General features: G+C 70.9%; 46 protein-coding genes and 2 tRNA genes (1 of these 48 running past the window's edge). 12 read left to right on the forward strand and 36 right to left on the reverse strand.

Annotated elements, in window-relative coordinates; translation table 11 throughout:
- Together ACIBAE_RS18110 and ACIBAE_RS18115 are read left to right on the forward strand one after the other, a co-directional pair.
- Positions 1-560: the 3' portion of an MBL fold metallo-hydrolase gene (locus ACIBAE_RS18110; RefSeq protein WP_399286036.1), read on the forward strand. It extends 166 nt beyond the left edge of the window; the window shows 560 of its 726 coding nt (coding positions 167-726); its start codon lies off the left edge, out of view; the stop codon is at positions 558-560.
- 33 nt (positions 561-593) lie between these two features.
- A complete protein-coding gene (locus tag ACIBAE_RS18115; protein WP_399286038.1) occupies positions 594-1,418 on the forward strand; it encodes a DUF3097 domain-containing protein in 825 nt (274 codons plus the stop codon).
- 120 nt (positions 1,419-1,538) lie between these two features.
- Here the strand turns inward: ACIBAE_RS18115 and hemW are convergent, their stop codons facing one another.
- Positions 1,539-2,771, reverse strand: a complete 1,233-nt coding sequence (gene hemW / locus ACIBAE_RS18120) for a radical SAM family heme chaperone HemW (protein ID WP_399286040.1) — start codon at positions 2,769-2,771, stop codon at positions 1,539-1,541.
- A 62-nt stretch (positions 2,772-2,833) separates the two neighbouring features.
- Complete coding sequence (locus tag ACIBAE_RS18125) at positions 2,834-4,900, reverse strand: SpoIIE family protein phosphatase (RefSeq protein WP_399286042.1); 2,067 nt, start codon at positions 4,898-4,900, stop codon at positions 2,834-2,836.
- Between the two features lie 338 nt (positions 4,901-5,238).
- Between ACIBAE_RS18125 and ACIBAE_RS18130 the strand changes: the two genes are divergently transcribed.
- Complete coding sequence (locus ACIBAE_RS18130) at positions 5,239-5,823, forward strand: two-component system response regulator (protein ID WP_399286044.1); 585 nt, start codon at positions 5,239-5,241, stop codon at positions 5,821-5,823.
- Positions 5,824-5,929: 106 nt separating this feature from the next.
- Here the strand turns inward: ACIBAE_RS18130 and ACIBAE_RS18135 are convergent, their stop codons facing one another.
- The gene (locus ACIBAE_RS18135) at positions 5,930-7,819 is read right to left on the reverse strand and encodes an AMP-dependent synthetase/ligase (RefSeq protein ID WP_399286046.1); all 1,890 of its coding nucleotides are present in this window, start codon (positions 7,817-7,819) and stop codon (positions 5,930-5,932) included.
- 282 nt (positions 7,820-8,101) lie between these two features.
- Positions 8,102-9,970: a translation elongation factor 4 gene (lepA, locus tag ACIBAE_RS18140; RefSeq protein ID WP_399286048.1), complete on the reverse strand. Its 1,869-nt coding sequence runs from the start codon at positions 9,968-9,970 to the stop codon at positions 8,102-8,104.
- A 204-nt stretch (positions 9,971-10,174) separates the two neighbouring features.
- Between lepA and rpsT the strand changes: the two genes are divergently transcribed.
- Positions 10,175-10,441 (forward strand): 30S ribosomal protein S20, encoded by a 267-nt coding sequence (gene rpsT / locus ACIBAE_RS18145; RefSeq protein ID WP_399286050.1) that lies wholly within the window; start codon positions 10,175-10,177, stop codon positions 10,439-10,441.
- A 348-nt stretch (positions 10,442-10,789) separates the two neighbouring features.
- Here the strand turns inward: rpsT and holA are convergent, their stop codons facing one another.
- The 17 genes from holA to ACIBAE_RS18230 form a co-directional block, all read right to left on the reverse strand.
- Positions 10,790-11,776, reverse strand: a complete 987-nt coding sequence (gene holA / locus ACIBAE_RS18150; RefSeq protein ID WP_399286052.1) for a DNA polymerase III subunit delta — start codon at positions 11,774-11,776, stop codon at positions 10,790-10,792.
- Positions 11,777-11,864: 88 nt separating this feature from the next.
- Complete coding sequence (locus ACIBAE_RS18155) at positions 11,865-12,110, reverse strand: hypothetical protein (protein WP_399286054.1); 246 nt, start codon at positions 12,108-12,110, stop codon at positions 11,865-11,867.
- 47 nt (positions 12,111-12,157) lie between these two features.
- Positions 12,158-13,042, reverse strand: coding sequence for a YceI family protein (locus ACIBAE_RS18160; protein WP_399286056.1), 885 nt, complete (start codon positions 13,040-13,042; stop codon positions 12,158-12,160).
- 150 nt (positions 13,043-13,192) lie between these two features.
- Positions 13,193-15,676 carry a ComEC/Rec2 family competence protein gene (locus ACIBAE_RS18165; RefSeq protein WP_399286058.1) on the reverse strand — a complete coding sequence of 828 codons (2,484 nt, stop codon included), beginning with the start codon at positions 15,674-15,676 and terminating at the stop codon, positions 13,193-13,195.
- On the reverse strand, positions 15,673-16,452 hold the full coding sequence (locus tag ACIBAE_RS18170; protein ID WP_399286060.1) for a helix-hairpin-helix domain-containing protein: 780 nt from the start codon (positions 16,450-16,452) through the stop codon (positions 15,673-15,675). The genes ACIBAE_RS18165 and ACIBAE_RS18170 overlap by 4 nt, the downstream gene beginning before the upstream one ends.
- 522 nt (positions 16,453-16,974) lie before the next feature.
- The gene (locus ACIBAE_RS18175) at positions 16,975-17,820 is read right to left on the reverse strand and encodes a DegV family protein (RefSeq protein ID WP_399286062.1); all 846 of its coding nucleotides are present in this window, start codon (positions 17,818-17,820) and stop codon (positions 16,975-16,977) included.
- An 81-nt stretch (positions 17,821-17,901) separates the two neighbouring features.
- Positions 17,902-18,651, reverse strand: coding sequence for a hypothetical protein (locus ACIBAE_RS18180; protein ID WP_399286064.1), 750 nt, complete (start codon positions 18,649-18,651; stop codon positions 17,902-17,904).
- 164 nt (positions 18,652-18,815) lie between these two features.
- The gene (leuS, locus tag ACIBAE_RS18185; RefSeq protein ID WP_399286066.1) at positions 18,816-21,692 is read right to left on the reverse strand and encodes a leucine--tRNA ligase; all 2,877 of its coding nucleotides are present in this window, start codon (positions 21,690-21,692) and stop codon (positions 18,816-18,818) included.
- Positions 21,693-22,133: 441 nt separating this feature from the next.
- A tRNA-Ala gene (locus tag ACIBAE_RS18190) sits at positions 22,134-22,206 on the reverse strand.
- Between the two features lie 131 nt (positions 22,207-22,337).
- A complete protein-coding gene (locus ACIBAE_RS18195; protein WP_399286068.1) occupies positions 22,338-22,571 on the reverse strand; it encodes a hypothetical protein in 234 nt (77 codons plus the stop codon).
- A 235-nt stretch (positions 22,572-22,806) separates the two neighbouring features.
- Positions 22,807-22,879: transfer RNA gene (locus ACIBAE_RS18200), tRNA-Ala, on the reverse strand.
- A gap of 95 nt (positions 22,880-22,974) precedes the next feature.
- Positions 22,975-23,628: a histidine phosphatase family protein gene (locus ACIBAE_RS18205; RefSeq protein ID WP_399286147.1), complete on the reverse strand. Its 654-nt coding sequence runs from the start codon at positions 23,626-23,628 to the stop codon at positions 22,975-22,977.
- A complete protein-coding gene (gene rsfS, locus ACIBAE_RS18210; RefSeq protein WP_399286070.1) occupies positions 23,625-24,110 on the reverse strand; it encodes a ribosome silencing factor in 486 nt (161 codons plus the stop codon). Before rsfS ends, ACIBAE_RS18205 begins: the two co-directional genes overlap by 4 nt.
- 155 nt (positions 24,111-24,265) lie before the next feature.
- Complete coding sequence (locus ACIBAE_RS18215) at positions 24,266-26,020, reverse strand: LCP family protein (protein WP_399286072.1); 1,755 nt, start codon at positions 26,018-26,020, stop codon at positions 24,266-24,268.
- Positions 26,021-26,039: 19 nt separating this feature from the next.
- The gene (gene nadD / locus ACIBAE_RS18220; RefSeq protein ID WP_399286074.1) at positions 26,040-26,669 is read right to left on the reverse strand and encodes a nicotinate-nucleotide adenylyltransferase; all 630 of its coding nucleotides are present in this window, start codon (positions 26,667-26,669) and stop codon (positions 26,040-26,042) included.
- Positions 26,670-26,752: 83 nt separating this feature from the next.
- Complete coding sequence (locus ACIBAE_RS18225; protein WP_319678371.1) at positions 26,753-26,911, reverse strand: hypothetical protein; 159 nt, start codon at positions 26,909-26,911, stop codon at positions 26,753-26,755.
- An 84-nt stretch (positions 26,912-26,995) separates the two neighbouring features.
- Positions 26,996-27,148, reverse strand: a complete 153-nt coding sequence (locus tag ACIBAE_RS18230) for a hypothetical protein (protein ID WP_399286076.1) — start codon at positions 27,146-27,148, stop codon at positions 26,996-26,998.
- Between the two features lie 177 nt (positions 27,149-27,325).
- Between ACIBAE_RS18230 and ACIBAE_RS18235 the strand changes: the two genes are divergently transcribed.
- A complete protein-coding gene (locus ACIBAE_RS18235) occupies positions 27,326-28,432 on the forward strand; it encodes a M48 family metallopeptidase (RefSeq protein WP_399286078.1) in 1,107 nt (368 codons plus the stop codon).
- A gap of 78 nt (positions 28,433-28,510) precedes the next feature.
- Here the strand turns inward: ACIBAE_RS18235 and ACIBAE_RS18240 are convergent, their stop codons facing one another.
- The 5 genes from ACIBAE_RS18240 to proB all read right to left on the reverse strand — a co-directional run bounded on the left by ACIBAE_RS18240 (position 28,511) and on the right by proB (position 33,757).
- Complete coding sequence (locus tag ACIBAE_RS18240) at positions 28,511-29,662, reverse strand: hypothetical protein (protein ID WP_399286080.1); 1,152 nt, start codon at positions 29,660-29,662, stop codon at positions 28,511-28,513.
- Between the two features lie 108 nt (positions 29,663-29,770).
- Positions 29,771-30,355, reverse strand: a complete 585-nt coding sequence (locus ACIBAE_RS18245; protein ID WP_399286082.1) for a hypothetical protein — start codon at positions 30,353-30,355, stop codon at positions 29,771-29,773.
- Positions 30,356-30,487: 132 nt separating this feature from the next.
- Positions 30,488-31,771, reverse strand: a complete 1,284-nt coding sequence (locus ACIBAE_RS18250) for a glutamate-5-semialdehyde dehydrogenase (protein ID WP_399286084.1) — start codon at positions 31,769-31,771, stop codon at positions 30,488-30,490.
- A 116-nt stretch (positions 31,772-31,887) separates the two neighbouring features.
- Positions 31,888-32,481, reverse strand: coding sequence for a hypothetical protein (locus tag ACIBAE_RS18255; protein WP_399286086.1), 594 nt, complete (start codon positions 32,479-32,481; stop codon positions 31,888-31,890).
- A gap of 145 nt (positions 32,482-32,626) precedes the next feature.
- Positions 32,627-33,757: a glutamate 5-kinase gene (gene proB, locus ACIBAE_RS18260; protein WP_399286149.1), complete on the reverse strand. Its 1,131-nt coding sequence runs from the start codon at positions 33,755-33,757 to the stop codon at positions 32,627-32,629.
- Positions 33,758-34,096: 339 nt separating this feature from the next.
- On the opposite strand from proB, the gene ACIBAE_RS18265 reads away from it, so the two are divergent.
- Positions 34,097-36,157 (forward strand): glycosyltransferase family 2 protein, encoded by a 2,061-nt coding sequence (locus ACIBAE_RS18265; RefSeq protein WP_399286088.1) that lies wholly within the window; start codon positions 34,097-34,099, stop codon positions 36,155-36,157.
- Positions 36,158-36,173: 16 nt separating this feature from the next.
- Complete coding sequence (gene rfbC / locus ACIBAE_RS18270) at positions 36,174-36,773, forward strand: dTDP-4-dehydrorhamnose 3,5-epimerase (protein ID WP_399286090.1); 600 nt, start codon at positions 36,174-36,176, stop codon at positions 36,771-36,773.
- A 121-nt stretch (positions 36,774-36,894) separates the two neighbouring features.
- On the opposite strand, the gene ACIBAE_RS18275 is transcribed toward rfbC, so the two are convergent.
- From ACIBAE_RS18275 to rplU, 10 genes are all read right to left on the reverse strand, one after another.
- A complete protein-coding gene (locus ACIBAE_RS18275) occupies positions 36,895-37,689 on the reverse strand; it encodes a class I SAM-dependent methyltransferase (protein WP_399286092.1) in 795 nt (264 codons plus the stop codon).
- A gap of 81 nt (positions 37,690-37,770) precedes the next feature.
- Positions 37,771-38,670: a dTDP-4-dehydrorhamnose reductase gene (rfbD, locus tag ACIBAE_RS18280; protein WP_399286094.1), complete on the reverse strand. Its 900-nt coding sequence runs from the start codon at positions 38,668-38,670 to the stop codon at positions 37,771-37,773.
- Positions 38,667-39,653, reverse strand: a complete 987-nt coding sequence (gene rfbB, locus ACIBAE_RS18285) for a dTDP-glucose 4,6-dehydratase (protein ID WP_399286096.1) — start codon at positions 39,651-39,653, stop codon at positions 38,667-38,669. Before rfbB ends, rfbD begins: the two co-directional genes overlap by 4 nt.
- Positions 39,650-40,717 (reverse strand): glucose-1-phosphate thymidylyltransferase, encoded by a 1,068-nt coding sequence (locus ACIBAE_RS18290; protein WP_399286098.1) that lies wholly within the window; start codon positions 40,715-40,717, stop codon positions 39,650-39,652. Before ACIBAE_RS18290 ends, rfbB begins: the two co-directional genes overlap by 4 nt.
- Positions 40,718-41,178: 461 nt before the next feature.
- The gene (locus tag ACIBAE_RS18295; protein ID WP_399286100.1) at positions 41,179-42,393 is read right to left on the reverse strand and encodes a glycosyltransferase family 2 protein; all 1,215 of its coding nucleotides are present in this window, start codon (positions 42,391-42,393) and stop codon (positions 41,179-41,181) included.
- Between the two features lie 183 nt (positions 42,394-42,576).
- Positions 42,577-44,733 (reverse strand): hypothetical protein, encoded by a 2,157-nt coding sequence (locus tag ACIBAE_RS18300; RefSeq protein ID WP_399286102.1) that lies wholly within the window; start codon positions 44,731-44,733, stop codon positions 42,577-42,579.
- 141 nt (positions 44,734-44,874) lie between these two features.
- The gene (locus ACIBAE_RS18305) at positions 44,875-46,374 is read right to left on the reverse strand and encodes an SDR family NAD(P)-dependent oxidoreductase (RefSeq protein WP_399286104.1); all 1,500 of its coding nucleotides are present in this window, start codon (positions 46,372-46,374) and stop codon (positions 44,875-44,877) included.
- A 357-nt stretch (positions 46,375-46,731) separates the two neighbouring features.
- On the reverse strand, positions 46,732-48,171 hold the full coding sequence (gene obgE, locus ACIBAE_RS18310; RefSeq protein ID WP_399286106.1) for a GTPase ObgE: 1,440 nt from the start codon (positions 48,169-48,171) through the stop codon (positions 46,732-46,734).
- 123 nt (positions 48,172-48,294) lie between these two features.
- Positions 48,295-48,549 carry a 50S ribosomal protein L27 gene (rpmA, locus tag ACIBAE_RS18315; protein WP_399286108.1) on the reverse strand — a complete coding sequence of 85 codons (255 nt, stop codon included), beginning with the start codon at positions 48,547-48,549 and terminating at the stop codon, positions 48,295-48,297.
- 14 nt (positions 48,550-48,563) lie between these two features.
- Positions 48,564-48,884 (reverse strand): 50S ribosomal protein L21, encoded by a 321-nt coding sequence (gene rplU, locus ACIBAE_RS18320; RefSeq protein WP_399286110.1) that lies wholly within the window; start codon positions 48,882-48,884, stop codon positions 48,564-48,566.
- Positions 48,885-49,160: 276 nt separating this feature from the next.
- Here rplU and ACIBAE_RS18325 point away from each other — a divergent pair, with 276 nt between their 5' ends.
- The 5 genes from ACIBAE_RS18325 to ACIBAE_RS18345 all read left to right on the forward strand — a co-directional run bounded on the left by ACIBAE_RS18325 (position 49,161) and on the right by ACIBAE_RS18345 (position 53,999).
- Positions 49,161-50,405, forward strand: a complete 1,245-nt coding sequence (locus tag ACIBAE_RS18325) for an MFS transporter (RefSeq protein ID WP_399286112.1) — start codon at positions 49,161-49,163, stop codon at positions 50,403-50,405.
- 111 nt (positions 50,406-50,516) lie between these two features.
- Positions 50,517-51,596, forward strand: coding sequence for an LLM class flavin-dependent oxidoreductase (locus ACIBAE_RS18330; protein WP_399286114.1), 1,080 nt, complete (start codon positions 50,517-50,519; stop codon positions 51,594-51,596).
- Entirely contained in the window at positions 51,593-52,207 is a 615-nt protein-coding gene (msuE, locus tag ACIBAE_RS18335; protein ID WP_399286116.1) for an FMN reductase, read from the forward strand. The genes ACIBAE_RS18330 and msuE overlap by 4 nt, the downstream gene beginning before the upstream one ends.
- The gene (locus tag ACIBAE_RS18340) at positions 52,204-52,959 is read left to right on the forward strand and encodes a hemerythrin domain-containing protein (RefSeq protein WP_399286118.1); all 756 of its coding nucleotides are present in this window, start codon (positions 52,204-52,206) and stop codon (positions 52,957-52,959) included. Before msuE ends, ACIBAE_RS18340 begins: the two co-directional genes overlap by 4 nt.
- A gap of 38 nt (positions 52,960-52,997) precedes the next feature.
- Positions 52,998-53,999: a glutathione S-transferase family protein gene (locus tag ACIBAE_RS18345; protein ID WP_399286120.1), complete on the forward strand. Its 1,002-nt coding sequence runs from the start codon at positions 52,998-53,000 to the stop codon at positions 53,997-53,999.
- Positions 54,000-54,304 lie beyond the last annotated feature (305 nt).

The following is a 54,304-nucleotide window of genomic DNA, read 5'->3' on the forward strand; positions in this document are numbered from 1 at the left end:
AGGCGCGGTCGCTGCTCGGCGGCCGGCGAGTGACGCATATCGCACTGAGCCACCCGCATTTCGACCATGTCCTGGGGACCTCGGCGTTCGCGGGAGTGGAGGTGTACGGCGCGGTGGGCGCGGCGGAACTGCTGGCAGGGGGCGGGGCTGCGCTGTACGAGGACGCCGTACGCGAGGGGGCCGGGGCGGCGGAGGCCGCCGAGGCGGTGGATCTGCTGGTGCCGCCCCGGCACGCGGTCTCCGGGCAGCTGACGCTGGACCTGGGCGGCGGACGGCGGGTCCTGCTGGCGAACGCCGGCCCCGGGCACACCGGCCACGATCTCGCGGTGCTGGTACCCGGCTCCCCTGACGTGGTCTTCTGCGGCGACCTGGTGGAGGAGTCGGGCGAGCCGCAGGCCGGTCCGGACGCGATCCCCGGGCGCTGGCCGGCGGCCCTGGACCGGCTGCTGTCGCTCGGTGGCCCGGACGCGGTGTACGTCCCGGGGCACGGGGCGGTGGTCGACGCGGCGTTCGTCCGGGCGCAGCGCGACGCGTTGGCGTCACGTTTCGGCGTGTCGTAGTCGTACGGCGTCCATCGGCTTATCGTCTTGCGAATGCGCAGCTACAGCCCTGATCTGACGCCGCCGTGGAAACGGTCCACGCCCGCGCCCGAGGTACCGGCCGAGCCCGACCTGGTGGTCGAGGAGGTGTCGACGGGCTTCTGCGGGGCGGTGATCCGCTGCGAGAAGACCGCCGAGGGGCCGACGGTCACTCTGGAGGACCGCTTCGGCAAGCACCGGGTTTTCCCGCTGGTACCGGGCGGGTTCCTGCTGGAGGGGCGCGTGGTGACCCTGGTCCGCCCGTCGGGCCGCCCGGCCCACGCCGGTCCCGCCCGTACGGCCTCGGGGTCGATCGCCGTGCCCGGCGCGCGCGCCCGGGTGGCCAGGGCGGGCCGTATCTATGTCGAGGGACGGCACGACGCGGAACTGGTCGAGCGGGTGTGGGGCGACGATCTGCGCGTCGAGGGCGTGGTCGTGGAGTACCTGGAGGGCATCGACGACCTTCCGGCGGTCGTCGCGGAGTTCGGCCCGGCACCGGACGCCCGGCTGGGCGTGCTCGTCGACCATCTGGTGCCGGGCTCGAAGGAGTCCCGCATCGCGGCCGAGGTGACCGGCGCGGACGTGCTGGTGGTGGGCCACCCGTACATCGACGTGTGGGCGGCCGTGAAGCCGTCGTCGGTGGGCATCCCGGCGTGGCCGGCGGTGCCGAGGGGCGAGGACTGGAAGACGGGCGTGTGCCGGGCGCTGGGCTGGCCGGAGAACACGGGCGCGGCGTGGCAGCACATCCTGTCGCGGGTGCGCACCTACCGAGACCTGGAGCCGACGCTGCTGGGTGCGGTGGAACACCTGATCGACCACGTCACGGAGCCCCCCGCGTAGGAGGCACCGGACGCGCCCCTCCCCCCGCGCGCAGAGCCGGCGGGCCCGGTCCACCCAGTCCCTGACCACCCGGTCCCGGACCACCCGGTCTCACTCCACCAGGTCTCAGTCCACCAGGTCTCAGTCCACCAGGTCCCGGACCACCGCGTCCGCCAGGAGGCGGCCCCGGAGCGTCAGGACCGCGCGGCCCGCCGCGAAGGGCGCCGGGTCGAGGAGGCCGTCCGTGACGGCCTGCTTCGCGGCCGCCAGTCCGGCCGGGGCCAGCAGGGACAGGTCACAGCCGTCCGAGAGACGCAACTCCAGGAGGATGCGTTCGACCCGGCGGTCCTCCGGGGTGAGGATCTCCCGGCCCGCGCCCGGGGAGCGGCCCTCCGCCAGTGCCGCCGCGTACGCGCCGGGGTGCTTGACGTTCCACCAGCGGACGCCGCCGACGTGGCTGTGGGCGCCGGGGCCCGCGCCCCACCAGTCGGCGCCGCGCCAGTACAGCTCGTTGTGGAGGCAGCGGGCCGCCTCCGAGGTCGCCCAGTTGGACACCTCGTACCAGGAGTAGCCGGCCTCCGCGAGCGCCGAGTCCGCGATCAGATACCGGTCCGCGTGCTCGTCGTCGTCCGTCATCGGGACCTCGCCGCGCCGGATGCGGCGCGCGAGCTGGGTGCCTTCCTCCACGATCAGCGCGTACGCCGAGATGTGGTCGGGCCCCGCCCCGACCGCCGCCGCGAGCGACGCGCGCCAGTCGTCGTCGCTCTCCCCCGGTGTGCCGTAGATCAGGTCGAGGTTCACGTGCTCGAAGCCCGCCGCGCGGGCCTCCGCGACACACGCCTCGGGCCGGCCCGGGGTGTGCGTACGGTCCAGGACCTTCAGCACGTGCTGCTTCGCGCTCTGCATCCCGAAGGAGATCCGGTTGAAGCCGCCTTCGCGCAGGGCCGCGAGATAGGCCGGATCGACCGATTCCGGATTCGCCTCGGTGGTGATCTCCGCGTCGTCCGCCAGGCCGAACTCGTCGCGGACGGCCCCGAGCATCCGGACGAGATCCCCGGCGGCCAGCAGTGTCGGGGTGCCGCCCCCGACGAATACCGTACGGACCGGCCTCGGGTCGTCGCCCAGCACCTTCCTGGCCAGCCTGACCTCGTCGATCAGGGTCTCGGCGTAGTTGTCGCGGGAGGCCAGGACGCCTCCGGAGCCGCGCAGCTCGGTCGCCGTGTACGTGTTGAAGTCGCAGTAGCCGCAGCGGGTCGCGCAGTACGGAACGTGCAGGTAGAAGCCGAGCGGCCGGTCCGCCGCGCCCTCCAGGGCGTGCCGGGGCAGGGCCCCGGTCTCGGGCATGGGGTCACCGTCGGGCAGTGCGGAAGGCATGACCCCATTGTCCCGTACGCGGCGGGTTACCCGGCCCGGAGACCGCCGGGCCGGGGAACGGCTCACTCGGCCTGGAACACCAGCAGCGCCAGATCGTCCTCCGGCGGTGTCTCCGCGAAGTCGTGCACGGCCCGCCGTATGCGCTCCGCGACGCCCTGCGCCGTCAGGCCCGCGCACCCCGCCAGGGCCCGCGCGAGGCCGTCGCCGTCGTCCAGCATGAGCGGACCGGAACGGCGCTCGGTGACGCCGTCGGTGACGCAGAGCAGCGTGTCCCCGGGCTCCAGCTGGAAGGTGGTGCTCTCGTACGTGACGTTGTCGACGACCCCGAGGAGCAGCTGCGGCTCCGCCGCGGCCCGTACCGATCCGTCGGGCCGCAGGACCAGGGGCAGCGGGTGGCCGGCGCTCGCGAGGGTGCACCGCACGCCCGCGCCGGGCAGCGGCTTCAGCTCTCCGTACAGCAGAGAGAGGAAGCGGGCCTGGCTGCCCTCGGGCTGTCCCTGGGCGGGGTCGGGCATTCCGGGTCCGGCGGCTGCCGCCGCGACGACCAGGGACGCTGTCTCCGCCACCTCCATCGCGTCGTCGAGGAGCAGCCTGTTGAGCCGGTTGAGGACCGCGCCGACCCGGTAGCCCTCCCGGGCGAGCAGCCGCAGCCAGGGGCGGGCCAGCCCGGTGACGACCGCGGCCTCCGGGCCGCTGCCCTGCACATCGCCGAGCATGAAACACCAGCGGTCACCGGGCGGGCAGGGGAAGACGTCGTAGAAGTCGCCGCCCGCGACGCCCTCGTCGCTCGGCTCGTACACCAGGGAGCTGGCGACGCCCGGTATCCGGGCGACCTGGCTGGGCAGCAGCCCGCGCTGCAGGACCCGGCTGATGGTGGCCTGGCGGGTGTAGCGGCGGGCGGCGCCGATGGCGAGGGCGACGCGGCGCGCGAAGTCCTCGACGAGGGCGGTCACTTCGTCGGGGGCCCGCGTCTCCCCCGGCCGGCCGAGCAGCAGGGTGCCGAGCGCGCGCCCGTTGGCGACCAGCCGGCAGGCGAGGGCCACGCCGGGGCCCGTACCGGGCTCGTCCCCACCGTCCCCACCGTCCCCACCGTCGCCGTCTGCGGTGTCTGCGGTGTCTGCGGTGTCTGCGGTGTGCCCGCCGGGATCGCCCGGCCAGGGCGCCGGCACCGCGGCGCCCTTCGGCGGCTCGGACAGCTGGGGCGGTTCCTTCTCCAGGACCGTTCGCAGTCTCTCGATCCGGGACTCGTCGGTGTGCCAGACCCGGGCGAGCCGGGGTCCGGCGCCGCCATGGCCGTTCTCGGGGTCCAGCCAGATCGCGCACCACTCGGCGAGCCTCGGTACGAGCAGCTGGCCGGCGAGCGCGGCGACCAGGTCCTCGTCGAGCTGTCCCGCGAGCAGTTCGGACGCCTCGGCGAGGAAGGAGAGCGCGCCGCGCCCGGCCCACTCCGGGTCGTCCCGGCCGCCGCGCCGGGCGGCGGGCGCGAGGATCTCGGCGGCGCGCAGTCCTCGCCGCAGCGCGGGTTCGGCCCCCGGGACGGCTGCCGCGTCGCGCCCTTCGAGCGGCAGCCGGGCCCAGACGGTCTTGAGTCCCGAGCGGTAGGTGATGCCCCAGCGTTCGGCGAGGGCGGCGACGAGCTGGAGGCCCCGGCCGTATTCGGGGGTGCCGGGCTGGGCTTCTCGCGGGGCCTCGCTCCCGGGGTCGCTCCGGATGGCCCGCGCGGGATGGTGGTCGGAGACTTCGAGGACCAGGGCTGCCGCTTCGTCCTCCTCCTCCGCGAGGCCCTGGGAGGAGCCCTCCAGGCGGCAGAGCACCTCGACGGTGGTCCCGGCATGCACGACCGCGTTGGTGACGAGCTCGCTGAGGATCACCACCGCGTCGTCCGCGAGCAGGTCGGTGCTGTGCCGCCCCGGCGGGCACCCGTCGCCCGCACGGCAGAACGTGCAGGTGGCGAGCAGCCCAAGGCTCGTCCACTCCGCCAGCGCCGCGCGTGCGAAGCGACGGGCCGCGGACGGGGCCAGCGGGTTGCCGGGCAGGCTGGTACGTGATGTGGACCGCGCGTCCCGCCGTAACGGCACCTCGGGTGCCGACAGGTGAAGGGTCTCGCGCGGGATCGGAATGGGCCCCACTGCGGCTCCTGATCCGGTTCTGACGTTGATGCCGCTTACGATCCCGACAGAGTGACAGACGGAGCGCACCCACATACGCCAAGTCGTCGAAGTTGGACAGAGATTGACCACGTGAACGGACCTTGGTGACCGATCATGGAATCAGCCAGGCGAAATCGGCCAGGAGAACCGACGACGGCCCGCTCGGCGGCGGACGCGGCGGCGGACCGTTCGGATCCGCCGGCCACGCACCGCGCGACACAGGATCAAAGAACCGGAACGGCGTGCGAACTCGCCCTGGACAGAGCATTCTTGCCTGCCTGGCCGAAACGCGAGGCCGGACAAGGAGACAGACCGGAATGAGCGGGAAGACAGCCTCCATGGATCGCGCGAGCATCCTTCTCGTCGACGACATGGAGGACAATCTCGTCGCACTGGAATCGGTGCTGGCCTCCCTCGAAGAACCGCTCGTACGGGCGCGTTCGGGCGAGGAGGCCGTACGGGCGCTGCAGGGGCAGCCGTTCGCGGTGGTCCTGCTGGACGTCCGGATGCCCGGCATGGACGGCTTCGAGACGGCCTCCCGGATCAAGCGGCTGGACCAGGCCAAGGACACCCCGATCATCTTCCTGAACGGGCCCGATTCCGACGGCGGTTACGCCTTCCGGGGCTACGCGGCGGGTGCGGCGGATTTCCTGACCAAGCCCTTCGACCCGTGGATGCTGCGCGCCAAGGTCAGCGTCTTCCTCGATCTGCACCGCAAGAACCGCCAGTTGGAACTGGCACTGGCGCGCGAGCAGGAGCAGCTGGCTCTGATCGCGGACCGGCTGTCCTCGATCGAGGACGCGTTACGCCGCGACACCCCCAACGACCTGGCCGTCCTGGGGCATCAGCTGGCCACGATCGAGGACACCCTGGCCGGACTGCGCAGCGGCCGGGGCCGGTAGCCCTCGCCCGGCGGCCGACCACCGCCACCCGGCGGCCGAACACCCGCCGGCCCGCGCACCCCGGCCCGGCGGGACCCGCCCTCCTCGCCCGGCCTCCTCGCCCGGCTCAGGACTCCCGGGAGCCCTTGTACATGTCCTCGATCAAGTCCTTGTACGTGCGCTCGACGACCGGCCGCTTGAGCTTGAGACTCGGCGTCAGCTCGCCGTGCTCGATGTCCAGATCGCGCGGCAGCAGCCGGAACTTCTTGATGGTCTGCCAGCGCTGGAGACCCTCGTTGAGCCGCTTCACATAGCCGCCGATCAGCTGCTCGACCTGCGCGGAGGCGACCACGTCGGCGTACGGCCTGCCCGCCATGCCGTTCTCCGCCGCCCAGCCGAGGATCGTCGGCTCGTCGAGCGCGATCAGCGCCGTACAGAAGTTGCGGTCCGCGCCGTGCACCAGGACGTTGGAGACGAACGGGCAGACCGCCTTGAACTGGCCCTCCACCTCGGCCGGCGCGATGTACTTGCCGCCCGAGGTCTTGATCAGGTCCTTCTTGCGGTCGGTGATCCGCAGATAGCCGTCGGCGGACAGCTCACCGATGTCGCCGGTGTGGAACCAGCCGTCGGACTCCAGCACTTCCCGGGTCTTCTCGGGCAGTCCGTGATAGCCCGCCATGACCCCCGGGCCGCGCAGCAGGATCTCCCCGTCGTCGGCGATGCGCACCTCGGTGCCGAGGAGCGGCTTGCCGACCGTGCCGGTGCGGTACGCCTCGCCCGGGTTGACGAAGCTCGCGGCGCTCGTCTCGGTCAGGCCGTACCCCTCCAGGATGTGGATTCCGGCGCCGGAGAAGAAGTAGCCGATGTCGGGCGCGAGTGCGGCGGAGCCGGAGATCGCGGCGCGCAGCCGGCCGCCGAACGCCTCGCGCAGCTTGGCGTAGACGAGCGCGTCCGCGATCTTGTGCTGGGCGGCGAGGGCGAACGGCACGGACGGCGTGCCCGTACGGCGGAAGTTGTCCTGGGCGATCCTGGCGTGCTCACGGGCGACACCGGCCGCCCACTGGAAGATCTTGTACTTGGCCGGGCCGCCGGCCCGCGCCTTGGCCGCGACCCCGTTGTAGACCTTCTCGAAGATCCGTGGCACGGCGGCCATATAGGTCGGCCGGACCACCGGAAGATTCTCGATGATCCTGTCGACGCGGCCGTCCACGGCCATCACGTCCCCGACCTCGATCTGCCCGGAGATCAGCACCTTGCCGAAGACATGGGCGAGCGGCAGCCACAGGTACTGCACGTCGTCCTTGGTGGCCAGGCCGGTCGCGGCGAGGGCCTTGGCCATGTACGACCAGCTGTCGTGCGCCAGCCGTACGCCCTTGGGACGGCCGGTGGTCCCCGAGGTGTAGATGAGGGTGGCGAGCTGGGTGGCCGTGATGGCCGTGACCCGCTCCTTGACCGCCTCCGGGTGCGTGATCAGGTACCGCTCCCCGCGCGCCTCCAGATCGGCGAGCGAGAGCACCCAGCCCTCCGGGTCGCCCTCGGCGGGCACCGCGTCGGCGGCGTCGATGACCACGACATGGGCGAGGTGCGGCAGCTCGGCCCGGCGCTCGCGGGCCTTGGCCAGCTGCGCGGCGTCCTCCGCGATCAGCACCCGGCTCTCCGAGTCGGCCAGGATGTACACGGACTCCGCGGGATTCGTCGAGGGGTAGACCGTGGTCGTGGCGGCGCCCGCGCACATCACCCCGAGGTCGGCGAGGATCCACTCGACCCGGGTGGCGGAGGCGAGCGCGACGCGCTCCTCGGGCCGTACGCCCAGCTCGATCAGGCCCGCGGCGATGGCGTACACCCGCTCGGCGGCCTGCGCCCAGCTCAGCGAGCTCCACGTGTCGGGGCCCCGGCCCGAGGCCGGCGGGACGGGATAGCGGTACGCCTCCGCTTCGGGCGTGGCGCTCACGCGCTCAATGAAGAGGGTCGCCACGGAGGGCGGCCGGTTCTCGATCAAGTTCTGTGTGTCGCTCACGACATCCTCCGGGCCCGCGGCAGTGCGGCGTGACTGACGATTATGTGACTGACGAGTAACTAACTGACGAGTAACTACCGAACAGTGATCAGACTAGAGGCCGACCGGCCGGTGCGTAAGAGGCCGCGTGGCGCCGTTTCCCCGGGAACCCGCCCCATCAACCACGAACGGGCCCCCACGCCACAGCGTGGGGGCCCGTCGTTCACCGCGCATCCGGTGCCACACCATCCGGTGGGCGGCCGTGGGGCGCCGTGTGTCGCTTCTCGCTCGCTACTTCTTCCGCTACTTCTTCGCCTTGCCGCCGGACTCGTCACTGGAGAGCACCGCGATGAAGGCGTCCTGGGGGACCTCCACGTTGCCGACCATCTTCATCCGCTTCTTGCCCTCCTTCTGCTTCTCCAGCAGCTTCCGCTTACGGGAGATGTCACCGCCGTAACACTTGGCGAGGACGTCCTTGCGGATGGCGCGGATCGTCTCGCGGGCGATGACCCGGGAACCGATGGCGGCCTGGATGGGCACCTCGAACGCCTGGCGCGGGATCAGCTCACGCAGCTTGGCGACCAGCCGTACGCCATACGCGTAGGCCTGGTCCCGGTGCGTGATGGCGGAGAAGGCGTCCACCTTGTCACCGTGCAGCAGGATGTCGACCTTGACGAGATGGGCGCTCTGCTCACCGGTGGGCTCGTAGTCGAGCGAGGCGTAGCCCCGGGTCTTGGACTTCAGCTGGTCGAAGAAGTCGAAGACGATCTCGGCGAGCGGCAGCGTGTAGCGGATCTCGACACGGTCCTCGGAGAGGTAGTCCATGCCGAGCAGGGTGCCGCGACGGGTCTGGCACAGCTCCATGATCGAGCCGATGAACTCGCTCGGGGCCAGGATCGTGGCCCGGACGACCGGCTCGTGCACCGAGTCGATCTTCCCCTCGGGGAACTCGCTCGGGTTGGTGACCGTGTGCTCCTTGCCGTCCTCCATGACCACGCGGTAGACCACGTTGGGGGCGGTGGCGATCAGGTCGAGCCCGAACTCGCGCTCCAGCCGCTCCCGGATCACATCGAGGTGCAGCAGGCCCAGGAAGCCGACGCGGAAGCCGAAGCCGAGGGCCGCGGAGGTCTCCGGCTCGTACACCAGCGCGGCGTCGTTGAGCTGGAGCTTGTCGAGGGCGTCGCGCAGCTCGGGGTAGTCCGAGCCGTCCAGCGGATAGAGGCCGGAGAACACCATGGGCCTGGGGTCCTTGTAACCGCCCAGCGCCTCGGTCGCACCCCCGTGCAGGGTGGTGATCGTGTCACCGACCTTGGACTGGCGGACATCCTTCACGCCCGTGATCAGGTACCCGACCTCGCCGACGCCGAGGCCGTCCGCCGGGAGCATCTCCGGCGAGTTCGTACCGATCTCCAGCAGCTCGTGGGTCGCGCCGGTGGACATCATCCGGATGCGCTCACGCTTGTTGAGCTGGCCGTCGATGACACGGACGTACGTCACGACGCCACGGTAGGAGTCGTAGACGGAGTCGAAGATCATCGCGCGGGCGGGCGCGTCCTTGACGCCGACCGGCGCGGGCACGTCCTTGACCACCCGGTCGAGCAGCGCGTCCACGCCGACGCCGGTCTTCGCCGAGACCTTGAGGACGTCCTCCGGCTGGCAGCCGATGAGGTTGGCCAGCTCCTCGGAGAACTTCTCCGGCTGGGCGGCCGGGAGGTCGATCTTGTTGAGGACCGGGACGATGGTGAGGTCGTTCTCCATCGCCAGATAGAGGTTGGCGAGGGTCTGCGCCTCGATGCCCTGGGCGGCGTCCACCAGGAGGACCGTGCCCTCGCAGGCAGCCAGCGAACGGGACACCTCGTAGGTGAAGTCCACGTGGCCCGGGGTGTCGATCATGTTGAGGATGTGGGTCTTCCCCACGCCCTCACCCGTGCGGGGCGCCCAGGGCAGCCGGACCGCCTGGGACTTGATCGTGATGCCACGCTCGCGCTCGATGTCCATCCGGTCGAGGTACTGAGCGCGCATCTGCCGCGCATCGACGACTCCGGTCAGCTGGAGCATCCGGTCGGCGAGCGTCGACTTGCCGTGGTCGATGTGCGCGATGATGCAGAAGTTGCGGAGCAGCGCCGGGTCCGTACGGCTGGGCTCGGGCACGTTGGTAGGGGTCGCGGGCACGCAGGGTCCTGATTCTTGAGACGCGCGGCGTCTCGTCTCGGGTCGACTCGGATCGATACGTAGCCTCCATCGTCCCACGGGTGCGGGACTGCGCCCGGTTTGGGCCGGTCGGAGGGTCGCTGGTAGCCTGGGCAGCTGTGTCTCGTGCCGTCTCGGCGCGGGACGGCTCAGTCGAAGATTCATCGAACCTGAAAAGGCTCTTTCGTGGCGAACATCAAGTCCCAGATCAAGCGGAACAAGACGAACGAGAAGGCACGCCTGCGCAACAAGGCTGTCAAGTCCTCGCTCAAGACCTCGATCCGCAAGGCCCGTGAGGCCGCTGCCGCCGGTGACGTCGAGAAGGCCGGTGTGGCCGCTCGTGAGGCGTCCCGCCAGCTCGACAAGGCTGTCTCCAAGGGTGTCATCCACAAGAACGCCGCCGCCAACAAGAAGTCGGCGCTGGCTGTCAAGGTTGCCTCCCTCCAGGCCTGAGCTTTCTCACGTGATTTGATCGCCGGAAGGGACTCAGCGGGCCCTCTCTACCGCTCCTGACCGGCGTCCTCCGAACTCGCACGCGACTGCGTTCGCCACGCGGGTGCGAGTTCAGCAGATTCTGTTTGACGCCGGGGCCCCGGTCCCGTCCTCCCCAGGACGGGACCGGGGCCTTCGGCATGTACGGGGCAGGGCTCGCGGGATCGGGCTCGCGGGGCGCCGCTCACGGGGCGCGGCTCAGGGGGTGGCGGCTCAGGGGATGGCGGCTCAGGGGGTGGCGGCTGCCGGACGGCGGCTTGCCGGACAGCCGCTTACCGGACAGCTGCTCGCCGGGCCCGGGTTACGGGGTCAGCGGCCCGCGCGGGCCGCTCGGGCGACCGCCACGACCGCCTTCTCCAGCGCGTACTCCGGATCGTCACCGCCGCCCTTGACGCCCGCGTCGGCCTCGGCGACGGCCCGCAGCGCCGCCGCTACACCGTCCGGGGTCCAGCCGCGCATCTGCTGGCGCACCCGGTCGATCTTCCACGGCGGCATCCCCAGCTCGCGGGCGAGATCGGCGGGCCGGCCGCCGCGCGCGGAGGAGAGCTTGCCGATCGCCCGCACCCCCTGGGCCAGCGCACTGGTGATCAGGACGGGGGCCACGCCGGTCGACAGCGACCAGCGCAGCGCTTCGAGGGCGTCGGCCGCGCGGCCCTCCACGGCACGGTCGGCGACGGTGAAGCTCGACGCCTCGGCGCGACCCGTGTAGTAACGGCCGACGACCGCCTCGTCGATCGTGCCCTCGACGTCCGCGGCGAGCTGGGAGACGGCGCTCGCCAGCTCGCGCAGGTCGCTGCCGATCGAGTCGACCAGGGCCTGGCACGCCTCGGGCGTGGCCGACCGGCCCAGCGCGCGGAACTCCGAGCGTACGAAGGTGAGCCGCTCGGCGGGCTTGGTGGTCTTGGGGCAGGCCACCTCACGGGCCCCCGCCTTGCGAGCGGCGTCCAGCAGCCCCTTGCCCTTGGCTCCTCCGGCGTGCAGCAGGACGAGCGTGATCTCCTCGGCGGGCGCGTCGAGGTAGGCCTTGACGTCCTTGATCGTGTCGGCGGAGAGGTCCTGTGCGTTCCGCACGATGACGACCTTGCGCTCCGCGAAGAGCGACGGACTGGTCAGCTCGTCGAGGGTGCCGGGCTGGAGCTGGTCGGACGCCAGATCGCGTACGTCCGTGTCGGCGTCGGCCGCGCGGGCCGCCGCCACCACCTGCTGCACGGCGCGGTCGAGCAGCAGGTCCTCCTGCCCCACGGCGAGGGTGAGAGGAGCGAGCGGATCGTCGGGGGAAGTCTTCCTGGTGGCCATCGCGGTCCAGCATCGCACGGGCCACCGACAGCCGGCCGACCGCCGGTGGCGCGGCGGGAGATGCGTCCCCCGGGGCGTCCGCACCCGCTCAGGGAGCTTCCCACCAACCGTCCCAGTCGGCCACGAACGCGTCCAGCTCGGCGCCGTTCAGCCGTGCCTCGGGGTCTTCCAGGACCACCAGCCACTGGGCGTCCTCGGCGTCGTCCTCGCCGGCCAGGGCGTCCCGTACCAGCTGCGGCTCCTCGGCCAGGCCGAACCGGTCGCCGAGCGCCTGCGCCACCTCCTCGGCGGCGTCGCGGTCGGGCAGCACCAGCACATGTCTCACATCGCTCACGGACGTATTCTCCCAGCCGCCACCACTCAGCCCCGAGCCCTCAGCCCTCAGCCCTTGGGGACGATCTGGATGTCCATCTCGATCGTGATACTGGAGCCGACCATCGCGATGCCACGCGCCAGCATGGACTGCCAGTTGATGGTGTAGTCCTCGCGGTGCAGCTCGGTGGTCGCGCGGACGGCGGCGCGCGTCTCACCCGCCACTCCGTTGCCGAGGCCGAGGTACTGGGCGTCGAGGGTGACCGTGCGGGTCACCCCGTGCAGGGTCAGCGCCCCGGTGATGCCCCAGTCGTTGCCGCGGCGGTGGACGAAACGGTCGCTGTAGAACTCCAGCGTCGGATACTTCTCCACGTCCAGGAAGTCGGCGCTGCGCAGGTGGTCGTCGCGCATCCGCACATCGGTGTCGATCGACGCGGCGCCGATGACGACGTGCATCGCGAACTCCTCGATCGTCTCGCCGGCCCGTATCGCCCCGGCGAAGTTACCGAACCGGCCGTGGACCCGGGCGAGTCCGATGTGGCGGGCGACGAAGCCGATCCGGGAGTGGGTCGGTTCGATCTCCCACTCGCCGGGCGGGGGCAGCGGGATCGGCGGAGCCGGCTGGAGCGTGATGTCGCCGGCACCCGCCCCTTCGCCACCGCCGGTGACCGAGGCCGCGCCCTGGTAGGGCAGGAAACCGTCCGACGAGACGGTCAGCCGGTGCTCCCCGAGGGGGACCATCGCCATGATCGTGCCGAAGGGATCGGTCTCGCCGCTGACGAGTTTCTGGCCGTTGCCGTCCTTCACCGTGAACTCGGCCCGCCCGACCGGCTCCCCCATCGGGTTGATGACACGGCGGACGAGCATGCCCGCTCCGGGAGGCACGGCCGGCCCGGCGAGCGGACGGCCGTTCTGCTGAGCGGCCGTCTGTCGGCCGAAAAGGCGGCTGATCATGGTGTACGTACCCCCGTGCGCTGAGGCTCTGCGGCGCCGCACACGGCAGAACGTCCCCGGCGGGCGGCGGCCCGTGACGAATACGCATTCGATCACCCTTGCGTCGTTCGAGGCAAACATACGGACAGGTCGCGGACGCACCCACCTTTCTCACGGGGGACGACCCGGACGCGCACCGGATCCCGTCGCGGTCGCCCGCAGCCCACCTCCCGCTCCGGTCACCGCGATCGCGCCGTCCGTATCGGTGCGCAGCACCAGGGCCCCGCCGGCCCGGAGCGCGGAGACGGTGCGCGGAGAGGGGTGACCGTACGGGTTGCCCCGGCCGACGGAGATCAGGGCCAGCCGGGGGCGCACGCGCCGGAGCAGCACGAGGTCCTGGAAGGGCGAGCCGTGGTGGGCGACCTTGAGCACGTCCACCGCCGGGAGCGCCGGGTGGTCGCGTAACAGGGCCCGTTGGGCGGGGGGTTCGAGATCCCCGAGGAGCAGCAGCGTGGGGCCGTGGGCGACGCGGACGAACAGGACCACGCTCGTGTCGTTCGGCCCCTCGCCCACCGGTCCCGGAGCGGCCCGTGGCCACAGCACCCGCCAGGTGAGCGGGCCGACCCGGCGCCGCTCCCCCGGACCGGCGCGAATGACCGGCACCCGGGCCGCCGCCGCGGTTCTCCGGACGAACGCGCGCTGCTCCGGCGGCTCTTCGGACGCCGTCGTCTGGATCGCCCCGACAGACCTGCCCCGCAGCACGCCGGGCAGCCCGGTGACATGGTCGGCGTGGAAGTGGGTGAGCAGCAGCAGGGGAACGCGGGTGACACCGAGATCGCGCAGACAGCGGTCGGCGCGTCCGGGGTCGGGACCGGCGTCCACGACCACCGCCGCTCCGTCACCCGCCGCCAGTACGGTCGCGTCGCCCTGGCCCACGTCACACATCGCGACGGTCCATCCCGGCGGCGGCCAGCCGGTGACGATCCGCAGCAGCGAGGGAGGCCGCAGGACCGCCAGCAGCAGAAGCAGCGCGCACGCGGCGGCCGTCCAGGGATGGCGCGGGATCCGTCGTACGGCGAACAGGACGAGGACCGTCGATACGGCGAGCAGCAGCCCGCCCCACCAGCCGCCCGGCCAGGCGGTCTCCGCACCGGGCAGGGACGCCCCGCCACGGGCGACGGACGCGATCCAGCCGGCCGGCCATCCCGCGCACCGGGCCAGCACCTCGGCCGCCGGCATCGCCAGCGGCGCCATGGCGAGCGAGGCGAAGCCGAGCACCGTGGCCGGGGCCACCGCCAGCTCGGCGACGAGATTGCACGGGATCGCCACCAGGCTGACCCTGGCCGCGAACACGGCCACCACGGGAGCGCACACAGCCTGCGCCGCCCCGGCCGCCGCCAGCGCCTCCGCGAGCCGCGGCGGCACCCCGCGCCGCCGCAGCGCGGCGCCCCACCCCGGGCCGATGGTGAGCAGCGCGCCCGTGGCCAGGACGGAGAGCAGGAAACCGTAACTGCGGGCAAGCCAGGGGTCGTAGAGCACCAGCAGCAGTACGGCGGCGGCCAGCGCCGGGATCAGGGATCTGCGGCGGCCCGTGCCGAGGGCGAGCAGGGTGACCAGCCCGCAGGCGGCGGCCCGCAGCACGCTCGGCTCCGGCCGGCAGACGACCACGAAGGCGATCGTGAGCACGCCGCCGAGTGCGGCGGTCATCCGCAGCGAGATCCCCAGCCGGGCCGCCAGCCCGCGTCGTTCGGCTCTCAGCGCCAGCCCCGGCGGCCCGATCAGCAGGACGAGGACGATGGTCAGGTTGCTTCCCGAGACGGCCAGGAGGTGGGTGAGGTCGGTGGCCGTGAACGCGTCGTGCAGTGCGGGCGGGACCCGCGAGGTGTCGCCGACCACCAGCCCGGGCAGCAGGGCGCGGGCATCGGGGGCGAGCCCTCCGGTCGCCTCGCGCAGCCCCGCGCGCAGGGCCCCGGCCGTCCGCTGCAGCCGGGTCGGCGCCCCCGTCTGTCGCGGGGGTCCGGTCCCGTCCACCCGCAGCGCCGCCGCGTAGCGGTCGTTCTCGTGCAGCGGGGGTGTGAGTCGTGCGGTCAGCCGCAGGCGGGTGGAGGGCAGCAGCCGCTGCCATCGCGCGGCGTGCTCGCCGGGGGTGGCGAGCACCAGGACGGGTGTCCGGCCGGTGATGACCGCGCCGCCGGACGACGTCACCCGCGTGAGGTCAGCGTCGAACATGAGTCCGCCACCGGACATCCGGTCGCCGAGGACCCTGGGCCGGGTGGGCCGGGGATCGGAGGTGACCGTCAGCTCCGCACCGACCCGGGCGTACCGTTCCGCGAGTCCCGGCACGGGCCCCCGGCGCACATCGGCCCCGTGCAGCCCGGCGGACGCCGCCCCGGCGGCCGCGCAGAGCAGCACGCCCGCCAGGGCCACCCGGTGGAGCCGCCGCCCCCGCACGGCGACTCCGGCCGCCCCCGCCGCCAGCAGGCAGCCCAGCACACCGATCACGGTCCAGCGTCCTGGTGCTCCCAGCGCCAGCGCCGCCGCGGCCCAGGCCGCCAGGGCCGGCGGGACCAGACGGAGGTCGGCCGGGCCCTCCTGGCGCGGGTCGGCGGCTCCCAGGCGATGGGTGGCGGCGGCGTGGACTTCGGGGCGCTTCATGGGCGTACGAGGGGCTGGAGGTCCGCGAACCTGCGTTCACCGATGCCGTTGACCTCACGCAGTTCCTCGACGGAGCGGAACCCGCCGTGCTCGGTGCGGTAGCCGACGATGTGCTGGGCGAGCACGGGGCCGACGCCGGGGAGGGTGTCGAACTGGTCCACCGTGCCGGAGTTGAGACTCACCGGACCGGCGCCCCGCCCGCCCCCGGTCGCACCGGGACCGGCCCCCGCTCCGGCCCCACCGGCACCTGCCCCTGGTGGAGGCGGGCCGCCCACCACCACCTGCTCACCGTCCATCAGCACGCGCGCCCGGTTGAGTCCGGTGATGTCCGCCCCCGGCTCGACGCCCCCGGCGGCACGCAGTGCGTCCGTGACCCGCGACCCTGACGGCAAGCGCAGGACGCCCGGCCGCCGCACCTTGCCGCTCACATCGACGACGACCGCATCAGCGGCGGCGCGTTCTCCCCCGCCCTCCGGTGACCGCCCCGGCAAGGGATCCGGGCCGACGGCATCGGGATCCAGGGCAGCGGGGCCCCTGGCATCGGGGACGGCTGCCTCCGCGCTGACCATCCGCGGCGCGCGGACGGACTGCGGGCGCGCGGCCCAGAAGTGCTGAGCGGCCAGGAGCCCGGCCGCCACGAGGACCACGGACAGCGCGGCCAGCGTCCTGGCTTCCAGACCGCATCTGAGCTGCACCCACATCGGCAACCGCTCGCGCACCGCCAGCCGTACCCGCTCAGCCCGCCCCGCCACCGCGTCGCCGGTCGCGACTCCCACCGGCGCGGGCACCGCCACCGCCACCGGCGGCGCACCGCCGAAGAGGGCGTCCGCGCGGTCGCGCGGGGCCGTGGGCGTCGGCAGGGCCGTACCGGCCTCGCCCCCGGCGCGCGTCGACTCCGGACGTGCCCCTCCGCCGCGTGGCCACGATCGGTCCCGGACACGGCTATGACGAGCACGGGCGCGAGTACGGCCGTCGGGCCCCGCGGCTCGGCCGTCGGAGCCCAGGGACCGGCCGGGGCCCGCAGTCCGGCCGTCGGCCCCCGCAGTCCGGCCGACCGAGGCCCGGCCGTCTGAACGGGGGACCCGGCCGCCCGAGCGGGAGGCCCGGCCGTCTGAGCCCGGAGCCCGGCCCGGGCCGCTGGTCGCTGAGCGTGTTCGAAGTGCCATGCGTCCGACGTTAGGGAGCTCGGCCCGGCCCCGCCGAGCAGGCCGAATTCCCGGGGATAACCCATCAGTTGTGGACAACCGCGCCACCCGTACGAGGGGTTTCGGCAGCGTCCTCCACCGCCCGGCGGACCGTCAGCGCGGTGAGATCACAGCCCCGAGCAGCCCCGGCCCGGTGTGCGCCCCGATCACCGCGCCCACCTCGCTGACGTGCAGGTCGACCAGGCCGGGAATCCGCTCGCGCAGCCGTTCGGCGAGCGCCGTGGCCCGTTCCGGCGCCGCCAGATGGTGCACCGCGATGTCCACCCGGCTCGTGCCCGCCCGGTCCGCGACGATCTCCTCCAGCCGCGCGATCGCCTTCGACGCCGTACGGACCTTCTCCAGCATCTCGATACGCCCGCCGTCCAGCTGGAGCAGCGGCTTCACCGCGAGCGCCGATCCCAACAGCGCCTGGGTCGCGCCGATACGGCCGCCCCTGCGCAGATAGTCCAGCGTGTCGACGTAGAAGTACGCGGACGTGCCGGCCGCCCGCTTCTCGGCGGCGGCCACCGCCTCGTCCAGCGTGCCGTCCCCCTCGGCGGCCTCGGCGGCCGCCAGCGCGCAGAACCCGAGCGCCATCGCCACCATTCCGGTGTCCACCACCCGTACGGGTACCGGCGCGTCCTTCGCCGCCAGCAGCGCGGCGTCGTACGTCCCGGAGAACTCGGCCGACAGATGCAGGGAGATGATCCCGGTCGCGCCGGCTTCGGCGGCCCTGCGGTACGCGGCGGCGAAGACATCGGGGCTCGGCCGCGAGGTGGTGACGGAGCGTCGTTTCTGCAGGGCCACGGCGAGCGAGCGGGCCGAGATCTCGGTGCCCTCCTCCAGCGCGCGGTCGCCGAGCACGACGGTCAGCGGCACCGCGGTGATGCCGTGCCGCTCCATCGTCTGTGGCGGCAGGTAGGCCGTGGAATCGGTGACGATCGCGACATGGCGGGACATGACCGGGAGGTTACCCGTCACCGGCCCGGACCGGCAGCCCGGCCCCGCCCCAATGATCGGTTCCGTCCGGCCCATGTCGTATCAGTTCGTCGTCCCGGTCCTTGCCTGCCTGGCCGGCTTCTGCCAGGGGTAGGTGGTCCGCCGCCGGGAATCCGACGGCCCGATCGCCTGTGTCCCGGCAGCCGGCGGCGGCTCGGGTGTCCCGGCGGCCGGCGGCTCGGGCCAGGTCTGACCGGGGACCGTACGGTCGGCGCCCGCCGCTTCCGGCCACACCGTGTCCTGCCCGGCGGCCGACCAGTGCCGCAGCGCACCCGATTCGAGATCGATCTGCTCGCTCAGCGACGACAGGTCGTCCTCGGCGAACTTGCGCGCCCGGTCCCGGGCCGCCCACCGCAGTGAGTCCGCCGAACGCGTGATCCGGTCCGTGCGCTCGCTCAGTTCCTGGAGGCGCGCGGCGACCCTGGCCCGGTCGGGGTCCCGTTCCAGCCCTCTCAGCTCGTCGTCCAGCTCACGGCCGTGCGCGCTCAGCCGCTGGAAGAGGCCGAGCGACTCCGACAGCGAGGCGTCGTCGGCCACGCCCGCCTCCAGGGCGTCCTGCGTGGCCCGCATCGAGGTGCGCAGCTTCAGCCGCAGCTGCGCCAGGCGGCCCGGCACACCCAGCTGCCCGAGGCTCCGCGCCCGCAGCGTGGTGTCCTCGACGGTGCGGCGTGCCTGCGAGATGGTGCGGTCGACGCTCTGTCTGGCCGCGCGGACCGCCTTGACGCCGACGTACACCCCGAGGCCCACGAGAGCGACGAAGAGCAGCGCCAGGATCACGATCGCGGTACCCATGGGCGCCCCTTCGTAGTCGTTGTCGTCCCGTGTCCTTCTGCGGTGTGCTTTCGCGTGCTTCTTCCACCGTAATTCGCGTGCTTCTCCCACCGTAAACGGAACGGGCAGGTTGAGGGTTCCATCAGAACCCTCAACCTGCCCGTAGGGGAAACCCCCGGGTCCGGCTACGCGGTCACGATGTTCACCAGCTTCGGCGCGCGCACGATCACCTTGCGGACGCCCGCGCCGTCCAGCGCCGCGACGACCGCCGCGTCACCCATCGCCAGCGCCTCCAGCTCCTCGTCCGAGATGGACGGGGGCACCTCCAGCCGTGCCTTGACCTTGCCCTTGATCTGCACCACGCAGGTCACGGTCTCGTCCACGAGGTACGCAGGGTCCGCGACCGGGAAGTCCTGGTGCACGACCGAGTCGGTGTGGCCCAGCTTGCGCCACAGCTCCTCGGCGATGTGCGGGGCCAGCGGCGCGATCAGCAGCACCAGCGGCTCGGCGACCGACCGGGCGACCGGGCCGCCCGTCTTGGTCAGCTGGTTGTTCAGCTCGGTGACCTTGGCGATGGCCGTGTTGAAGCGCAGCGCCGCCATGTCCTGGCCGACCCCGTCGACCGCCTTGTGCAGCGCACGCAGCGCCTGCTCGTCGGGGTCGGTGTCCACGACGGTGACCTCGCCGGTCGTCTCGTCGACGATGTTGCGCCACAGCCGCTGCAGCAGCCGGTACTGGCCCACCACCGCGCGGGTGTCCCACGGACGCGAGACGTCCAGCGGGCCCATGGCCATCTCGTACAGCCGCAGCGTGTCCGCGCCGTACTCGGCGGAGATCTCGTCGGGCGTGACGGCGTTCTTCAGGGACTTGCCCATCTTGCCCAGGACCCGGCTGACCTTCTCGCCCTGGTACCAGTAGCCGCCGTCGCGCTCCTCGACCTCTGCGGCCGGCACGGCGATCCCCCGGCTGTCGCGGTAGACGAACGCCTGGATCATGCCCTGGTTGTACAGCTTGTGGAACGGCTCGACCGAGGAGATGTGTCCCAGGTCGAACAGCACCTTGGACCAGAAACGGGCGTACAGCAGGTGCAGCACGGCGTGCTCGGCACCGCCCACGTACAGGTCGACGCCGCCGTGCGGCTGACCCTCGCGCGGGCCCATCCAGTACTGCTCGACGGCCGGGTCGACCAGCTTCTCGCTGTTGTGCGGGTCGAGGTAGCGCAGCTCGTACCAGCACGAACCGGCCCAGTTCGGCATGGTGTTGGTCTCGCGGCGGTAGCGCTTGACGCCCTCGCCCAGCCCCAGGTCCAGTTCGACGTCGACCCAGTCCGCGTTCCGCGACAGCGGCGTCTCCGGCTTGGTGTCCGCGTCGTCCGGGGCGAAGGTTCGCGGCGAGTAGTCGTCGACCTCCGGCAGCTCCAGCGGCAGCATCGACTCGGGCAGCGCGTGCGCGGTCCCGTCCTCGTCGTAGACGATCGGGAACGGCTCGCCCCAGTAGCGCTGACGGCTGAACAGCCAGTCGCGCAGCCGGAAGTTGACCGTGCCCTCGCCGATACCCCGCCCGGCCAGCCACTCGGTGATCTTCGCCTTGGCGTCGACGACGCCGAGACCGTCCAGCGAGATGTCCGCACCTGTGGAGTTGACGATGCGCGCGTCGTACGAGGCGAACGCGTCGTCCCACTCCGCCGGGTCGGTGGAGCGGCCGTCCGTCGGCTCGACGACGCAGCGCATCGGCAGCTCGAAGGCGCGCGCGAACGCGAAGTCACGGCTGTCGTGTGCCGGGACGGCCATGATCGCGCCGGTGCCGTACCCCATCAGGACGTAGTCCGCGATGAAGACGGGCACCTGCTCGCCGCTGGCCGGGTTGGTGGCGTACGCGCCGGTGAAGACACCGGTCTTGTCCTTGGCCTCGGCCTGCCGCTCGACGTCGGACTTCGACGCGGCCTGCTTGCGGTACGCGTCGACGGCGGCGGCCGGGGTCGCGTGGCCGCCCGTCCAGACCTCGTGCGTGCCTTCCGGCCAGGCGGCCGGGACGATCTCCTCGACCAGCTCGTGCTCCGGTGCCAGCACCATGTACGTCGCGCCGAACAGCGTGTCCTGACGGGTGGTGAAGACCGTGACGGTCTTGCCGTCACCCACCGGGAAGCCGACCCGCGCGCCCTCGCTCCGGCCGATCCAGTTGCGCTGCTGCAGCTTGATCGCCTCGGGCCAGTCCAGCCCGTCCAGGTCGCTCAGCAGCCGGTCGGCGTAGGCGGTGATGCGCATGTTCCACTGGCGCAGCTTCGCCTTGAACACCGGGAAGTTGCCGCGCTCGGAGCGGCCGTCCGAGGTGACTTCCTCGTTGGCCAGAACGGTGCCCAGACCCGGGGCCCAGTTGACGGGCGCGTCGGAGGCGTACGCCAGCCGGTACTCCCCCAGGACGTCGGCGCGCTCCACGGCGCTCAGCTCACTCCAGGGGCGCCCGTCGGCCGTCGCGCGCTCCCCGCTCTCGAACTGCGCGACCAGCGTGTCGATCGGGCGGGCCTTGTCGGCGTCCTTGTCGTACCAGGAGTTGAAGATCTGTACGAAGATCCACTGGGTCCACTTGTAGTACTCCGCGTCGATCGTCGCGAAGGAGCGGCGCTTGTCGTGGCCCAGACCCAGCCGGCGCAGCTGGGCCTTCATGTTCTCCATGTTGGCCTCGGTGGAGGCCCGGGGGTGCGTGCCGGTCTGCACCGCGTACTGCTCGGCGGGCAGGCCGAAGGCGTCGAAGCCCAGCGTGTGCAGGACGTTGTGCCCGGTCATGCGCTGGTGGCGGGCGAAGACGTCGGTGGCGATGTAGCCCAGCGGGTGCCCGACGTGCAGCCCGGCGCCCGACGGGTACGGGAACATGTCCATGATGAACTTCTTGGGCTTCGCGGCCAGCACCGCGTCGCCGGCCAGACCACCGGTGGGGTTCGGCGCCTCGTACGTGCCCTCGGCGTCCCAGACGTCCTGCCAGCGTGCCTCGATGTCGGCGGCCATGGCAGCCGTGTAGCGGTGCGGCGCTGCCTGCTCGGCGGCAGCGGAATTCGTCTCGCTCATGATTCTCTGAAGCTCCATCGATCGGCTCTGCCAGCGGATTCGGCTGTGCCATTCAGCGAATGGCGGCGCCAGTCGGTGATGGCCCTGCCAGTCGGTGAACGAAAAAGGCCCCTCGCACAGGAGGGGACCGCCGCGCCGATTCCGACCGGATCTACCATCCGTCGGGACTGATCAGCGCGGCCCGCTAAGCAGAAGGCGTACGGCACGCATGGCGTCAGGGTACCGCAGGGCCCCGACGGCCCGCACCGGGCATAGCGGGCCGGACCACCCCAGGAGCCGGTCGGTCCACCGGGTCCACCGGCCGCCGGGACCACCGAGGGCCGCCGGGACCACGGGGTCACCGACACAACCGAGGTCACGGGATCGCGTCGCCTTCGGCCACATACGAGAAGCGGGCCACCCGATCCGGGTGGCCCGCTTCTCGTCATTCGCAAGCTGCTGTGGAGCTAAGGAGAATTGAACTCCTGACCTCCTGCATGCCATGCAGGCGCTCTACCAACTGAGCTATAGCCCCTTGCGTTGTGCCGTTTTCCCGGGGTTTCCCTCGGCGGCATCGCCAACATTAACGGTCACCCCCGCTGACCACCAAATCCATTCCGTTCCGCACCCCGCCGGGCCGGCCCGGGCCCCGTCGAGTGAGGTCGGTCAGGCGGTCGCGAACGAGTAGAAGCGCTTGAGCGTGCAGTGCTCTTCGAGGAGGCGGCCGTAGATCGGCTCGCCCTCCAGCTCCCGGTACGTCTCGATGGGGTCGCCTTTTATGATCAGCGCCCGCGCGCACTCCTCGCACCAGTACTGGTAATCCGGATTGAGCGGATCCATGTCCCGGACGATCGGCGTACCGCTGCCACACCAGTCACATTTACGCCTGTGCGCACCCATCACTCAGCTCCAACTGAGGCAGGCGGGCGGCGCCTCCGCCACGGCGAGCAGGCCATCGGGCTCCTCGATGCTGCAGGCGGACAATCCGCTCTCCTCCCAGGTCCCGGCCTTCGTCCCCTCCGGCGGTCCGATTCTGTCACGGCCGGGCAGGGGGGCAAGGGGGCAAAGGGGTCACGGGCGAAGCAGGACCGTACAGCAAAGATCCCGCCCCCTGACGGGGACGGGATCTTGATTGTGGAGCTAAGGAGAATTGAACTCCTGACCTCCTGCATGCCATGCAGGCGCTCTACCAACTGAGCTATAGCCCCGCGTGTTCTTTGCGCTCTGCGCTGCGAACAAGAAGAACTTTAGCCTGCGACCCGCCGGAAAGTGAAATCCGGCCTCCGCAGCCGCCCGGGGCCGCTCAGTCGTCGTCGCCGAGGACCGGTTCCGGGAGGGTGCCGGCGTTGTGCTCCATCAGCCGCCAGCCGCGTGCGCCCTCGCCGAGGACGGACCAGCAGCAGTTGGAGAGCCCGCCGAGTCCCTCCCAGTGGTGCGCCTCCAGGCCCAGCAGACGGCCGATCGTGGTACGGATCGTGCCGCCGTGGCTGACCACGACGAGCGTGCCGTTGTCGGGCAGCTTGTCGGCGTGGTGGAGCACCACGGGGGCGGCCCGGTCGGCGACCTCGGTCTCCAGCTCACCGCCGCCGCGCCGCACGGGCTCGCCGCGCTTCCACGCCACGTACTGCTCGGCGTACCGCTCGACGATCTCCTCGTGGGTCAGGCCCTGCCAGGCGCCCGCGAAGGTCTCGCGGAGCCCGGAGTCGTACGCGATGTCGAGGCCGGTGACCTCGGCCAGCTCGGTGGCCGTGGCCGCGGCCCGCCGGAGGTCGGAGGCGACGATCGCGTCCGGCTTCAGGGAGGCCAGCAGCCGGGCGGCCCGGTGGGCCTGGGCCACGCCGGTGGGGGTCAGCTCGATGTCCGTGGTGCCCTGGAAGCGCCGCTCCAGGTTCCAGGCCGTCTGGCCGTGCCGCCACAGGACGACACGGCGGCCCCTGCCGCTTTTCGTACCGTTCAGCTCAGCTCACCGTCCGCGTCCTCGGCGTCCTCGGCGTCCTCCGCGCCCTCGATGCCGTAGGGCGTGGTGGTGGCGCCCGTGGTCACGGCGTGCTCCTTGCCCTTGCCACGGGTCTTGACGGCGTCCTCGGGGAGCGGCAGCTCGGGGCAGTCCTTCCACAGCCGTTCCAGGGCGTAGAAGACGCGCTCCTCGCTGTGCTGCACGTGCACGACGAAGTCGACGTAGTCGAGCAGGATCCAGCGGGCGTCGCGGTCACCCTCGCGGCGCACCGGCTTGACGTCGAACTCCTTCGAGAGCTTCTCCTCGATCTCGTCGACGATCGACTTGACCTGGCGGTCGTTGGGCGCGGAGGCGAGCAGGAAGGCGTCGGTGATCGACAGCACATCGCTGACGTCGTAGGCGATGATGTCGTGCGCGAGCCGGTCGGCGGCTGCCTGGGCGGCGGCGTTGACGAGCTCGATGGAACGATCTGTGGCGGTCACTGGCAGGCTTTCGTCGGCGGTCGTGGAGATATCCAGGATCTCACGGACCGCCGACAGCCTGACGCAGCGATGAAACGGGACGGAACAGGGTGACGAGCGGGCGGCGGAAGCAGCCGCCGCTTGCTCCTGCCTGACCGTCCTGCCTGACCGTGTCCCTAGTTGACCTTGTAGTCCTGCCCGAGGACGACGGACACATCGGCGTTCGGAGCGGCCTTGCCCTTCTGTACCGCGCTCACCGGCAGGCCGAGCGTCTTGGCGACCTCTTCCGCCTGCGGCTTCCGCGCCACGTCACCGTAGATGACCTGCGAGGACTCCGTACCGCTGCCCGTGCCGGCGTCGACGAAGCCGTAGCCGCCGTTGACCAGGGAGATCCGGGCGGACTCGGCCGCGTCCTGGTCGCCGCTGGCGTTCTTCACGCCGACCCGTACGGCCGCGTCCTCGTCGGGGGCGCTGACCGAGCCGCCCAGGATGTCCTTGACCACACTCTCCGCGGACTGCTCACTGAGCGTGCCGTTCGCCTCGACGGGGAGCAGCGCCGACGCGTAGTCGCCTTCCTTCGCGTGCTTCGCGAGCTTGGCGAGAGCGGCGCCGAGGTCCTTCTCGGGCAGGGACGGGTCCAGGATCTGCGCCAGGGTCTCGACGGTGACCGTCGCGGTCGCGGGGTCGTCGGAGATCTTCCGCAGGACGCCCCTGAGGACCTGGCCGAAGCGCTCCAGCTGCTTGGCCTCCGCCTCGCCGGGCGCGCGGTAGGTGGCGTAGGCGACGGCCATCCGGCCGCTGAGCGTCTGGTTCTCCCCCTGGGGCACCAGCGGCTCCTCGCCCTTCTTGGCCCCGGGCACCTCGATATCGGTGGTCAGGTCGATATTGCCGACCAGTTCGACGAGATTGTCGAGATAGGGGGTGTCGAGCCGCCAGGTACCGGAGATCTTGGTGCCGAGCAGGGTGCCCAGGGCCTCGCGGGTGCCGTCGGAGCCGTCCTCGTCGACGGACTTGCCGAGGGTGGTGGCCGTCCCGTCGTCGTTGCTGAGGGCGAGGGAGTTGGGCAGCAGGACCGTGCTGCCCTGGCCGGTGGTGGCGTTGTTGACCAGCAGCGCCGTGGACGTCCCCTTCTGCTTGGTGTTGTGCAGATGGACCACGATCACATCGCGCTTCTGCGGCCCCGTCGCCGCGTTCCGGCCGTCGGCCGCGCCGGCGCCGCCCGGCAGCTTTCCGGCGAACCAGAGGTAGCCCGCCCCCCCGGCGACCACCAGGGCGAGGGCGACGACCAGGGCGACGACGCGGTTGCGGCCGCGGCGCCTGGCCTCCTCGCGCCGCTCGGAGCGGCTCTCGGTGAACTTGAGCCAGTCGATGACGTCTTCGGAGTCCTCGTCCGGCTCCTCGGTGAAGGAGAACGGGTCGGTCCGGGAGTCGGGGTGGGAAGCGGGCCGGCCGTCACGGTCCTCGGCGGCGGGGCGGCGCTGCCCGGGCACGGCGGCCTGCTCGGCAGCTGGTTCCCCGACCGCCTCCGGCACCTGATCATGGTGCTGCGGCTGCGGCTGGGCCTGCTGCTGCGGGATGTTCCACTGCTGCGTGGTGTCGACGACCACGGGCTGCTGGCCCGTTCCGTAGTCGTACTGGTCGTACCCGTACCCCTGTTGTTGCTGCTGTTGCTGCGCGTAGGGGTCGTACTGCTGCGGGGGCTGCTGCGCCTGCTGCGGGTACTGCTGGGCGTAGGGGTCGTACGACTGCTGCGCCCCCGGCTGCCCGTAGGCGTCGTACTGCTGCGGCTGCGAGGGCTGCTGGGGCTGCTGGGGCTGCTGCTGCGACGGGGACTGCTGGTACACCGGCTGCCCGTACGCGTCGTATCCGACGATCCGGGGCCGCGTGTCATACGGGTCGTACGGATCGTACGGCTGCTGCTGGTCGTTCACCGGTGCCCCACTCCCTCGCTCATGCGCCGCGGTACAACTGCCGTTTGTCGATGTAGCGCACCACACCGTCCGGCACCAGGTACCAGACCGGATCGCCCTTCGCGACGCGCCCCCGGCAGTCCGTGGACGAGATCGCCAGTGCCGGGACCTCCACCAGGGAGACCCCGCCCTTGGGCAGCCCATCGTCCGTCAGATCATGGCCGGGCCGGGTGACCCCGATGAAGTGAGCGAGCGAGAAGAGCTCTTCGTGATCCCGCCAGCTCAGAATCTGGGAGAGCGCGTCGGCACCGGTGATGAAGAAGAGGTCCGCGTCGTCGTGCAGGTTCCGCAGATCCCGCAGCGTATCGATCGTGTAGGTCGCGCCGCCGCGGTCGATGTCGCTGCGGCTGACCGAGAACTGCGGGTTGGACGCCGTGGCGATGACCGTCATCAGATAGCGGTCCTCAGCCGGCGAGACCGCCTGCTGGCTCTTCTGCCACGGCTGCCCGGTCGGCACGAACACCACCTCGTCGAGGTGGAAATGGGCGGCCACTTCACTGGCCGCCACCAGGTGTCCATGATGAATCGGGTCGAATGTCCCGCCCATCACGCCGAGTCGGCGCTTGCCGCGACCGGGTCCGGAGCCGGTAGGCACTTGCTGCTCTCCCATGCGTGCAGAGCCTACTGGCACGCGGTGACGGACCGGCCTCAGCGGTCGGGGCCGCGGCTGGTCGGCGGCGGCCGAGCGGCCGGTCAGCGGTCGCGGTTGAAGCGGGTGGTGATCCACAGCAGCAGGAGCAGCGCGAACAGCGCCCCACCGCCGGTCAGGTACGGGCTGAGGCTTTCGTGGTTGCCGCCCTCGCCGCCCTCGGCGAGCGTGACCAGGTTGGCGGCGGTACCGGTGAGGCTCATCTTCAGCAGGCCCTATCGATCGGGAGTCGGAGCGGGAACTTCGCGCACATCGTATGCGGGCGCCCCGGGCAGGCTCACGCCGACTCAGTCGTTCTTGTCCTTGTCCCCATATCCACGCAGCAGGAACCAGGCGAGCAGGGCGACCCCGACCATGGAGACGACCAGCACGATCCGGAGCGTATCGCCCGGTCCCTGCTGATCCGACGCGGCGGCGAGGAGTACGGCGGTTTCCGGCATGTCGGGTCGCTCCTGGGTTTCTTCCGGTTCCTGCGCTTGTTCCGGTTCTTCCGGCCGGCGCCCGGGATTCTCCCCCGGGAACGCGACCGTCGGCCCCCACCACACCGTAGCCCCAGCGCCTACGCTGGGGTCCGTCAGGGGGGACGGGCCCTGGACTCGTACGAACAGGGGAATTCCATGACCGAGGACAGCCACGACGCGGCGCGTCACGACCACGTGCCGAGCAGGCAGCGCAAGCGTTTCCCGGGCATTTCGTCCCGGACGTACGAACATCCGGCGGACCGCTCGGCGCTTGTCGCCCTGCGCAGGCTGACCGGCTTCGACACGGTGTTCAAGGCGCTCAGTTCGCTGTTGCCGGAGCGCAGCCTGCGGCTGCTTTTCCTCTCGGACTCCGTCCGGGTCGGCGAGGCCCAGTTCACCCATCTGAACGGCCTCCTGCGTGAGGCGTGCTCCATCCTGGACCTGGAGAAGGTCCCCGTGATGTACGTGACGCAGGATCCGCGGCCCAACGCGATGTGCATCGGCCTGGACGAGCCGCTCATCGTGGTCACCACGGGTCTGGTGGAGCTGCTCGACGAGGACGAGATGCGGGCGGTCGTGGGCCATGAGGTGGGCCACGCCCTCTCCGGTCACTCCGTCTACCGCACGATCCTGCTCTTCCTCACCACCCTCGCGGTCAAGGTGGCATGGATTCCGCTGGGTAATGTCGCGATCATGGCGATCGTGACGGCGCTGCGCGAGTGGTTCCGGAAGTCGGAGCTGTCGGCGGACCGGGCCGGACTGCTGGTCGGCCAGGATCTGACGGCGTCGATGCGCGGACTGATGAAGGTGGCCGGCGGCAATCATCTGCACGAGATGAACGTGGACGCGTTCCTGGAGCAGGCCGCCGAGTACGAGGCAGGCGGTGACCTGCGCGATTCCGTGCTGAAGATCCTGAACGTGCTGCCGCGTACGCATCCCTTCACGACCGTGCGCGCCGCCGAGCTGAAGAGGTGGGCGGAGAGCCGCGACTTCCAGCGGATCATGGACGGCCACTACCCGCGCCGCGAGGAGGACAAGGACACCTCGGTCACGGACTCCTTCCGGGAGTCCGCCGCGCATTACGCCGATACGGTGCGCGGCGGCAAGGACCCGCTGATGAAGCTGGTCGGTGACCTCGCGGGCGGCGCCGGAGATCTGGGCGGCAAGCTGCGCGACAGGTTCATGGGCGGCGGTACCGGTGGCGGTGGTACGGCCGATGGGGCCGACGGAACACCCGGCGGAAGCGGCCGCGATCAGGACTGAGCGGAGCTGACCCCGGCCGCGCGGCGGACGCGCACCACCGGCTGACCGCCGGGGGCGGCGGGGCCCGGGGCGGCCGGGTCAGCTCGCCGGCTTCAGCGGGGCGAGGCTCGGTGGAGCCGGGGTCGGCCGGGCGGGGCTCGGTTCGGCCGACCGGGACAGGGCCCCGCAGAGCGCCGCGCTCGTCACGCCCCTCGCGTACGGATCGGTGCCGACCGGGTCGGTGGGCTTCGCCCGCTGCCCGGCCAGCAGCGGCCGCAGCGTCTTCGGCGACTCGGTCGAGCAGGCCTGCGGGCCCGCCTGGACATCGCTCATCAGCAGTTCCGTACGGTGCTTCAGCAGGTCGTCGCCGTCGAAGCGGAAGTGCAGCTCCCGCCGGACGGTGAAGAGCGAGGCGTCCCGTACGGGCTGCGCCGAGGACCCGGCCGGCCGCAGCGCGTAGACGAAGAGGTGGTCCGAGGTCACCTCCAGCACCCCGGGGGTGGTCTCCTGGTAGCGCAGCGTGCCCCGGACCCGCACCTGGTCGTCGGCCGGGACGGCCTTCGCCGGGTCGAACCGCACCAGCCAGCCCGCCGGCGCGTGGCGGCCGTCGTCGGCCGGAGCGGTGAAGCTCCGGTCGAACTGGGCGTACTGGTCGGGGTCGAGCAGCAGCCGGACGGGCCGTACGGCGCGGCCCGCCAGGACGTCCGCGTCCAGCGAGGACGCGACGAGATAGTCCTTGACGGTGGTCAGCGCGGCCATGACCTGGCCCTCGGAGAAGTTCATGGTGCCCCCGGCGGCGGGCAGCGTGATCCCGGCGGCCCCGACCGGGAATTGCGCGGCGGGGCTGTGCTTGACGAGATCGTCGGGCGCCCCGCCCGGCACCGGCCCCTGCGGGGCCAGCGGGGTCACCGCCATCCGCAGCTGCTCGGCGACGTGGACGGCGGGCGGCCGGTAGGGGCTGCGGACGCCCAGGTAGATCGCCGTGCCGAAGGCCAGGGTGACCACGAGGAAGAGCAGCAGCAGCTGTCTCGGGCCGCTGCGGAGGATCCGCTTGCGTCTGTGTCTCCTCCCCGGCGGCGCGACGCTGCGGACCGCGGGGGCGTGGTCGCTCATCCGCTCCCGTGCGGAGTACTCCTGAATCCGGGCAGCGCGGATGAACGATTCGTCGAAGACGACGGACCGATACTCGTCATCGCCACCACCGGGGAGCCCTTCGGGTGTCCCCTCGGGTGGGTCACCGCGCCCTGTCATACCTTCAGGTTAGGTCGGCGGGGCCGAACATAAACGCGCTGCTCCTGGTGGAGTTCCGGTGGCGGCCACTGGACCGTCCGGGGGGCGCGGCGATCGGGCGAGCGGGTTTCACGGCGTACGCGGCACGGCGGAGACCGCCGGCGGGGTGCGCACGGCGGATCCCGGGGGCACGGTCGAGCGGGGCTTGTCGATCCCGGTCGGGGCGGGCCCGGGCACCTGGTCCTGCCGGCTGCCGGAGGACCCGCGGTAGACGGCCGAGAGGGCGAGCGTGACCATCCCGATCCCCATCAGCAGGGCGAGCAGCCACGCAACCGGACGGTGCCAGCGGGCGCTGTTGCGGTAGGGGCGCAGCGCCCCGCCGTGCCGGCCGTACGGTCCGGCCGCGTCGGGGCCGTCCGGGTCGTAGTCGTCGTCGCGGCCGGCTCCCCCGCCGTACGCGCCACCGGCGCCGTACAACTCGTCGAGGTCGTCCTCCGGCCGTCCCCCGCCGGCCCGCGCGCGGGCGGCCTCAGCCTCGGCGCGCGCCTGGGCGGCCGCCAGCAGCCGCTCCACGGCGGAGGGTTCATGGAAGGGGGCGGATCTGACGAAGTCCTCGTCGAACACCACGGAGGCGAAGTCCTCGTCCGCGCCTCCGCGGTCGTCGTCGGGCTCCCAGCCGTCCGGGAACGGCCTGCCCCCCACGTCGTCCGGCATTTTTTCAGAGTAGACCGGCGAGGTCGTTCTGGGCAGGCGTAGTCGTAACTCTCCCGGTTTCGCCGCCCCGGGCTTTCCCGGTTCCGCCGCCCCGGCAGGTGCCGGACCCGGGACGGCGAGAGCACAGCGCACTCACCGTGTGTGACCGTCTCCGGTCACGATGTACTTCGTCGAGGTCAGCTCCGGCAGCCCCATCGGGCCCCGGGCGTGCAGCTTCTGGGTGGAGATGCCGATCTCGGCGCCGAAGCCGAACTGGCCACCGTCCGTGAAGCGCGTCGACGCGTTGACGGCGACTGTCGCGGAATCGACCAACTGGGTGAAACGGCGGGCAGCGGACTGCGAGGTGGTGACGATCGCCTCCGTGTGACCCGACGACCAGAGCCGGATGTGGGCGACGGCCGCGTCCAGTGAGTCCACGACCGCTGCCGCGATGTCGTACGAGAGGTATTCGGTCTCCCAGTCCTCCGCGGTGGCCGCCACGACCTTCGCCTTCGTCCCGTCGGCGTGCGCCAGCACCCGCTCGTCGGCGTGCACCGTGACTCCGGCGGCGGCGAGCGCGTCCAGCGCGCGCGGCAGGAACGCGGCGGCGATGTCCTGGTGGACCAGCAGGGTCTCGGCGGAATTGCAGACGCTGGGCCGCTGCGCCTTGGAGTTGATCAGGATGTCGACGGCCATGTCGAGATCGGTGTCGGCGTCCACGTAGACGTGGCAGTTGCCGGTACCGGTCTCGATGACGGGGACGGTGGACTCCTCGACGACCGTACGGATCAGGGAGGCGCCGCCGCGCGGGATCAGCACGTCGACGAGGCCGCGGGCCCGCATCAGCTCCCGGACGGAGTCCCGGCCCTCACCGGGCACGAGCTGGACGGCGTCGGCGGGCAGCCCGGCCCCGCCGACCGCGTCGCGCAGCACCCGTACGAGCGCGGTGTTGGAGGAGACGGCGGAGGAGGAGCCGCGCAGCAGCACCGCGTTGCCCGACTTCAGGCAGAGCGCCGCGGCGTCCACGGTGACGTTGGGGCGGGCCTCGTAGATGATCCCGACCACGCCGAGCGGCACCCGGATCTGGCGCAGATCGATCCCGTTGGGGAGCGTCGAGCCCCGGACGACCTCGCCGACCGGGTCCGGCAGCGCCGCCACGTGCCGGACATCGGCGGCGATGGCGCGCACCCGCTCCGGGGTCAGCGTCAGCCGGTCGATGACCGTCTCGCCGGTGCCGGCCTCCCGGGCGCGCGCGACGTCCTCGGCGTTGGCCGTGACGATCTCGTGGGTACGGACCTCCAGCGCGTCCGCGATCGCGAGCAGCGCGTCGTCCTTGGCCGCGCGCGGCAGCGGCGCGATATCGGCGGCCGCCGCGCGGGAGCGGTAGGCGGCCCTGGCGACCGGGGTGAGGTTGTCGTACGGCGAGAGCGAGGTCATGCCCGCAGGGTAATGCGCCGCCTGCGGGCATTCCGCACGTATTCCGTACTCCGAGACCGCCCGAACACCAGCACGTCAGCACGTCGGTGCGTCAGCACGTCGGCCCGCCCGGCCCGTCAGAAGGGATGAACACCCACGGGCGCCGCCGGCGGCGGGCCGTAGCCCTCCGCGATGCGCTGGTGATACGTCTCCCGGTCGATGACCTCCAGGCCGACGATCTCCCACGGCGGCAGCTTGGCGCTGGAGCGGTGCTCGCCCCAGAGCCGCAGCGCCACCGCGGCGGCGTCGTGCAGATCCCGGGCCTCCTCCCAGTAGCGGATCTCCGCGTGGTCGTTGGCGTACCGGCTGGTCAGCAGGAAGGGATGGTCGTTGGCCAGTTGTTCGAGACCGCGCCGCACCTCGGTGAGCGGAGCCTCGGTGCCCGAGACGCTGAGAGTGACGTGCCAGAGCTTCGACACCGGGCACCCTTCCCCGCGCGTGTCCGTCCCGGGTCCGGCCTGCTTCGGTACGGCCTGCTCCGGCACGGCCCGCGACGACGCGGCCTCCGCCGGTCCGGCCTCGTTCGATCCGGCCTCCCACTGTCGCTCGTCGTCGAAGTCTTCCCCCGCTTCGACGCTGGTCAGGGCCCGGTTCTCCCCGATGGTCCTGCGGGCGTGGGCGCTTGCCCCGGCCCCACCACGGGGCACCGCCCCCGGGCGCGCTCGTCTCACCAGCGGCCTCCTGTTTGATGCGTCGTCGTGCTGTACCCCGCCTGAACCCCTGAGACAAAGTTGACCAGTCCCGGGCAGGACGTGGGGCGGTTTTGGTAAAGGTCCCTGTGCGCGGGCCGGAGTTTCAGCCGTTTCAGGGGCCGGGTCACGGATGCAGGACGACCAGATCGTCCCTGTGTACGACCTCACGCTCATAGGCGGGTCCCAGCTCGCGTGCCAGCTCGTGGGTGGAGCGGCCGAGCAGCTGGGGCATCTCCCTGGCGTCGAAGTTGACCAGCCCCCGGGCGATGGCCCGGCCCGCCCCGTCCCGCAGCTCGACCGGGTCACCGGCACTGAACTCGCCCTCCACGGAGGCGATTCCGGCCGGAAGCAGCGAGGTGCGGCGCTCGACGACGGCCCGTACCGCGCCGTCGTCGAGGGTGAGCGAGCCCTGCGGGGTGGAGGCGTGGGCGAGCCAGAGCAGCCGTCCCGCCGAGCGGCGACCGGTGCTGTGGAAGTACGTGCCGGTGTCGCGGCCCGCGAGGCCGTCCGCGGCGTGACTCGCGGAGGTCAGCACGACCGGGACGCCGGCGGCGGCCGCGATCCTGGCCGCCTCGACCTTGGTGACCATGCCCCCGGTGCCGAGTCCCGCCTTGCCCGTGCTGCCGATGGAGACACCCGCCAGATCGGCCGGTCCTCGCACCTCGGCGATCCGGGTGGTGCCCGGACTGCTCGGGTCGCCGTCGTACAGACCGTCGACGTCCGAGAGCAGGACCAGCAGATCGGCCCGGACGAGATGCGCGACGAGGGCGGCCAGGCGGTCGTTGTCACCGAAACGGATCTCGTCGGTGGCGACGGTGTCGTTCTCGTTGACGACGGGGACCGCGCCCATGCCCAGCAACTGGTCCAGGGTCCGGTACGCGTTGCGGTAGTGGGCGCGGCGGCTGGTGTCGTCGGTGGTGAGGAGCACCTGGCCGACGCGTACGCCGTAACGGGCGAAGGAGGCGGTGTAGCGGGCGACCAGCAGCCCCTGTCCGACGCTGGCGGCCGCCTGCTGGCGGGCCAGGTCCTTGGGCCGGCGGGTCAGGCCGAGCGGGGCGAGCCCGGCGGCGATGGCGCCGCTGGAGACCAGTACGACCTCCTTCCCCGCCACTCCGGTGCCCTGGTCCGTGTACTCGCCCCGGACGGCGGCGAGTACGTCGACCAGGGCGTCGACCCGGTCCGCGTCGAGCCCTCCGGCGGCGGTGGTGAGCGAGGAGGAACCGACCTTGACGACGATCCTGCGGGCCTTCGCCACTACGTCCTGCCGTGCCGCTGCCACGTGCTCCGCCTCTGCTCTCACCGTCGGGCCGCTCTGCCGGGCCCGCACGGGCCGGACGGGCCGCCCGGGGCCACCCGGGCCACCCGGGCCTTCCCGGCGGGCAGCGTACGCGAGCGGCGTGGCCGGCCGATGGCCTTTTCAGTGGGTGGGACACCACCCCGGGCGGCGACGGAATGCGACAGGTGGCACACGGTGTGTGAACCCCGCCGCCCCCGCGGCGATAGGCTGGCCGCGGCGGCGACCCCACACTTCGCCGCGGCGGCGACCCCTTCCCCACGTACACCGCGGGCACCCCCACGAGACGGGCAATCAGCAATGCCAGTAAAAGTCAGCGTCGTCATTCCCGTGTACAACCCGGGAAAATACCTCGATCCCTGTATCGATTCACTGGTGGCCCAGACGCTGCCGGCCACGGATTTCGAGGTGCTTTTCGTCGACGACGGTTCGACGGACGACACTCCCGCCCGGCTGGACAAGCTGGCGCTCGAACACCCCCATTTCCGGGTGATTCACATCCCCAACTCGGGCTGGCCCGGCAAGCCCAGGAACATCGGGGTGGCCGAGGCGAAGGGGACCTACGTCCAATTCCTCGACCAGGACGACCACCTGGCGTCCGACGCGCTGCGGCGGCTCTGCGAAATGGGCGAGCGCAACGGCTCGGACATCGTCATCGGAAAGGTCGCCTCCAATTTCCGCGGTGTCCCGCACGGCGTCTTCCGAACAAATCGCGAGAAGTGCGACCTGACCGACGCACCGCTCTACGACAGCCTCACCCCGCACAAGATGTTCCGTACGGAGTTCCTCCGCGAGAACGGCATCGCCTACCCGGAGGGAAAGCGCCGCCTGGAGGACCAGCTCTACATGATGCAGGCCTATTTCCCCGCCAAGGTCGTGTCCATCCTGGGGAATTACACCTGCTACTACTACTCCAAGCGGGACGACGGACAGAACGCCGGTTCGGCCAGGATCGTGCCCTCCGGCTACTACGGCAACCTCCGCGAGGTCCTCCAGGTCGTCGTCGACAACACCGAACCGGGTGAATTCCGGGACCGGCTGCTGCGGCGCTTCTACCGGGTCGAGATGCTCGGCCGGCTGAGCGAACCGGGCGTGCTCACCTTCGATCCCGCGTACCTCGACGAGATGTGCGACGCGATCCGCCCGCTCGCCGACGACTTCATGACCGACGGGGTGCACGACGGGCTCGGTTCCCTGACCCGGCTGCGCTCCACCCAGCTGCGGGCGGACGACCGCCAGGGTCTGCTCAGGACCGCCCGCTTCGCCGCGTCGATCAAGGGCACAGCCCGGCTGGAAGACTTCGGCTGGCGGCCGGACGGCACGGCCGCGCTCTCCGTGACCGGCCGGCTGGTCCACGGCGACGACCGGGAACCGCTGCGTCTCGTCCGCCGCGACCAGCGCTACTTCCTGCACCCGGAGGTCACCGAGGGGCTGCTCCCGGACGGTGAGCTCCTCGATGTCACCGATGACATGGACGACTTCAAGGGCGAACTCTCCCTGCGCAACCGCGAGACCGCCGTCGAGTGGCCGTGTCCGGTCGTGTACACCACCGAGGTCAGGGGGCTGCGCGACGGCTCGTACGAGGTCATCCTGCACGGCACGGGGACCGTGACCAGCGAAGCGGTCAAGGGACGCGGCCGGGTCTCCCGGGGCCTCTGGGACATCTGGGTACCGCTGCGCGGCCTCGGACTCGTCCGCAAGGCACGGCTCGGCGCCGACCGCGCTGCGTCGGTGGACACCACGTGCCGCCCGGCGCTGCTCGGTTCACCCGCCCGGCCGGTCATCCCGTACTTCACGGACCCGCACGGCAACCTCACACTCGACGTCGCGCGCCGGGGCAAGAAACTGGCCGGCGCCCTTACGGGCCGTCCCGCGCTCCGGATGCCCGGCAGCCGTCCGGAGCTGCGGCTCGACCTCTACACCGGCGCCGCGTCCGCCACGAGCTCCGTCGAGCTGGTGGTGACCCCCGCCGACTCCACCACCACGCCGGTGACGATCCCGGTCACGCTGCGCCCCGACCACGGCCGGGCCCATCTGGACGTGCCCGCGCGGGTGCCGGGCCTGCCGTCGGGCCTGGCACGCCTGTCGGTACGGCTGGACGGGGCGAAGGACCCCGAACTGCCGCTCTGCGAGGTGCCGGTGACCGACGGCGGCCGGATCAGACTGGACCGGAGCGATCTCGACGACGTCGATGCCCTCCTCGTCCGGGTCCTGACGGTCAACCGCCGCAGGGCGGCGGCCCGGAAGGCGCTGCGTGCGGTCGGCGGCCCGCTCGTGCGCCGGCTCCCCCCGGCGGGCCGCAAGAGGGTACGCCGTGCCGCGACCCGCCTCTGGCCGGCCGCCGCTTTCCCGACCAACTGAACGAGGACGTGATCACGTGCGGCAGCTCTCCATCGAAGGCGCCTGGGTGCATGAGCCGAAAATCTTCCCGGACAGCCGGGGCAGCTTTCACGAGTGGTTCCGGGCCTCCGACTTCACCGAGACGGTCGGTCACCCGCTGCGCCTCGTACAGGCCAACTGCTCCGTCTCCAGCCGTGGCACGCTGCGCGGCATCCACTTCGCCGATGTGCCCCCCAGCCAGGCCAAGTACGTGAAGTGCGTACGCGGCGCGGTCCTCGACGTCGTCGTGGACATCCGGGTCGGCTCGCCGACGTACCGGCGGTGGGAGGCGGTACGGCTCGACGACGTGGACCACCACTCCGTCTATTTATCCGAAGGACTGGGCCACGCCTTCATGGCGCTGACCGACGACGCGACCGTGGTCTATCTCTGCTCCGAGGGGTACGCCCCGGGGCGGGAGCACGGCCTCCACCCCCTGGACCCGGCGCTCGGCATCGAGTGGCCCGACGGTATCCCGCCGCTGCTGTCCGAGAAGGACGCGGCCGCCCCGGCCCTCGCGGAGGCCGAGGCCAGGGGCCTGCTCCCGTCGTACGAGGAGTGCCGGGCGTACTACGCGCGCCTGGCCGAAGGCTCCTGACGGGTGCGGGCGAGCTGACCCGCGCGCGCCGACCGCGCGCACATCGCGCACATGGAGAGGGGCCTGAACGATCCTGGATCGTTCAGGCCCCTGTCTATCCGGGGCTCGGCCCTGCGGGCGTTCAGCGCGCCACCGCTTCGATCTGCCGGCGCAGCGGCGCGAAAGCGGAGCGGGGGCGGCGGAGATTGCGGGCGCGCACCAGGGCGGGCCAGAAGCCGGCCCGGAGCAGCGCCTCGGGCTGTACCGCGCTCTTGCGGACCAGCACTTCCTCGGGCACGTCCTGCGGGTCCGGCACGACGTACTCCTCCATGATCTTGTCGTACGTGTCCGTCAGCACGGTGCTCTCGGGGTTCGCGCCGAAGATGGCCACGACCCCGGTCGGGGCGGTGTCGACATCGACCACCAGCAGGTCGGGGCGGAACCGCCGCAGCACCGTGGCGACCTTGTAGACGTCCCCGGCCCAGAACTTGGTGTGCCGGTCGCGCGCCGCCTCGTCGATGTCCCGGGGCAGCATGTCGTCCAGGACGATCACGCTGGACCAGCGGGCGTGCTTCTCGACGTTCATGAAGTCGCGCAGCGCGTACTCGAACAGGTGCATGCCGTCGATGAAGGACAGCTCCAGCTTCGGTTCCCCGCCGAGGAGGTTGAGCGGGTCCCGTCGGGCCAGCGCACGGAACGGGTTGCGGCCGGTGCGCAGATGGATCAGCGGATCCTCGCGGGCGAAGAAGTCGTCACTGGTCGCCTTGACCAGGTGGACATCGCAGCTGATGTCCGTGACCACCCGGAAGGCCGGGTCGACCGCGACCGACGGGACCCGGGACAGGGCCAGACTGCGCCCGTCATTGACCCCGATCTCCAGGTAGTTGCGGGGCTTGTACACACGGTGCAGGTGGCGCAGGAAGCCGTGGCGATCCACGTAGATGGCCCTTCACTGAGAATCAAAATGTGGTGATTGATTCTCAGTGAACCTAGTGGGAATCGGGGCCGCGTCAAACTTCTACCCGCGGGTAACGCTCGTGTGTCGCTCAGTTCCCACCACAGCGGGGAACGCCTCTTTGAGCGCCGAACGCCAGTCGCGGATCGGTTCGATTCCGGCCCGCTTCCACCGCTCGTGCCCGAGCACGCTGTACGCGGGCCGGGGGGCCGGACGCGGGAAGGCACCACTGGTCGTCGGACGGACCCGCTCGGGGTCCACCCCGAGCAGCCGGAAGATCTCGCGCGTGAGCCCGAACCACGTGGTGTCACCGCCGCTGGTGCCGTGGTAGACCCCTGCCTCGGCCGTCCCGGCGAGCGCCGCCCGGCCGAGCTGGACCAGCCGGTCCGCGAGGTCGCCGGTCCAGGTCGGCTGGCCGCGCTGGTCGTCGACCACGTCGAGGGTGTCCTTGACGCCCTCCAGCTTGATCATCGTCCGGACGAAGTTGCCGCCGCCCGCGCCGTACAGCCAGGCCGTACGGACCACGAAGCCGGTCTCCGGCAGGGTGTCCAGCACGGCACGCTCCCCGGCCAGCTTGGTGCGGCCGTAGGCACTGCGCGGGGCGGTGGGGGCGTCCTCGCCGTACGGGGTCCGCGCGTCGCCGGCGAAGACGTAGTCCGTGGAGACCTGCAGCAGGACCGCGCCCGACGCCGCGCACGCCCCGGCGAGGACGCGGGGTCCCGTGCCGTTGACGGCGAGCGCCTCGGCCTCCCGGGCCTCGGCGTCGTCAACAGCCGTCCAGGCGGCGCAGTTCACGACCACGTCGGGTGCGTGTCCGTCCAGTGCGGCGCGGACCGCGCCGGGGTCCGTGATGTCCAGCGCCGTACGGTCCAGCCCCGCCGCACGCTCCCCCGACACGGCGAGCGCGGCCAGCACGTCCTGGCCGAGCATGCCGCCGGAGCCGGTGACGAGCCAGCCGCTCACAGGGCCGCACGCGCCTTGAGCGGCTCCCACCAGGCGCGGTTGTCGCGGTACCAGCGGACGGTCTCCGCGAGCCCGGTCGCGAAGTCCTTGCGGGGCTCGTAGCCGAGCTCCGCGCGGATCTTGGCGCAGTCGACGGAGTAACGGCGGTCGTGGCCCTTGCGGTCGGTGATGTATTCGACGCTGGTGTCCCACTCCGCCCCGCAGGCCTCCAGCAGCAGCCCGGTCAGCTCCTTGTTGGACAGCTCCGTGCCGCCGCCGATGTTGTAGACCTCGCCGGGGCGGCCCTTCGTACGGACCAGCTCGATGCCCTGGACATGGTCGTCGATGTGCAGCCAGTCCCGGACGTTGCCGCCGTCGCCGTACAGCGGGACTTTCCGGCCGTCCAGCAGGTTGGTGATGAACAGCGGGATGACCTTCTCGGGGAAGTGATGGTGCCCGTAGTTGTTGGAGCAGCGGGTCACCCGCACATCGAGGCCGTGGGTGCGGTGGTACGAGAGGGCGATCAGGTCACTGGACGCCTTCGCCGAGGAGTAGGGGGAGTTGGGCTCCAGCGGGTGGGTCTCGGGCCAGGAACCCTCGTCGATCGAGCCGTAGACCTCGTCCGTGGAGATGTGCACGAAGGTCCCGACGCCCGCGCGGTGGGCGGCGTCGATCAGGGTGTGGGTGCCGACGACGTTCGTACGGACGAATTCCGCGCCCCCGTCGATGGACCGGTCCACATGGGACTCGGCGGCGAAGTGCACCACCTGGTCGTGCTCGGCCATCAGCTTGCCGACCAGCTCCGGGTCGCAGATGTCGCCCTCGACAAAGGCGAAACCGGGGTGCGCGCGGACCTCGTCGAGATTGGCCGGGTTGCCCGCGTAGGTGAGGCTGTCGAGCACCGTGATCTCGACATCCCCGGGTCCGCCGGGCCCCAGCACCGTGCGGACGTAGTGCGATCCGATGAAGCCGGCGCCGCCGGTGACCAGAATCCTGTTCGTCATGAAGAGATCTGCACCTTGCTGTGATCGCCGAGGACGAGTCGGTGGACGGACGGGTTGCGGGGAGCGGGGGTGACCTCGACGGCGCGGCCGATCAGCGATGCCTCGACCCGGCGCACGCCCGTGATGGAGGCGCCCTTCAGGACGATGGAGTACTCGATCTCGCTGTCCACGATCCGGCACTCCTCGGAGACCGAGGTGGAGGGGCCGATGTACGCGTCGCTGACCACGCTTCCCGCACCGATGATGGCGGGGCCGACGATCCGGCTGCGCGTGACTTGCGCACCCTTCTCGATCCTGACCCGGCCGATGACCTCGGTGTTCTCGTCGACGCTGCCCTCACGGCACGGTTCGACCGTCTCCAGCACCAGCCGGTTGACCTCCAGCATGTCGGTGACGTTGCCGGTGTCCTTCCAGTACCCGGAGATGGTCGTGGAGCGGACGTCGCGGTCCTGGTCGATCAGCCACTGGATGGCGTGGGTGATCTCCAGCTCCCCGCGCCAGGACGGCTCGATGGAGCGGACGGCCTCGTGGACCGCCGGAGTGAAGAGATAGACACCGACGAGCGCCAGATCGCTCTTGGGCTCCTTCGGCTTCTCCTCCAGAGCCACCACCCTGCCGTCCGTGTCGAGTTCGGCGACACCGAAGGAGGTCGGGTTGGGGACCTTGGTCAGCAGGATCTGCGCGTCGGGGCGGTCCGTGCGGAAGCTGTCGACCAGGTCGGTGATGCCGCCGACGATGAAGTTGTCACCGAGGTACATCACGAAGTCGTCGTCGCCCAGGAAGTCGCGGGCGATGAGCACGGCGTGCGCCAGCCCGAGCGGGGCGTCCTGCTGGAGGTAGGTGACCTTTATGCCGAAGTCGGATCCGTCGCCGATCGCCTCGCGGATCTCCGCGGCGGTGTCGCCGACGATGACACCGACCTCGGTGATACCCGCCTCCGCGATGGCTTCCAGGCCGTAGAAGAGCACCGGCTTGTTCGCCACGGGGACGAGTTGTTTCGCGGAGGTGTGCGTGATGGGGCGTAGACGGGTGCCCGCCCCGCCGGACAGTACGAGAGCTTTCACGTTTCCCATCCCATGCCGAGAAAGAACGCTGCTCGGGCCAGACAAGCAGACAACCTTGCCCGGAGTTACCCAGACTTTCCGGCACGGCTGCGGCACGCCACCTTCGGCCGAGAAGGGCAGGCGCAGGCCACCGCTCCCGCTCCGGGCAGGTCCGGGGCCGGGAGCGGGCCTCAGCGGAGCCGGGGGAAGCGGGGGAACGGCGGGGGCGCGGAGGCCCCGGCGTATCAGCGCAGCTCACACATGGATGACGCGTCGCCCGCATGTGCGATCAACGCAGATCGACGCGGGCGCACGCTTCGGCACGGCGGCACGGCGGCACGGCGGCACGGCGGCACGGCGGCACGGCGGCACGGTACACAACGCGTTCAACGCGGTTCGGCACGCGCCGGCACCCGGCCGGCGCGCGCGGAGGGCCGGCGCACACCCCGTACGGCCCCCCGCACGGTGCTCCTGACTCCTGACTACGCGGCCGCCGCCATGGCCCGGCGGCGATCGCGCAGCCTGCGGACTATCTTCCTGGCCAGCGACGTACGCCGGCGAAGGGGCCGGGCGGGCAGCACCCCGTGACGGCCGGCCCAGTCGGGTCCGGTCACCTCGTACGACGCGTCCTGGAGGCCGGCCTTCTTGTCACCGAAGTGCGGGTAGACGAGGTACGTCCGGCCCGCGCGGCCCTTGCTGACCAGGTCGGGCACGGTCTTGTCCCTGATGAACGCGAGCACGTCCAGCAGCAGATCGAGACGTCCCCTTGCCACGCACTCCAGCCGCAGCCGCTCGGCCACCTTGATGCGCCGGGCCACCCCGGCGTTCCAGTTCACCATCAGCGGCGCCGCCAGCTCCATCTTGTGGCGCTGGATCTCCTCCGACTGACGGATCAGTCCGGGGCCGAACTGCGGGAGCAGGGTGATCGTGAACGGCCTGACCATCAGCCGGTCACGCTTGGCGCCCGGCGGCACCAGCTCGGTGATGAGCCCCATCAGCGCCCGCGCCGAGTCGAACCGCAGCGTGTAGCTGCCGCTCTTGGTCACGTGCTTGCCGTCGTCGCGACCGACCAGGTAGTAGCAGGTGTAGTCGGCGATCACCGAGACGCCGTTGCCCCGCAGGTACGCCTCCAGCGTGAAGAGGGCGTCCTCGCCGGTCTTCAGCGTCTCGTCGAATCGCATGCCGAGCCGGACGAGCAGCTCGCGCCGGAAGAGCTTCTGCGCGCTCAGGGTGTACATCACCTGCGAGTTGAAGACGTCGACGCGCTCGGCGGTGCGGGTCCACATGGACTTCGGCGCGTTGCGGTTCACCCCCTCCACCTTGCCGAGCACCACATCGGTACCGGCGCGGTCGGCCATGTCGACCATCCGCTCCAGCGCCTCTTCCGCGAAGTAGTCGTCGGCGTCCAGGAAGAACACGTAGCGGCCGCGGGCGAGGCCCAGGCCGACATTGCGAGGGCCGCTCGGGCCGCCGGAATTGGCCTGTCGTACCACCCTGGTCGGGATGGCGGACTCGGCCGCGAACTTCTCCAGGTACTCCCCCGTGCCATCGGTCGAGCCGTCGTCTATCGCGACGATCTCGATGCGGTCGGCGCCCAGCGTCTGGGACTCCACCGATTCCAGGCAGCGGACCAGGTAGGGCATCGCTTCATATGCGCCTACGATCACGCTCACGTCAGGAAAAGACATATCGTTCATCGGCAATCTAGACAACCTGGCCGGGCTGTTGGTTGTCCCGTCACCATCATCCTTACGGGTGATGATGGTCACATTTATTCGTCATCGGATATACAGCTGGGGTAGAACACGCGCGTGAGCAGCGAAGAGGCCCGGCGGGGCGCCCGGAGGCGCCCTGCCGGGCCTCGGTGAAACCGCTCGTGCTCAGCCGCCCACGGGCGAGTCGTGCGGGAGGCCCTCGGTTTCGGCCGGGGACTCCACCGACTCCTCGGTGGCCGTTCCGGTCGGCCCCACCGGGGCGGAGTCGTCCAGGCCCGCGGCTTCCTCGGGCTCCGCGAGACGCCGGCCGACCGTGATGTTGCGCGTCTCGGACGTGGCCGCCAGGGTGCGCAGCGCGGCGTTGAACTGGTCGATCGACGCCGGCTTGTCGGGGCCGAGCAGGTACCGCTTCAGCTCGGCGCGGCCCGCGGTGAGCGGGTCGGCCGAGGGATCGGCGACCGCGGCGAGCAACTGGTCGAGTTCCTCCGCGCTGTTGGAGAGGACGACGGCGGCCCGCACGGCGGTGTTCTGGCGCTTGAACGCCTCGGCACCCAGCGCAGCGGAGTCCGTGACCGCGTACGGCTTGCCGCTCGCGATGAAGTCCGACACCACGCTGGAGATGTCCGAGACCATGCCGTCCGCCTCGTTGAAGCAGTCGTACAGCCGGGGCTCGCCGCCGGTGACGGTCCGGTGCTCCCACCAGCCGAGGGAACGCCAGTAGGCGTCGTTCCACTCGACCCGCAGCCGCTTCGTCTCGTCGAGGCGGTACCGGTCGGCGAGCGAGACGCGCGACTCCTCCGACTCGTCGGCGGCGGCCCGGCCCGCGGTGGCCAGTTCGGCGAGGCGCGCCTCGATGCGGGTCAGGTCGGCGCGGGCGGCGGTCCGCTCGCCGCGCTCGGCCTCGGCGGCCGCGGCCCAGCGGGGCTCCGCGGCGCGCGCGGCCGTCGCGGCGCTGATCATCGCCGTGATCCGCTCGTGAACGGCCCTGGCCTTCTTGTCCCGGATGCCGGTGAAGGGGTGCGGCTTGTAGACGACCCGGACCGGCTGCTCGGCCTCGATCAGCCGCCGGATGATGTTCTCGCCGGCCAGCAGGAGCGAGGTGTTGCCCGGGTTGTCGTCCCAGCCCTCCCAGGTGGGGGCGTACAGGATCGTGGGGATCGGGTTCTTGGCGGCGCCGGTGAACGGCTTGATCGGGGCCAGCTGCGGGCGCCCCACCTCGACGATGTCGTCGTCGCGCACACCGACATCGGCCAGCGCGTAGCGGTCACGGCCGGCCCGGCCGGCGGTCCACACCTCGTCGTACACCTTGCTGAACGGGTTGACGCTGGCGATCTTGTCGCTGTCGCCGTGGCCGATGAAGACGTGCTTCATGGTCGGTACGCGCAGGATGTGGATGTTCTTGCCGACGTTGGCCGGGTAGAGCGCCACCCGGACCGTGGAGAGGTGCAGGTTCATCAGGTGCGTGCCGCCCGGGACGCAGATCACCGGCACCGAGGTGGCGGCGAGCTGGTTCGCGATGACGCGCTCGCGGAGGATGATCAGCGGCCGTCCCTCGACCTGCTCCATCGTCTCCAGCCACATGTTGACCTGGTACGCGGACTCCTTGGAACCGGAGAAGTAGAGCACCGTGGTCGGCTGGTACTCGCGCAGCCAGCCGTCGACGACCTTCAGTATCGCGGGCGCCGAGGGCACCCGGCGGCTGCGGCGCAGGTACGGCACGAGCGCGACGAGATAGATCAGCCCGAGGGCGAGGGTGGCGGCGACCCCGGCGTAGCCGTAGGTGTACGTGCCGGTCGACGCGGCGACCAGCAGACCCGCCGCCGCCGGCATGTCGAGGTGCAGCATCTTCTCGCTGGAGCGGCGCATCAGCGCCTGCGGCGGGGCGTCGGGGATCCGGACGGCGTGCAGGTCGACGTTGCGCGTGACGACCGGCATGGTGCGGCGGATCCTGATCAGGGTCGTCAGCGCGCCCTGGCACACCTGCAGCGCGTAGAAGCCCAGGAAGCCGCCGACCGCGATGTAGAAGACGGCCCCGTCCGCGAGGTCGAGCCGGGCCAGCAGCAGGATCAGCAGCAGCTGGCGGACCAGGAAGCGGATCGGCAGGCCGGCCCGGACCTTTTCGAGTCGGTTGACGAGGTAGCTGCCGCGCATATGCAGATACCGGTCGGCGGCGTAGGTCACGGCCGCGGCCGAGACGAAGAACCAGAGGTTCGGAATCAGTGCGGCGAGCAGGACACACGGGTAACCCAGCCCCAACAGGGCTGCCGCGGCCAGCTCGGACCGGCTGCCCACGCGGGCCAGTCGAATGGCGGTCGAAATCACGAAGAACCTGCTCCAGAGGGGGTGCCGGTTATTTCACAGTTAGGGGGAAATGTGAAGGCGGGGCTTCACGCAGTCGGGCCTCTGCATGCGCGCGGCGGCGACAAGACAGAGGCCCGAAAAAGTACAACTTATGGAGAATTATTACACATCTTCCTGACGGTCCAGCAGGGATGCCAGGGCCTGCTCGAATCCGGTCGCCTCAGTGGCCGCCCGGGTCGGGTCCTGCTGCCGTACATCGATGACGTGGCCGGTCAGCTCGGAGAGCAGGACATCGAGAGAAGTCCTGGCCACCGCCTCGGAGGAGAGCAACGAGCCCACCGGCTCCGCGCCGAACGCCTTGGTGCGCATCGGGGTCGCCGTGCGCTCCGGATTCACGCAATTCACGCGGATGCCCTCACTCGCCCATTCGTCCGAGAGCGCCTGGGTGAGGTTCACCATGGCCGCTTTGGTGGACGAGTAAAGGCTGTACTCGGCGCGGCCGCGGGTGTAGCTGCTGGACGTGTAGAGCAGCAGCTGGCCCTTGGTTTCCACCAGGTACTTGTACGAGGCACGGGCGATCTGCACCGGCGCCAGGTAATTGACGTTCAGCGCTTCCTGAATGGTCGTGTTGTCCGTCTCGGCGAGCTTGCCGATACGCAGCACTCCGGCGGTGTTGATGACGTAGTCGATACGGCCGGTCTCGGAGTAGGCCTTCGACAGCGCGTCGTCGACGTGCTCCGGATTCTCCACGTGGGTACCGGTGGTGGAGCGGCCGAGCGCGTACACCGTCGCCCCGTACTGCTCCGCCAGCGCGGCGATGTCCGCGCCGATGCCGTACGAGCCGCCGAAGACGACGAGCGTGCGGCCGGAGAGCAGCTCGCGGTAGGCGGCCTCGTCGGCCTGGCGGGGGGAGGCGGTGGAGGCCAGCTGGAAGAGCTTGTCGGCGATGAAGACGTCGACCGGCTGGGTGACCTTCATGTTGTACTCGTCGCCCGCGACGACGTAGATGGGCACGTCGGGCAGGTACTTGAGCACCACCGAACAGTCGTCGGTGGCCTGGAAGTGCGGATCGCTGCCCGCGACCTCGTACGCCTTGCGGATCGTGGAGAGCTTGAACGCCTGCGGGGTCTGGCCCCGGCGCAGCCGCGAGCGGTCGGGGACCTCGGTGATGAACTCGCCGTCCTCGCCGTGGGTACGGGTCACGATGATCGTGTCCGCGGACGGGATGGCGACATCGACGGCGCAGTAGCGGTCGAGCGCGTCCACGCAGTCCTTGATGACGCGCTGTGACAGGAGGGGGCGCACGGCGTCATGGAAGAGCACGTTGCGGTCCTCGCCCTCCGCCAGACCCTCGCCCAGGGCGGCGATGGCGCGCTCGGTGGTCTCGTTGCGCGTCGCACCGCCCTCGATGACCTGGCTGACCTTGGTCAGCCCGGCCTTGGCGATGATCTTCTCCACGTCGGGCACGAAGCCCGGGGCCATCAGCACGATCACGTCGTCAATGGATTCGGCGTGCTCGAAGATCGTCAAGGTGTGCTCGATGACGGCCTTCCCCGCGATCTTCAGCAGCTGCTTGGGGATCGAGAGGCCCACCCGCTGGCCGGTTCCACCGGCGAGCACGACTGCTGTGGTGCGGAGCTGGGCTTCATGGGGCAGAGACACAGAACGACCTACCTTGCGACGAGTGGAGGACAGTGCGATGTTCGCACTCTCCGTGACCGGCCCGCAAGGCGGGTACCCGCTGCCCTCCACTTCCCCGAAACTGTGCGTTCACCCTCTGGTCAGGGGTATTGACGGGCCTTTGAACGATCAACGGCGTGACCGACACCACACCGCACGGACGATCCACCGGCGAGCTGACCGCGTACTTCTACGCGGCCTCTACATGACCGGCACATTCGCGAGGTGCGGGCCGGGAGCTCGCCGGTGACGGGACGAACGATCGACCCGCCGTGGCGGGTCGATCGTCGTGGACACGGACCGTGCGTCGTGCGAACGGACCACGCGGAGCGCGGGGTGTCACCCCAGCGGGTCGAACTCCTCGAACTCCCGCTGTGCGTCGTCCCGTTCGGCGTCGCGGTCCCTGCGTCGCTGCGCCGCGGGACGCGGGGCCTCCAGCCGGTGGTCCTCACCGCGGCGGCCGAGCATCTCCGCGCCGGCCATCATCGACGGCTCCCAGTCGAAGACGACCGCGTCGTCCTCGGCGCCGATGGCCACACCGTCGCCGGCCCGCGCGCCGGCCTTCATCAGCTTGGCCTCGACCCCGAGGCGGCTGAGCCGGTCCGCGAGGAAGCCGACGGCCTCGTCGTTGCTGAAGTCGGTCTGGCGTACCCAGCGCTCGGGCTTCTCGCCGCGCACCCGGTAGACACCGTCATCCTCAAGAGTGACGGTGAAGCCCGCGTCGTCGACGGCCCTCGGACGGATGACGATCCGGGTCGCCTCCTCCACCGGCTTCTCGGCGCGCGCCTTGGCCACGACCTCGGCGAGCGCGAAGGACAGCTCCTTGAGCCCCAGGTGGGCCACGGCCGACACCTCGAAGACGCGGTAGCCGCGCTCCTCCAGCTCGGGACGGATCATCTCGGCGAGATCCAGGCCGTCCGGGATGTCGACCTTGTTGAGGACGACGACGCGCGGCCGGTCGTCGAGACCGCCGTACTGCTTGAGCTCCTCCTCGATGACGTCGAGGTCGGAGAGGGGGTCACGGTCGGACTCCAGCGTGGCCGTGTCCAGGACGTGTACGAGGACCGAGCAGCGCTCGACATGGCGCAGGAACTCCAGCCCGAGGCCACGGCCCTGGCTGGCGCCCGGGATCAGCCCGGGGACGTCCGCGATGGTGTAGACGGTCGAACCGGCGGTGACCACGCCCAGGTTGGGGACGAGCGTCGTGAAGGGGTAGTCCGCGATCTTGGGCCTGGCCGCCGAGAGCACCGAGATCAGCGAGGACTTGCCCGCGCTCGGGTAGCCGACGAGCGCCACGTCGGCGACCGTCTTGAGCTCCAGGAGGACATCGCCGCCACGGCCGGGCTCGCCGAGCAGGGCGAAGCCGGGGGCCTTGCGGCGGGCCGAGGACAGCGCGGCGTTGCCGAGACCGCCGCGGCCGCCGTCGGCGGCGACATAGGTGGTGCCCTCGCCGACCAGGTCGGCGAGGACGTTGCCGTCCTTGTCGAGGACGACCGTGCCGTCCGGGACGGGCAGGACCAGGTCCTGGCCGTCCTTGCCCGAGCGGTTGCCGCCCTCGCCGGGCTTGCCGTTGGTGGCCTTGCGGTGCGGTGAGTGGTGGTATTCGAGCAGCGTCGTCACCGACTGGTCGACGACCAGGATCACGTCGCCGCCACGGCCGCCGTTGCCGCCGTCGGGTCCGCCGAGCGGCTTGAACTTCTCACGGTGTACGGAGGCGCAGCCGTGGCCTCCGTTACCCGCGGCGACATGCAACTCGACGCGGTCCACGAAGGTGGTCATGGGGATTGCCTCCAGTACATACGGATTGTCTTACCTGCAACACGCGAAAGGCGGACCTACTTCCCGTCTCCGGGAAGTGAGGTCCGCCCTCGCGAAGAAAACCGTTCTACGGGCGCCTGATGACTAGGCGACCGGAACGATGTTCACGACCCTGCGGCCACGGTGAGTACCGAACTCCACCGCACCGGCGTTCAGCGCGAACAGCGTGTCGTCGCCGCCACGGCCGACGCCGGAGCCCGGGTGGAAGTGGGTGCCACGCTGGCGGACCAGGATCTCACCGGCGTTGACGACCTGACCGCCGAAGCGCTTCACGCCGAGCCGCTGAGCATTGGAATCGCGCCCGTTCCGAGTGGACGATGCGCCCTTCTTATGTGCCATGTCTCCTCAGTCCCTTACTTCGCAGCCGCGGGGATACCGGTGACCTTGATCGCCGTGTACTGCTGACGGTGACCCTGGCGACGGCGGTAGCCGGTCTTGTTCTTGTAGCGAAGGATGTCGATCTTCGCGCCCTTGTGGTGGTCCACGACCTCGGCCGTGACCTTGATGCCGTCCAGCACCCACGGGTCGCTGGTGACGGTGTCGCCGTCGACCACGAGCAGGGTCGAGAGCTCGACCGTGTCGCCAACCTTGGCGGTGGGAATCTTGTCAACCTCAACGATGTCGTCGACAGCAACCTTGTGCTGGCGACCACCGCTGCGCACGATGGCGTACACGCGGAACTCACTCTCGCTCGGAACGGAAACCCCTGAAGCCAGCCGCTCGTACGGCCCGGGAGCCGTACTGATCCGCAGAGGACGAGCGGCCTCTTCCGACGGCACCGAAAGGTGACCGGAAGGTAGGTGCTCAGGGGTGGGCGCGCATAGAAACACGCCGACGAGCCACGGTACGGGCCTTCCCACCGGCCGGTCAAACCGGCCCGGGAAGGGACATGGGGAATATGAAGTTGATGGATAAACTTTCTAGAAAGACATCAACCGAAGGAAGCTGCCATGTCCACCGCCCCGACCGTCCCCCCCAGTACCGCCCGGCAACCCCGGATCCGTGCGAGACAGGTGTCCCACGGCACCGGCTTCTGGTTCGCGACTGTGGCGTTCACGGCCCTGACCGCGTTCGGCACCGCCCCCGTGGCGCTGTGGCCGCTCTACCAGGCACGGGACGGCTTCGGGGCGACCATGGTCACGGTGGCCTACGGCATCGTGGTCGTCGGCGCGGCATTGAGCTTCGTGACCCTCGGGCACCTGTCGGACCGCTTCGGGCGGCGCCCCGTCATGGTCTCGGCGCTGCTGGTGGCGATCGTCGCCGCCCTGGTGCTGCTGATCTGGCCGGACCTGCCGGGGCTGCTCACCGGCCGTTTCCTCAACGGCGTCGGGATCGGTCTGATGAGCTCCACCGCGGCCACCTATCTGCATGACCTCTATCACAGGGAACACCCCGACCGGCCGCACTCCAGCCTCCCGGGCATCATCGTCACCGCCGCGAACCTCGGCGGACTGGCGCTCGGCCCGCTGGTGGCCGGCATCATCGCGCAGTGGCTGCCCTCCCCCCTGCTCGTCACCCAGGGCCTCTTCGCCGCGGTGATGGCCATCTCCGTGCTGCTGACGCTGCACACCCCGGAGACCGTGCACCGCAAGCCCCGCACCGAGAGCGCCCCGATCCGCTTCGCGCTGCGTCCCGGCGGCCGCCCCGTGTTCATCGCCGCCGGCGGCCTCGGCTTCTTCTCCTTCGCCGTGTTCGGTCTGTTCTCCTCGCTCGGCGCCACCATGCTCCATGTCAAGCTGGGCATCGACTCCCACTTCATCGCGGGACTCGCGCCCTTCGTGATGTTCGCGGCGGCCACGGTGGGCCAGCTGGCGCTCAGCCGGCTGAGCCTGCGCCCGCTGCTGACGCTCGGCGCCACGGTCTTCCCCCTGGGTCTGGCCCTGGCGGCCGTGTCGCTCTACCACCCGCAGCTCTGGCTCTACCTGGTCGCGGCGGCACTGACCGGAGCGGGCGCGGGCCTGCTGTTCAAGGGCGGTGTCGTGCAGACCGCCTCGGTCGCGGAGCCCGCGTCGCGGGCCGGCGTGCTCGCGATGTACTTCGTCATCGGATACATCGGCATGGGCGTGCCCGCGGTGATCTTCAGCATCATCATCAAGCACCTCTCCATCAACGTCACCATGATCGGCTTCGCCGCGCTGCTGTCGGTCGGCGCCGCCCTGTCCGTCATGAGGGGCCTGCGGAGCAGCGACCGGTGAGAGAGGTTGTTGCATAGGCAACGATCCCGAAGGATTCCCGCCCTCAACGCCTTGTTCAGGGTGCGGCGGCCGACAGCGGCCACGGAACGCGACAAGAAGCAGGAGGCGGCCATGCCTTTCGAGATCGGCATCTACTCATTCGGTGAACTGACCCCGGACCCGGTCTCCGGGCAGGTCATCTCACCCCAGACCCGGATCCGCGAATTCATCGAGCAGGCCGAGGTCGCCGACCAGGCGGGGCTGGACGTCTTCGCGCTCGGCGAGCACCACCGCTCCGACTTCGCCATCTCGGCGATCCCGGTCGTGCTCGCCGCGATGGCCGAGCGGACCAAGGACATCAGGCTCTCCAGCGCGGTCACGGTGCTCAGCTCCGAGGACCCGGTCCGGGTGCACCAGCAGTTCGCCACCCTGGACCTGATATCCGGCGGTCGCGCCGAGATCATCGCGGGCCGTGGTTCCTACACCGAGTCGTTCCCGCTCTTCGGATACGACCTGGACCTCTACTCCGAGCTCTTCGCCGAGAAGCTCGAACTGCTCATGGCCATCCGCGAGCAGCACCCCCTCACCTGGCGCGGCCGGCACCGGGCGCCGCTGTTCGACGCGGACATCGCGCCACGGCCCGCGCAGGACAAGCTGCCGCTGTGGGTGGCGGTCGGCGGCACCACCGCTTCCGCGGCCCGTGCCGGTTCGCTCGGTCTGCCGCTCGCGCTCGCCATCCTGGGCGGCGCCGTCAGCCGCTACGCGCCGCTGGTGAACCTCTACCGGGAGAGTGCCCGGCAGGCCGGTCACGATGTCGCCGCGCTGCCGGTGTCCATCAACTCCCCGGGCTTCGTCGCCCCGACGACCCGTGCGGCCCGCGACATCTCGTACCCCTACTTCGACCGCGGCATGCTGGAGAACTTCCACCAGCGCGGCCAGGGTTTCCACACCCCTCGCAAGGCGTACGACGCCCAGGCGACGCTGGCCGGCGGCCTCTTCGTCGGCAGCCCGCAGGAGATCATCGACAAGATCCTCTACCAGCACGAGCTCTTCGGTCACCAGCGGCTGCTGATGCAGCTCGGCTTCGGCGGGGTCCCGCAGAAGCACATGCTGAAGGCCATCGAGCTGCTCGGCACCGAGGTGGCCCCCGTCGTACGCCGCGAGATCGCCTCCCGCGAGGCCTCCCGCTCCACAAGCGAGGTGACCAAGTGAGCACGCGCACGCTGAAGGTCGTCACGGTCTCCGGCAGTCTCCAGGAGCCCTCCAAGACCGTCGCCCTGACCGAGCAGATCGTCGAGACCCTGGCCACCCGCCTCCCGGTCGAGAACCACCGCATCGACATCCACAAACTGGGCGCCGGATTCACCGGCGCGCGGCACCCGGACGACCTGCCGGAGAGCGTCCTCGACGAGATGCGGCTGCTGGCCGAGGCCGACCTGGTGATCGCCGCCAGCCCGGTCTTCCGGGCCTCGTACACCGGGCTGTTCAAGCACTTCTTCGACCTGATCGAGAACCAGTACGCGCTGGCCAACAAGCTCGTGCTGCTGGCCGCCACCGGCGGCAGCGACCGGCACGCCCTCGTCCTGGAGCACCAGTTCCGGCCGCTGTTCGGCTTCTTCCAGGCGCTCACCGTCCCGGTCGCGCTGTACGCGAGCAGTGGCGACTTCGACGGCATGCAGATCCTCAACCCCGAGGTCCACGCCCGGATCGAGGTCGCTGTCGACGACATCGCCGAGCTGCTGCGCGCCCGCGTCGGCGGCACCGCCACGGAGCCGGCCCCGGCCGGGGATTCCGGCCCGTACGAGGGAGTCACGCGCGTATGACCAGGAACGGCAAGCCGGCCGGCGGCAGGTCGGGCGGCGGAAAGCCGACCGGCGGCAGGACGACCGGCGGCAAGCCCGGCGGCGGCAGGGCGAGCGGCGGGGGCAAGGCAGCCGGCGCCGGCAAGCCGGCCGCCAGGTCGGGCGGCGGCAAAGCGGCGGGCACCGCCAGGTCGGGCGGCGGCAGGTCGGGCGGCGGCAGGTCGGGCGGCGGCAAGCCGACCGGCGGCAGGTCCGGCGGCAACCCGTTGCCCAACACCCCGCAGGGCAAGGCGCTGGTCGACGAGCTGCTGATGGTGCACGACTCCATCCGCCGCGACCTGGCGACGGTGCGCAAGCTGGCCCAGCGCGTGACGAAGGGGCTGACGGCCAAGGAGCTGTCGGCGGACCTCAAGACGCTCCAGACCCGGGGACCGCTGTGGCAGCTGCGGGTGAACTGCCTGCAGCACTGCCGCCACGTGCACACCCACCACAGCTTCGAGTCGGCCATGATGTTCCCCGCGCTGAAGGCCGCCAACCCCCAGCTCCGTCCCGCCGTGAACCGGCTGGAAGCGGAACACCGGGCCATCTCCGATCTGCTGGACGAGGTGCAGGGAGCGGCCTCCGCGCTCGCCGAGGACATCTCCGCCGAGGCACGGCAGCGCGTGGTCAAGGCGCTCGACACGTTCGCCGACCAGCTCCTGAAGCACCTCTCCTACGAGGAGGAGCAGATCATCCCGACCCTGCGCCGCTGGCAGCACCAGTACTACTTCTGAGCGGCCCAGCACCGCTACATCTGACCGATCGAGGAGCTATGACCAGCCAAGAAGCACCCGCGGACAAGGAATTCGTCCGCTCCCCCAACCATTTCGCCGACCGGATCACCGCCGACGGCTCCTCACCCTGGCCGGTGGAGGCGGACCGCTACCGCCTCGTCATCAACCGGGCCTGTCCCTGGGCCAGCCGCGCGGTCATATCCCGGCGGCTGCTCGGTCTGGAGGACGTCATCTCGATGGCGGTCACCGACCCGATCCAGGACGAGCGCAGCTGGCGGTTCACCCTGGACCCGGACGGCAAGGACCCGGTCCTGGGTATCCGGTACCTCTCCGAGGCGTACCTCGCGGCGGAGCCCGACTACACGGGCGGGGTCAGTGTCCCGGCCGTCGTCGACGTCCCGAGCGGCAAGCTGGTCACCAACGACTACCCGCAGATCACGCTCGACCTGGCCACGGAGTGGACCGCGCACCACCGCGCCGGTGCTCCCGACCTGTACCCGGAGCACCTGCGCGACGAGATCGACGCCGTGAACGCCGAGGTGTTCAGGGACATCAACAACGGCGTGTACATGGCCGGTTTCGCCAAGAACCAGAAGGTGTACGAGCGGATCGTGGGCCGCCTCTTCGCCCGCCTGGACGCGCTGTCCGAGCGTCTGGAGCGACAGCGCTACCTGGTCGGCGACACGATCACCGAGGCCGACATCCGGCTGTTCGTCACCCTGGTGCGGTTCGACTCCGTCTACCACGGTCACTTCAAGTGCAATCGCAACAAGATCAGCGAGATGCCGGTGCTCTGGGCGTACGCCCGTGACCTCTTCCAGACCCCCGGGTTCGGGGACACCGTCCACTTCGAGCACATCAAGCGGCACTACCACTTCGTCCATCACGAGATCAATCCCACCCGGATCGTTCCTGTCGGCCCCGACCCCATCGGATGGACCACCCCGCACGGCCGCGAGGCCCTGGGCGGGCGCCCGTTCGGCGACGGTACGCCCCCCGGCCCGCCGCGGGCCGGCGAAGAGGTCCCTCCTCTGATCTGATCTGAGCTGAGCTTCCCCCGGTGGCCACCCCGGGCCGCGCCGAGTCGACCGAAGGCTCCGCGCGGCCCGGGGTGGCTTTTTCGCGGGCGCCCAACAGACCTCAGGATCAGGATGGTTGCGCGCGCAACCTTCGTGAAGAGAACGGACCCCCCGGGACTTGTCATAGATGCGCGGCGAGGGAGCCGCGGAGAACACACCACAGAGGAGTCCTTCGATGACCAGCCCCAAGAACCTGCTCGACCCGAACGAAGCCGTGATCGTGTTCATCGACCACCAGCCGATGACGCTCTTCGGTGTGCACTCCC

Origin of the sequence: Streptomyces sp. NPDC051569, assembly GCF_044454085.1 — a bacterium.
In the GTDB taxonomy this organism is placed as follows: Bacteria; Actinomycetota; Actinomycetes; order Streptomycetales; family Streptomycetaceae; genus Streptomyces.

What these genes read in the sequence shown, in the direction of transcription:
- ACIBAE_RS18130 (WP_399286044.1), top strand. Translation starts at nt 5,239, where the DNA reads ATGAGCGGGAAGACAGCCTCCATGGATCGCGCGAGCATCCTTCTCGTC.
- ACIBAE_RS18330 (WP_399286114.1), top strand. Translation starts at nt 50,517, where the DNA reads ATGCCTTTCGAGATCGGCATCTACTCATTCGGTGAACTGACCCCGGAC.
- ACIBAE_RS18180 (WP_399286064.1), bottom strand. Translation starts at nt 18,651, where the DNA reads ATGGGTACCGCGATCGTGATCCTGGCGCTGCTCTTCGTCGCTCTCGTG.
- ACIBAE_RS18230 (WP_399286076.1), bottom strand. Translation starts at nt 27,148, where the DNA reads ATGCCGGAAACCGCCGTACTCCTCGCCGCCGCGTCGGATCAGCAGGGA.
- ACIBAE_RS18265 (WP_399286088.1), top strand. Translation starts at nt 34,097, where the DNA reads ATGCCAGTAAAAGTCAGCGTCGTCATTCCCGTGTACAACCCGGGAAAA.
- rfbB (WP_399286096.1), bottom strand. Translation starts at nt 39,653, where the DNA reads ATGACGAACAGGATTCTGGTCACCGGCGGCGCCGGCTTCATCGGATCG.
- obgE (WP_399286106.1), bottom strand. Translation starts at nt 48,171, where the DNA reads ATGACCACCTTCGTGGACCGCGTCGAGTTGCATGTCGCCGCGGGTAAC.
- ACIBAE_RS18160 (WP_399286056.1), bottom strand. Translation starts at nt 13,042, where the DNA reads ATGATCAGCCGCCTTTTCGGCCGACAGACGGCCGCTCAGCAGAACGGC.
- ACIBAE_RS18325 (WP_399286112.1), top strand. Translation starts at nt 49,161, where the DNA reads ATGTCCACCGCCCCGACCGTCCCCCCCAGTACCGCCCGGCAACCCCGG.
- ACIBAE_RS18340 (WP_399286118.1), top strand. Translation starts at nt 52,204, where the DNA reads ATGACCAGGAACGGCAAGCCGGCCGGCGGCAGGTCGGGCGGCGGAAAG.
- ACIBAE_RS18345 (WP_399286120.1), top strand. Translation starts at nt 52,998, where the DNA reads ATGACCAGCCAAGAAGCACCCGCGGACAAGGAATTCGTCCGCTCCCCC.
- ACIBAE_RS18245 (WP_399286082.1), bottom strand. Translation starts at nt 30,355, where the DNA reads ATGCCGGACGACGTGGGGGGCAGGCCGTTCCCGGACGGCTGGGAGCCC.
- hemW (WP_399286040.1), bottom strand. Translation starts at nt 2,771, where the DNA reads ATGCCTTCCGCACTGCCCGACGGTGACCCCATGCCCGAGACCGGGGCC.
- ACIBAE_RS18295 (WP_399286100.1), bottom strand. Translation starts at nt 42,393, where the DNA reads ATGAACGATATGTCTTTTCCTGACGTGAGCGTGATCGTAGGCGCATAT.
- nadD (WP_399286074.1), bottom strand. Translation starts at nt 26,669, where the DNA reads ATGGGAGAGCAGCAAGTGCCTACCGGCTCCGGACCCGGTCGCGGCAAG.
- ACIBAE_RS18225 (WP_319678371.1), bottom strand. Translation starts at nt 26,911, where the DNA reads ATGAGCCTCACCGGTACCGCCGCCAACCTGGTCACGCTCGCCGAGGGC.
- ACIBAE_RS18175 (WP_399286062.1), bottom strand. Translation starts at nt 17,820, where the DNA reads ATGTCCCGCCATGTCGCGATCGTCACCGATTCCACGGCCTACCTGCCG.
- rpmA (WP_399286108.1), bottom strand. Translation starts at nt 48,549, where the DNA reads ATGGCACATAAGAAGGGCGCATCGTCCACTCGGAACGGGCGCGATTCC.
- leuS (WP_399286066.1), bottom strand. Translation starts at nt 21,692, where the DNA reads ATGAGCGAGACGAATTCCGCTGCCGCCGAGCAGGCAGCGCCGCACCGC.
- ACIBAE_RS18235 (WP_399286078.1), top strand. Translation starts at nt 27,326, where the DNA reads ATGACCGAGGACAGCCACGACGCGGCGCGTCACGACCACGTGCCGAGC.
- holA (WP_399286052.1), bottom strand. Translation starts at nt 11,776, where the DNA reads ATGGCCACCAGGAAGACTTCCCCCGACGATCCGCTCGCTCCTCTCACC.
- ACIBAE_RS18195 (WP_399286068.1), bottom strand. Translation starts at nt 22,571, where the DNA reads ATGGGTGCGCACAGGCGTAAATGTGACTGGTGTGGCAGCGGTACGCCG.
- ACIBAE_RS18240 (WP_399286080.1), bottom strand. Translation starts at nt 29,662, where the DNA reads ATGACAGGGCGCGGTGACCCACCCGAGGGGACACCCGAAGGGCTCCCC.
- ACIBAE_RS18115 (WP_399286038.1), top strand. Translation starts at nt 594, where the DNA reads ATGCGCAGCTACAGCCCTGATCTGACGCCGCCGTGGAAACGGTCCACG.
- ACIBAE_RS18250 (WP_399286084.1), bottom strand. Translation starts at nt 31,771, where the DNA reads ATGACCTCGCTCTCGCCGTACGACAACCTCACCCCGGTCGCCAGGGCC.
- ACIBAE_RS18165 (WP_399286058.1), bottom strand. Translation starts at nt 15,676, where the DNA reads ATGAAGCGCCCCGAAGTCCACGCCGCCGCCACCCATCGCCTGGGAGCC.